This window comes from Stenotrophomonas maltophilia group sp. Smal32, from assembly GCF_030237085.1.
Taxonomy (GTDB): domain Bacteria; phylum Pseudomonadota; class Gammaproteobacteria; order Xanthomonadales; family Xanthomonadaceae; genus Stenotrophomonas; species Stenotrophomonas maltophilia_Q.
Window position 1 is genome coordinate 1 of record NZ_JASJSI010000013.1, and the last position, 57,053, is coordinate 57,053.

49 protein-coding genes and 1 pseudogene (1 of these 50 running past the window's edge) are annotated in these 57,053 nt (G+C 63.7%); 32 read left to right on the forward strand and 18 right to left on the reverse strand.

The genetic code is table 11. The features are described from left to right. The 4 genes from radA to QRO91_RS04995 all read left to right on the forward strand — a co-directional run. On the forward strand, window positions 1-1,197 hold a 1,197-nt coding region (gene radA / locus QRO91_RS04980), incomplete at its 5' end, for a DNA repair protein RadA (RefSeq protein WP_099571634.1). A gap of 202 nt (window positions 1,198-1,399) precedes the next feature. Next, on the forward strand, window positions 1,400-3,256 hold the full coding sequence (locus QRO91_RS04985; protein ID WP_197619861.1) for an ATP-binding protein: 1,857 nt from the start codon (window positions 1,400-1,402) through the stop codon (window positions 3,254-3,256). Window positions 3,257-3,305: 49 nt separating this feature from the next. After that, window positions 3,306-5,612: a tetratricopeptide repeat protein gene (locus QRO91_RS04990; protein WP_049431195.1), complete on the forward strand. Its 2,307-nt coding sequence runs from the start codon at window positions 3,306-3,308 to the stop codon at window positions 5,610-5,612. 94 nt (window positions 5,613-5,706) lie between these two features. Further along, entirely contained in the window at window positions 5,707-6,171 is a 465-nt protein-coding gene (locus QRO91_RS04995) for a DUF3828 domain-containing protein (RefSeq protein WP_049431198.1), read from the forward strand. A 100-nt stretch (window positions 6,172-6,271) separates the two neighbouring features. Here QRO91_RS04995 and QRO91_RS05000 read toward each other — a convergent pair whose 3' ends face one another. After that, a complete protein-coding gene (locus QRO91_RS05000) occupies window positions 6,272-7,066 on the reverse strand; it encodes an inner membrane protein YpjD (RefSeq protein ID WP_049431201.1) in 795 nt (264 codons plus the stop codon). Between the two features lie 122 nt (window positions 7,067-7,188). Here QRO91_RS05000 and ffh point away from each other — a divergent pair, with 122 nt between their 5' ends. The 10 genes and pseudogenes from ffh (at window position 7,189) to QRO91_RS05050 (ending at window position 14,204) form a co-directional block, all read left to right on the forward strand. Beyond that, window positions 7,189-8,565: a signal recognition particle protein gene (ffh, locus tag QRO91_RS05005; protein WP_014036403.1), complete on the forward strand. Its 1,377-nt coding sequence runs from the start codon at window positions 7,189-7,191 to the stop codon at window positions 8,563-8,565. Between the two features lie 91 nt (window positions 8,566-8,656). Continuing rightward, window positions 8,657-9,733: a nitronate monooxygenase family protein gene (locus tag QRO91_RS05010; RefSeq protein ID WP_049431204.1), complete on the forward strand. Its 1,077-nt coding sequence runs from the start codon at window positions 8,657-8,659 to the stop codon at window positions 9,731-9,733. Then, window positions 9,730-10,540 (forward strand): annotated as a pseudogene (locus QRO91_RS05015) (aminotransferase class IV family protein). The gene QRO91_RS05010 and the pseudogene QRO91_RS05015 overlap by 4 nt, the downstream one beginning before the upstream one ends. Window positions 10,541-10,639: 99 nt before the next feature. Next, window positions 10,640-10,900 carry a 30S ribosomal protein S16 gene (gene rpsP, locus QRO91_RS05020; protein ID WP_005408594.1) on the forward strand — a complete coding sequence of 87 codons (261 nt, stop codon included), beginning with the start codon at window positions 10,640-10,642 and terminating at the stop codon, window positions 10,898-10,900. A 44-nt stretch (window positions 10,901-10,944) separates the two neighbouring features. Beyond that, a complete protein-coding gene (gene rimM / locus QRO91_RS05025; RefSeq protein WP_049431209.1) occupies window positions 10,945-11,457 on the forward strand; it encodes a ribosome maturation factor RimM in 513 nt (170 codons plus the stop codon). Window positions 11,458-11,465: 8 nt separating this feature from the next. After that, a complete protein-coding gene (gene trmD / locus QRO91_RS05030) occupies window positions 11,466-12,224 on the forward strand; it encodes a tRNA (guanosine(37)-N1)-methyltransferase TrmD (protein WP_049431211.1) in 759 nt (252 codons plus the stop codon). Window positions 12,225-12,378: 154 nt separating this feature from the next. Beyond that, window positions 12,379-12,780 (forward strand): 50S ribosomal protein L19, encoded by a 402-nt coding sequence (gene rplS, locus QRO91_RS05035; protein WP_005415736.1) that lies wholly within the window; start codon window positions 12,379-12,381, stop codon window positions 12,778-12,780. A gap of 82 nt (window positions 12,781-12,862) precedes the next feature. Next, the gene (locus QRO91_RS05040; protein WP_049431213.1) at window positions 12,863-13,243 is read left to right on the forward strand and encodes a DUF6404 family protein; all 381 of its coding nucleotides are present in this window, start codon (window positions 12,863-12,865) and stop codon (window positions 13,241-13,243) included. An 80-nt stretch (window positions 13,244-13,323) separates the two neighbouring features. Beyond that, window positions 13,324-13,758 carry a DUF1801 domain-containing protein gene (locus tag QRO91_RS05045; RefSeq protein ID WP_049431215.1) on the forward strand — a complete coding sequence of 145 codons (435 nt, stop codon included), beginning with the start codon at window positions 13,324-13,326 and terminating at the stop codon, window positions 13,756-13,758. Between the two features lie 38 nt (window positions 13,759-13,796). Beyond that, window positions 13,797-14,204: a DUF1801 domain-containing protein gene (locus QRO91_RS05050; protein ID WP_197619859.1), complete on the forward strand. Its 408-nt coding sequence runs from the start codon at window positions 13,797-13,799 to the stop codon at window positions 14,202-14,204. A gap of 73 nt (window positions 14,205-14,277) precedes the next feature. On the opposite strand, the gene QRO91_RS05055 is transcribed toward QRO91_RS05050, so the two are convergent. Then, complete coding sequence (locus QRO91_RS05055; protein ID WP_049446980.1) at window positions 14,278-15,750, reverse strand: MATE family efflux transporter; 1,473 nt, start codon at window positions 15,748-15,750, stop codon at window positions 14,278-14,280. A 62-nt stretch (window positions 15,751-15,812) separates the two neighbouring features. Here QRO91_RS05055 and QRO91_RS05060 point away from each other — a divergent pair, with 62 nt between their 5' ends. From QRO91_RS05060 to QRO91_RS05070, 3 genes are all read left to right on the forward strand, one after another. Further along, window positions 15,813-16,052 carry a hypothetical protein gene (locus QRO91_RS05060; RefSeq protein WP_049446978.1) on the forward strand — a complete coding sequence of 80 codons (240 nt, stop codon included), beginning with the start codon at window positions 15,813-15,815 and terminating at the stop codon, window positions 16,050-16,052. 9 nt (window positions 16,053-16,061) lie between these two features. Further along, entirely contained in the window at window positions 16,062-16,469 is a 408-nt protein-coding gene (locus tag QRO91_RS05065; RefSeq protein WP_049446976.1) for an RNA-binding S4 domain-containing protein, read from the forward strand. Between the two features lie 157 nt (window positions 16,470-16,626). After that, a complete protein-coding gene (locus tag QRO91_RS05070) occupies window positions 16,627-17,820 on the forward strand; it encodes a glycoside hydrolase family 5 protein (RefSeq protein ID WP_285310300.1) in 1,194 nt (397 codons plus the stop codon). Window positions 17,821-17,931: 111 nt separating this feature from the next. On the opposite strand, the gene QRO91_RS05075 is transcribed toward QRO91_RS05070, so the two are convergent. The 3 genes from QRO91_RS05075 to mutS all read right to left on the reverse strand — a co-directional run bounded on the left by QRO91_RS05075 (window position 17,932) and on the right by mutS (window position 23,102). Beyond that, a complete protein-coding gene (locus QRO91_RS05075; protein ID WP_049429956.1) occupies window positions 17,932-18,534 on the reverse strand; it encodes a DUF937 domain-containing protein in 603 nt (200 codons plus the stop codon). A 107-nt stretch (window positions 18,535-18,641) separates the two neighbouring features. Beyond that, window positions 18,642-20,153 carry a catalase gene (locus tag QRO91_RS05080; protein ID WP_192840431.1) on the reverse strand — a complete coding sequence of 504 codons (1,512 nt, stop codon included), beginning with the start codon at window positions 20,151-20,153 and terminating at the stop codon, window positions 18,642-18,644. Window positions 20,154-20,480: 327 nt separating this feature from the next. After that, window positions 20,481-23,102 carry a DNA mismatch repair protein MutS gene (gene mutS, locus QRO91_RS05085; RefSeq protein ID WP_404830228.1) on the reverse strand — a complete coding sequence of 874 codons (2,622 nt, stop codon included), beginning with the start codon at window positions 23,100-23,102 and terminating at the stop codon, window positions 20,481-20,483. 136 nt (window positions 23,103-23,238) lie between these two features. Here mutS and QRO91_RS05090 point away from each other — a divergent pair, with 136 nt between their 5' ends. The 3 genes from QRO91_RS05090 to QRO91_RS05100 are packed head-to-tail and all read left to right on the forward strand — an operon-like array spanning window position 23,239 to window position 26,527. Then, window positions 23,239-25,134 (forward strand): integrase, encoded by a 1,896-nt coding sequence (locus QRO91_RS05090; protein ID WP_285310302.1) that lies wholly within the window; start codon window positions 23,239-23,241, stop codon window positions 25,132-25,134. A gap of 11 nt (window positions 25,135-25,145) precedes the next feature. Next, on the forward strand, window positions 25,146-25,919 hold the full coding sequence (locus QRO91_RS05095) for a nucleotide-binding protein (protein WP_197650245.1): 774 nt from the start codon (window positions 25,146-25,148) through the stop codon (window positions 25,917-25,919). Beyond that, window positions 25,916-26,527: a hypothetical protein gene (locus QRO91_RS05100; protein WP_197650244.1), complete on the forward strand. Its 612-nt coding sequence runs from the start codon at window positions 25,916-25,918 to the stop codon at window positions 26,525-26,527. Before QRO91_RS05095 ends, QRO91_RS05100 begins: the two co-directional genes overlap by 4 nt. A gap of 118 nt (window positions 26,528-26,645) precedes the next feature. Here QRO91_RS05100 and drt2 read toward each other — a convergent pair whose 3' ends face one another. Continuing rightward, window positions 26,646-27,911 (reverse strand): antiviral reverse transcriptase Drt2, encoded by a 1,266-nt coding sequence (drt2, locus tag QRO91_RS22575; RefSeq protein ID WP_404830229.1) that lies wholly within the window; start codon window positions 27,909-27,911, stop codon window positions 26,646-26,648. 695 nt (window positions 27,912-28,606) lie between these two features. Here drt2 and QRO91_RS05105 point away from each other — a divergent pair. Next, complete coding sequence (locus QRO91_RS05105; protein WP_197650242.1) at window positions 28,607-29,071, forward strand: ankyrin repeat domain-containing protein; 465 nt, start codon at window positions 28,607-28,609, stop codon at window positions 29,069-29,071. Here QRO91_RS05105 and QRO91_RS05110 read toward each other — a convergent pair. Both QRO91_RS05110 and QRO91_RS05115 read right to left on the reverse strand, forming a co-directional pair. Continuing rightward, window positions 29,068-29,883: a hypothetical protein gene (locus tag QRO91_RS05110; RefSeq protein WP_197650241.1), complete on the reverse strand. Its 816-nt coding sequence runs from the start codon at window positions 29,881-29,883 to the stop codon at window positions 29,068-29,070. The genes QRO91_RS05105 and QRO91_RS05110 overlap by 4 nt on opposite strands. Before the next feature lie 81 nt (window positions 29,884-29,964). Continuing rightward, on the reverse strand, window positions 29,965-30,378 hold the full coding sequence (locus QRO91_RS05115; RefSeq protein ID WP_336621511.1) for a helix-turn-helix transcriptional regulator: 414 nt from the start codon (window positions 30,376-30,378) through the stop codon (window positions 29,965-29,967). 87 nt (window positions 30,379-30,465) lie between these two features. Between QRO91_RS05115 and QRO91_RS05120 the strand changes: the two genes are divergently transcribed. The 3 genes from QRO91_RS05120 to QRO91_RS05130 are packed head-to-tail and all read left to right on the forward strand — an operon-like array spanning window position 30,466 to window position 32,228. After that, a complete protein-coding gene (locus QRO91_RS05120; RefSeq protein WP_197650240.1) occupies window positions 30,466-31,329 on the forward strand; it encodes a hypothetical protein in 864 nt (287 codons plus the stop codon). Next, window positions 31,326-31,688, forward strand: coding sequence for a hypothetical protein (locus QRO91_RS05125; RefSeq protein ID WP_197650239.1), 363 nt, complete (start codon window positions 31,326-31,328; stop codon window positions 31,686-31,688). The genes QRO91_RS05120 and QRO91_RS05125 overlap by 4 nt, the downstream gene beginning before the upstream one ends. A gap of 45 nt (window positions 31,689-31,733) precedes the next feature. Beyond that, a complete protein-coding gene (locus QRO91_RS05130) occupies window positions 31,734-32,228 on the forward strand; it encodes an ABC transporter permease (protein ID WP_285310303.1) in 495 nt (164 codons plus the stop codon). Window positions 32,229-32,709: 481 nt separating this feature from the next. Here QRO91_RS05130 and hxsA read toward each other — a convergent pair whose 3' ends face one another. The 4 genes from hxsA to QRO91_RS05150 are packed head-to-tail and all read right to left on the reverse strand — an operon-like array spanning window position 32,710 to window position 36,328. Further along, window positions 32,710-33,381: a His-Xaa-Ser repeat protein HxsA gene (gene hxsA / locus QRO91_RS05135; RefSeq protein ID WP_285310304.1), complete on the reverse strand. Its 672-nt coding sequence runs from the start codon at window positions 33,379-33,381 to the stop codon at window positions 32,710-32,712. A gap of 2 nt (window positions 33,382-33,383) precedes the next feature. Next, window positions 33,384-34,553, reverse strand: a complete 1,170-nt coding sequence (hxsC, locus tag QRO91_RS05140; RefSeq protein WP_180873840.1) for a His-Xaa-Ser system radical SAM maturase HxsC — start codon at window positions 34,551-34,553, stop codon at window positions 33,384-33,386. Next, window positions 34,540-36,036: a His-Xaa-Ser system radical SAM maturase HxsB gene (gene hxsB / locus QRO91_RS05145; RefSeq protein ID WP_285310305.1), complete on the reverse strand. Its 1,497-nt coding sequence runs from the start codon at window positions 36,034-36,036 to the stop codon at window positions 34,540-34,542. Before hxsB ends, hxsC begins: the two co-directional genes overlap by 14 nt. Then, the gene (locus QRO91_RS05150) at window positions 36,023-36,328 is read right to left on the reverse strand and encodes a hypothetical protein (RefSeq protein ID WP_019338245.1); all 306 of its coding nucleotides are present in this window, start codon (window positions 36,326-36,328) and stop codon (window positions 36,023-36,025) included. The genes hxsB and QRO91_RS05150 overlap by 14 nt, the downstream gene beginning before the upstream one ends. A 734-nt stretch (window positions 36,329-37,062) precedes the next feature. Here QRO91_RS05150 and QRO91_RS05155 point away from each other — a divergent pair. Both QRO91_RS05155 and QRO91_RS05160 read left to right on the forward strand, forming a co-directional pair. Next, a complete protein-coding gene (locus QRO91_RS05155; RefSeq protein ID WP_050815688.1) occupies window positions 37,063-38,163 on the forward strand; it encodes a polysaccharide lyase family 1 protein in 1,101 nt (366 codons plus the stop codon). Between the two features lie 796 nt (window positions 38,164-38,959). Further along, complete coding sequence (locus QRO91_RS05160; protein ID WP_152985203.1) at window positions 38,960-39,646, forward strand: hypothetical protein; 687 nt, start codon at window positions 38,960-38,962, stop codon at window positions 39,644-39,646. 117 nt (window positions 39,647-39,763) lie between these two features. Here the strand turns inward: QRO91_RS05160 and QRO91_RS22580 are convergent, their stop codons facing one another. After that, on the reverse strand, window positions 39,764-40,231 hold the full coding sequence (locus QRO91_RS22580) for an HNH endonuclease (RefSeq protein WP_138984373.1): 468 nt from the start codon (window positions 40,229-40,231) through the stop codon (window positions 39,764-39,766). Window positions 40,232-41,475: 1,244 nt separating this feature from the next. Between QRO91_RS22580 and QRO91_RS05165 the strand changes: the two genes are divergently transcribed. The 6 genes from QRO91_RS05165 (at window position 41,476) to QRO91_RS05190 (ending at window position 48,805) form a co-directional block, all read left to right on the forward strand. Continuing rightward, window positions 41,476-43,605 carry a methyl-accepting chemotaxis protein gene (locus QRO91_RS05165; RefSeq protein WP_100434276.1) on the forward strand — a complete coding sequence of 710 codons (2,130 nt, stop codon included), beginning with the start codon at window positions 41,476-41,478 and terminating at the stop codon, window positions 43,603-43,605. A gap of 52 nt (window positions 43,606-43,657) precedes the next feature. Beyond that, window positions 43,658-45,250 carry an EAL domain-containing protein gene (locus QRO91_RS05170; protein WP_197650931.1) on the forward strand — a complete coding sequence of 531 codons (1,593 nt, stop codon included), beginning with the start codon at window positions 43,658-43,660 and terminating at the stop codon, window positions 45,248-45,250. 61 nt (window positions 45,251-45,311) lie between these two features. Next, complete coding sequence (locus tag QRO91_RS05175) at window positions 45,312-46,076, forward strand: GntR family transcriptional regulator (protein ID WP_019338253.1); 765 nt, start codon at window positions 45,312-45,314, stop codon at window positions 46,074-46,076. Window positions 46,077-46,961: 885 nt separating this feature from the next. Continuing rightward, window positions 46,962-47,720, forward strand: coding sequence for a hypothetical protein (locus tag QRO91_RS05180; protein WP_197650930.1), 759 nt, complete (start codon window positions 46,962-46,964; stop codon window positions 47,718-47,720). Window positions 47,721-47,755: 35 nt separating this feature from the next. Next, window positions 47,756-48,457, forward strand: coding sequence for a DUF4145 domain-containing protein (locus tag QRO91_RS05185; RefSeq protein WP_285310306.1), 702 nt, complete (start codon window positions 47,756-47,758; stop codon window positions 48,455-48,457). Window positions 48,458-48,577: 120 nt separating this feature from the next. Then, entirely contained in the window at window positions 48,578-48,805 is a 228-nt protein-coding gene (locus tag QRO91_RS05190) for a hypothetical protein (RefSeq protein WP_059033649.1), read from the forward strand. A 48-nt stretch (window positions 48,806-48,853) separates the two neighbouring features. On the opposite strand, the gene QRO91_RS05195 is transcribed toward QRO91_RS05190, so the two are convergent. From QRO91_RS05195 to QRO91_RS05215, 5 genes are all read right to left on the reverse strand, one after another. Further along, window positions 48,854-50,773 (reverse strand): triacylglycerol lipase, encoded by a 1,920-nt coding sequence (locus QRO91_RS05195; RefSeq protein WP_197650929.1) that lies wholly within the window; start codon window positions 50,771-50,773, stop codon window positions 48,854-48,856. Then, window positions 50,773-53,835, reverse strand: coding sequence for an efflux RND transporter permease subunit (locus QRO91_RS05200; RefSeq protein ID WP_197650928.1), 3,063 nt, complete (start codon window positions 53,833-53,835; stop codon window positions 50,773-50,775). The genes QRO91_RS05195 and QRO91_RS05200 overlap by 1 nt, the downstream gene beginning before the upstream one ends. Then, window positions 53,832-54,833, reverse strand: coding sequence for an efflux RND transporter periplasmic adaptor subunit (locus QRO91_RS05205; protein WP_157804778.1), 1,002 nt, complete (start codon window positions 54,831-54,833; stop codon window positions 53,832-53,834). The genes QRO91_RS05200 and QRO91_RS05205 overlap by 4 nt, the downstream gene beginning before the upstream one ends. A gap of 113 nt (window positions 54,834-54,946) precedes the next feature. Next, window positions 54,947-55,738 carry a MipA/OmpV family protein gene (locus tag QRO91_RS05210; RefSeq protein ID WP_019338261.1) on the reverse strand — a complete coding sequence of 264 codons (792 nt, stop codon included), beginning with the start codon at window positions 55,736-55,738 and terminating at the stop codon, window positions 54,947-54,949. A 10-nt stretch (window positions 55,739-55,748) separates the two neighbouring features. Then, a protein-coding gene (locus tag QRO91_RS05215; protein WP_197650927.1) for an efflux transporter outer membrane subunit crosses the window boundary here: on the reverse strand, window positions 55,749-57,053 show its 3' portion. 99 nt of this gene lie beyond the right edge of the window; the window shows 1,305 of its 1,404 coding nt (coding positions 100-1,404); its start codon lies off the right edge, out of view — the gene reads right to left on this strand; its stop codon occupies window positions 55,749-55,751.

Below are 57,053 nucleotides of genomic sequence, written 5' to 3' on the forward strand. Positions count from 1 at the left end.
CCGAAGATCACCGCCCTGAAGGACGTGGAGCAGACCGAGCACCGACGGGTCAGTACGGGCATCGGTGAGTTCGACCGCGTGCTGGGCGGCGGCCTGGTCGAGGGCGCGGTGGTGCTGGTCGGCGGCGACCCGGGGATCGGCAAGTCCACCCTGCTGCTGCAGGCAGTGGCGAAGATGGCGGCCGAACTGCCGGTGCTGTACGTCACCGGCGAGGAGTCGCTGGCGCAGGTGGCCGGCCGCGCGCACCGGCTGGAACTGCCACTGGATGGCGTCAACGCGCTGGCCGAGACCGGCGTCGAGTCGATCCTGCAGCATGCCTCCAGGGCCGGCCCGCGGTTGATCGTGGCCGATTCGGTGCAGACCCTGTGGACCGAGAGCCTGACCGCCGCGCCGGGTTCGGTCAGCCAGGTGCGCGAGAGCGCGGCGCGCTTGGTGCGTTTTGCCAAGGAGACCGGCACCGCCGTGTTCCTGGTCGGCCACGTGACCAAGGAGGGCGGCATCGCCGGCCCGCGCGTGCTCGAGCACATGGTCGATGCGGTGCTGTATTTCGAAGGCGAGAGCGGCAGCCGCTTCCGCCTGTTGCGCGCGTTCAAGAACCGCTTCGGCGCGGTGAACGAGCTGGGCGTGTTCGCGATGGGCGACAAGGGCCTGAAGGAAGTCTCCAACCCCTCGGCGATCTTCCTGTCCGGCGGCAGCACCCATCAGCCGGGCAGCTGCGTGATGGTCACCCGCGAGGGCACCCGGCCGCTGCTGGTGGAGGTGCAGGCGCTGGTAGATGCTTCGCCGCTGTCGAACCCGCGCCGTGTCGCGGTCGGCCTGGAGCAGAACCGGCTGGCCATGCTGCTGGCCGTGCTGCACCGTCATGGTGGCGTGCTGGTCGGCGACCAGGACGTGTTCGTCAATGTGGTCGGCGGCATCCGTGTGCAGGAGACCGCCGCCGACCTGCCGGTGCTGCTGGCGGTGCTGTCCTCGCTGCAGGACCGGCCGCTGGCGGAAAAGACGATTGCCTTTGGCGAGGTTGGCCTGTCCGGCGAGATCCGCCCGGTGCCCAATGGCGAGGACCGCCTGCGCGAGGCCGCCACCCATGGTTTCAAGCGTGCCATCGTGCCCAAGGCCAATGCGCCCAAGGGTGGTTCGGTGAAGGGCATGGAAGTGATTGCGGTGGAACGCCTGTCCGAGGCCATCGACGCGGCGTGATGCCCGTCCTGTAGGGCCGAGCCCACGCTCGGCTGCTTCTTGTAGAGTCGAGCCATGCTCGACGGGTGGTCGAACAGCAGCCGAGCATCGGCTCGGCTCTACACGTGTCCAATGCAGTAACGGTCAGCTTCCTTGTGCTAGTTTTTCCCGCTCGACGAAGACGCCCTCTGGCGTCTTTCCGTGCCCAGGAGTAAACGATTACATGCAGGACAACGCGCTCACCGCCCCCAACGCCGAAATCCGTCGTGCCGGGGTCGATCTCAATGGACTGATGACGGTGCTGGGCAAGCACCTGTACTCCACCCCGGTGGTGGCGCTGCGTGAGCTGGTGCAGAACGCGCACGACTCGATCATCCGCCGTCGCATCGAACAGCCGGGCATCGAAGTGCCTTCGCGCATTTCGGTACAGGTCGATGCCGCTGCCGGCGTGCTGCGCATCACCGATACCGGTGCCGGCCTGACCCGCCAGGAAATCCACGACTACCTGGCCACCGTCGGCGTCGGCTACACCCGTGGCCTGCGCCAGGGCGGCGAGGACGACGAAGGCCTGATCGGCATGTTCGGCCTCGGCTTCCTGTCGGCCTTCGTACTGGCGCGCCGGGTCAGCGTGCGTACCACCTCGTACCAGACGCCGGAGCTGGGGCATCTGTACGTGTCCAGCAATGCCGAGCAATACACCGTCAGTGAAGTGCCGGCGCGGTCGGTCGGTACCGAGGTGGAGCTGGAGCTGCATCCGGACTTCCTGCCGCTGGCCAACGAGGCGCGCCTGCATGAGGTGCTGGGCCGCTACTGCGCGTTGCTGTCCGAACCGATCTTCATCGGTGCTGCGGCCGAGGCGCTCAACCCCGAGCCGCCACCGTGGCGCGGCCAGGGCGACGTCGCTGTGCATCCGGTGCAGGCGCGGCGCCAGGCGCTGCAGTTCGCAGCGCGCTTCGAGCACGATTTCGAGCCGATCGTCACCGTGCCGTTGCGCGCGGATGGCAACAGCGATGCCACCGGCCTGCTGTGGGTGCAGGACGGTGCTACCTACGGCACCAGCGACAACCGCAACCTGTCGGTGTTCGTGCGCGGCATGCTGCTGGACGACGACGCCCGCGACCTGCTGCCGCCCTGGGCCGGCTTCATCGGCGGGGTGATCGAATCCTCGCGTCTCACGCCTACCGCCAGCCGCGAAGACCTGCAGCGCGACGACCAGTACCGAGCCGTGCAGCATGCACTGCTGGAAGCGCTGATCGACGGCCTGGCCGACGTTGCGAAGCAGCAGCCGGAAGCCTGGCGACGCGTTCTCACGCGCCATAATGAGGCCTTGCTGGGCGCGGCGCTGTGTGATGACCGCCTGTTCGAACTGCTGATGGAGCATGTGCGGGTACCGACCTCGCAGGGCGACCTGCCGGCCAGTGCGCTGCCGGCGCGCGGTGCCGTGCATGTCATCCTCGACAACGGCGGTGGTTTTGAAGAGATGCTGTTCCGCGCGATGGGCGTACCGGTCGCGCACGGCCATCGCTATGCGGTGGTGCCATTCCTGCGGCGCTGGGCCCAGGCCAAGGGCCTGCGCCTGGTCGAGCTCGGCACCGAGCAGGGCAACCGCGCACTGTTCCGCAGTGATGACAGCCTCGACGAGGCGCAGCTGGCGTGGCTGCGCGAACAACTGGGCGACGGCGAGCAGCTGCTGCCCGCACGTTTCAGCCCGGAGGCGCTGCCGGTGGTGGTGGTGCCCGACCGCGAGGCCGAGCTGAAGCAGCGGCTGGAAGACGACGAGAACGACAAGCGCGTCTCGATGGCCGCGCTGCGCCTGGCCCGGCAGTTCACCGCACGCATCGAATCGCGTGCACCGTCGCGGCTGTACCTCAACCTCGACAACCCGGCGGTGCAGGCACTGCTGCGCGCCCAGCGCGAGGGCCACCCACAGGCCGAGGCCGCAGCCCGCCTGCTGCGCTCGCTGAAAGTCATCGTCGCCGCGCAGGGCCGCCCGCTGGCACGCGCGACTGCTACGCCGGGCCCGGATCTCAATGGTGCCTTCACCGATATCGCCGGTGCCCTGCAGCAGATGCTGCGCTGAGCACCGCACCCTCTCATCCAGCCTTCGCTAGACAGGAGCAATTACCCCCATGGACATCTGGAACTGGGTCGAAAAGCTGCAGGGTGACCTGCGCCAGGCCGGCCAGGCGCAGAACGCGCACCTGCTGAACCGTCTCGCCGACGAGGTCAGTGAACTGCAGATCGACCGCGTCGATGCCCTGCTGCCCGAAGCACGCGCCCTGGGCAAGGCGCTGGACAACCCTTGGGTTGACGTCTATGTCGGCCACTGGGCGCTGCGCAACCGCGTCGGCAACCGCGTGGAAGGCGAGAGCGCACTCGGCGAAGCCGTAGCGCTGTTCGAGCGCGCGCACCGCGAGGACACCCTGGAATGCCCGCAGTCGATCTGCGTGACCCAGGACCTGGCCGCCTGCTACGGCAACATCGACGGCCCGGGCTGGGTGCCCGAGCGCATCGAGGTCTGCGACGAAACCCTTGGCCGCATCGACCCGAGCTGGGCCTGTTTCCAGTGCCTGAGCTGCGAGAAGGCCGATGCGCTGCTCGATGATGGCCGTGGCCAGGAGGCGCTGGATTACCTGCAGGTGCAGGCCGATGCCGTGGAAGCCTGTGGCAAGGAAGTGTTCGACAGCTTCCCCGAGATGCAGATCAAGATCCTGCTCGCTGTCGGCCGTGCCGACGAGGCACTGGCGCTGATCGAGAAGCGCGAGGCCGAAGTGGCAGCCTCCGGGGAGTACGAGCCGGCCAACTGCACGGTGCCGCGCCGCCTGTCCAAGGCCTGGGCGCTGGCCCAGCTGGGCCGCGACGAAGAGGCGCTGCAGCAGCTGGTGCCGTGGAGCGAGCTGACCCCGAACTACTGGCGCCTGTGGGCCAACACCGCCGCCGCGCTCTGTCAGCGGGATCCTGCGCGCAACACCTGGGATCTGGGCACGCGCTTCAACACCATCATCGAGCACTTCGCACGGGTCGGTTCGCACCGCCTGCTGATCGAAGTCGCGGCGCTGAGCCTGGAGCTGGCGCTGCAGCGTGGCGCGCGCTGGGTGGCACTGCGGCAGCTGGAACTTGCCCGCACCCATCTGGCGCAGCTGCGCCAGGATCGGGGTGCTGCGGCGCTGGTGGCAGGCCTGGCCGCGCGCATCGAGGCATTACCGGACGTCGCGCCGCTACCGGTGCCGGCGGGCGAGCTGCTGGCATGGCTGGACGCGCAGGGCGAACAGAACCAGTCGCGCGATCCCGAGCGCGAAGCGCAGTGGTTGCTGCAGGCGCATGCCGAGCTGCCCGATGACGAGGCGCTGGCTGACATGGCCGCCTCGGCACTGAATGCCTGCGGCGCGCAGGCCGAGGCGCGGTCGCTGCTGTGGCGGTTCGTACGCGGCCATACCCAGCACGATGGCCCCGCGGCCTACACGCTGATGCGCTGGCTGGCCGAACAGGGCGATGACGACGGACTGCGCCAGCTGGCCGATCTCTATCGCGGCAGCGTGCCGGTGTTCGCGCACTGGTGCGAGGTGCAGCGTGCACGCCGTGTGTCCGACTGGCCGGCGCTGGAGCAGGCGGCCCGATCGCTTCTGGAGCTGTCTCCGGGCTCGCACGGCGCGCGTGGCACGCTGGCGCGGATGTACATGGAAACCGGCCGCTTCAGCGAAGCACAGGCCTGCTATGCGCAGCTGGTTGAATTGCTGGAAGAGCCGAATGCCGCGCATTGGGACCACATGAGTGCCGCCAGCGCGGCGCGCGACTGGGACGCCGTGCGTCGCTCGGCGACGGCGATAGGCATGGAATTGTCCAGCCAGGACGGCGTGGTCGAGGAGCCGTGGGGATGGGTGATCATCCGCAGCGAAGAGAACGGCGAACCGATGGAGTACTACGCCCGTCGCAGCGGTCCGGTGACCGCGCGCATCGTCGAGAACGCGCCGTCCAACCGCGCCCAGCAGGTGGGTGACTGGGTGGTGTTCGATGCAGCGCTGGTGCATCCGGCCCCGGAGGAAGAAGAAGCGCGCGAGCATTTCATCCCGACCTATGCGCAGGTGCATGTGCTGGAGCGCGGCGGCTTCGCCCGCAGCTGGATGATCGATGGCGCGCACCCGGGCGAAGAGGCCTGGAATGCCTTCGTCGAGGCGGCCGAAGCACAGGGCTGGAAGGTGTGGTCACACAGCCGGCCGGACTACACCGTCACCGACCCCGATGTGGAAGACGGCACGGTGCCCGGCCTGCTGTTCACCGTGGCACAGCCGCAGGACCATGCACCGCTGGCACTGCATCGCTTCCTGCAGCGGGAAACCGCGACGTGGCCGCATCCGCATTGCTGGCTGCGTCTGGCCGAGGCCTGCGACCAGGATCGCCAGCCGCACCTGGACGTGATCGAGCGCTACGGGCTGTAAGTAGAGCCGAGCCTGCGCTCGGCTTATGCTGGGACGCAGCCGAGCATGGGCTCGGCTCTACAAAAGATCGCCATCACGACCAGAGGGATTGGACATGCGAAAGACAGGGATGCTCGTGATCGCCGGCCTGCTGCTGGCGCCCGCCGCACAGGCCGCGCCCACCTGCCAGGAGCCTGCCGCTGTGGCCCGCGCCTTCTACGAGGCAACGACGGGTGATGGCGACCTGCTGGAGCCGCCACCGGCGCTGGTCAGTCCCGCCTTCGGCAAGGCACTGCGCGGCGAGCGTGCCTGCCAGGAACGCGAACAGGGCATCTGCACGATCGATTCCGATCCGTGGCTGGATGCGCAGGACGGCGACATCGAAACCCCGGTGCGCTACAGCTGGAAAGCGGCCTCGGCGAATTCCGGCCAGGTCGAGATGCGCTATTCGGTTTGGGAGAAGGCCTACGTGACCCGCCTGCCGATGGTGCGCCAAGCGCAGGGCTGCTGGCAGGTCGATGACATCCTCACCAACAGTGGCCGTTCGGTGCGGAAGATCCTGGCCCAGCCGCTGCCTTGATCGTCTGCGGCATCCACGCAGGGCGTGGTTCAGTTGCCGGCCAGCGGCCGGCACTACCAGGTGATGTTGGGGTGGGTGCCGACCGTTGGTCGGCACGCCTCTACCGCGTATGCCCAAACACCAGTTCGATCACGAACTGGCTGCCGAAGAACGCCAGCAGCAGCAACAGCATCGCCGCCAGCGTCCAATGCACCGCCTTCATGCCGCGCCAGCCGTAGCGACGGCGGCCGATCAGCAACACGCCGAATACGATCCATGACAACACGCTCAGCACGGTCTTGTGCACCAGCTTCTGCGCCAGCAGGTCATCGACGAACAGCACGCCGGTGACCAGGGTCAGGGTGAGCAGCGCGAAGCCGACGGTGATTACCCGGAACAGCAGGGATTCGAGGTCGGCCAGCGGCGGCAGTGCGCGCAGCCACGGGCGGAACTCACGACGGCGCAATGCACGCTCCTGCAGCCACAGCATGATCGCCAGCAGCGCGGCGATGCTCAGCGTCGCGTAGGCCAGCAGTGCCAGCCAGGCATGACTGGCCAGGCGCCAGCCCAGCACCTTGCTCGGTTCGTGGCCGTAGCCGTGGTAGGCCAGCAGCAGCACCCCGGCCAGCGGGAACACGACCACGCCCAGCGCCGACATCCGCCCGCGCGCGCCGACCAGCGAGGTCAGCCAGGCCATGCCCAGGCCGACCAGCGACAGCGCGGCGAAGAAGTGCATGTCCGGGCCGCCGTTGGTGCGCATTGCGACCAACACGTGGTAGCTGCCATGCAGCAGCATCGCCGGCAGGGCCGGCCACAGCCAGGTGGGCGCGCCAGGGGTTCCATCGCGGCCGAGCGCGCGCACCAGCAGGGCACTGGCAGCCAGGTACAGCAGGACGGCGATGAGAACGATTGTCATCGTTGCAGTTTCGCATACCCCCGCGGTGGTGGCGACGGCCGCAGCGTCGCAGCCCGGGGGCAGGGGCGGACCCGTTATACTGTCTGCCTTATTGTCCCCCGCTTTCAGACAGGTTGCGCCGCATGTTCGAGTCCCTGACCCAGCGCCTTTCCGGCACCATCGAGCGCCTGCGTGGCCGTGGCCGCCTGACCGAGGAGAACATCCGCGAGGCGACCCGCGAGGTCCGCATCGCGCTGCTTGAAGCCGACGTCGCACTGCCGGTGGTGCAGGCCCTGATCGAGCGCATCAAGGTGCGCGCGGTCGGCCAGGAAGTGCTGAAGTCGCTGACCCCGGGCCAAGCCCTGATCAAGGTCGTGCGCGACGAGCTGACCGCGGTGATGGGTGCTGAAGCCAGCGACCTGAACCTGAATGTTCCGGCCCCGGCCATCATCCTGATGGCGGGCCTGCAGGGCGCCGGCAAGACCACCACCGTGGGCAAGCTGGCCAAGCACCTGAAGGAAAAGCGCAAGAAGAAGGTGATGGTGGTCTCGGCCGACGTGTACCGTCCGGCCGCGATCGAGCAGCTGAAGACCCTGGCCGAGCAGGTGGGCGTGCTGTTCTTCCCGTCCAGCGCCGACCAGAAGCCGGAAGCCATCGTCCGCGCCGCCATCGACGATGCGCGCAAGTCGTTCGTGGATGTACTGCTGGTCGATACCGCCGGCCGCCTGGCCATCGACGAAGCGATGATGGCCGAGATCAAGGCCCTGCACGCGGCGGTGAACCCGGCCGAAACCCTGTTCGTGGTCGACGCCATGACCGGCCAGGACGCGGCCAACACCGCCAAGGCCTTCGGCGACGCGCTGCCGCTGACCGGCGTGGTGCTGACCAAGACCGACGGTGACGCCCGTGGCGGTGCCGCGCTGAGCGTGCGCTACATCACCGGCAAGCCGATCAAGTTCGTCGGTGTCAGCGAAAAGCCGGAAGGCCTGGATGTGTTCCATCCGGACCGTATCGCCAGCCGCATCCTGGACATGGGCGACGTGCTGTCGCTGGTCGAGCAGGTCGAGCAGCAGGTCGACAAGGACAAGGCCGCCAAGCTGGCCGAGAAGGTCGCCAAGGGCAAGAAGTTCGACCTGAACGACATGCGTGACCAGCTGGAGCAGATGCAGAACATGGGCGGCATTGGCGGCCTGATGGACAAGCTGCCGGGCCTGGGCAACATCCCCGACCATCTGAAGCAGCAGGTCAGCCAGGGCAAGGAAGTGCCGCGCATGATCGCCATCATCGGCTCGATGACCAAGAAGGAACGGCGCAACCCGAACCTGCTCAATGGCTCGCGCCGCGCGCGCATCGCCAAGGGCTCGGGCGTGACCCCGGCCGACGTCAACAAGCTGATGAAGCAGTACATGCAGATGGAAAAGATGATGAGCAAGATGGCCGGCGGCGGCATGAAGGGCATGCTGCGGAGCATGAAGGGCATGATGGGTGCCATGGGCGGCCGTGGCATGCCGTTCCGTTGATGCAGCGACGGGGCCGGCGCGCATTGCGATCCGGCCCCGGTCACAATGACTGGCGTATGCTGGGCGGCGACTTCTCCAACGGGTATGTCGCGTGAACGCATCGCCGATTCTTGAACGCGCCGACACCTTCTGTCGGCGTTTTTCATTGCAGCTTCCGATCCTGCTGGCACCTATGGCCGGCGCCTGCCCGGTACCGTTGTCGGCCGCGCTGGCCAATGCCGGCAGCATGGGGGCAATGGGCGCGGTGCTGTCGTCATCGGCCGATATCGGTCGTTGGATGGAGGACTTCCGCGCGACCTCCACCGGCCCGGCGCAGGTGAACCTGTGGGTGCCGGACCCCGTACCTACCCGTGACGTTGCCGCCGAGGCCGCCAGCCGCGCTTTCCTGGCGCAGTGGGGCCCGGACGTGCCGGCCAGCGCCGCCGATGCCACGCCCGCCGACTTCGAAGAACAGTTCGCCGCACTGCTGGCCGCGCGCCCGGCGGTGGCCTCGACCATCATGGGCGTGTTGCTGCCGCGCCACGTGCAGCAGCTGAAGGACGCCGGCATTGCCTGGATCGCCTGTGCGACTACGCTGTCCGAAGCGCGTGCCGCACAGGACGCCGGTGCGGACGCGGTGGTGGCGCAGGGCATGGAGGCCGGTGGCCATCGCGGTGCGTTCGATCCGGCAATGGCCGAGCGCCAGCTGGTCGGCCTGTTCGCGTTGCTGCCGCGCCTGGCCGATCACCTGCAGATTCCAGTGATTGCCGCTGGCGGTATCGCCGATGGCCGTGGCATCGCGGCCGCACTCACCCTGGGGGCCAGCGCCGTGCAGATCGGCACCGCCTTCCTGCGCACGCCCGAAGCGGCGATCGCCTCGGCGTGGGCCGATGGGCTGGCCGCCAGCGAACCGGAAGATACCTGGCCGACCCGCGCCTTCAGTGGCCGCCTGGGCCGCGGCCTGGCGACACCCTATGTACGCGCGGCCGCTGCGGAAGGCGCCCCGGCGCCGCGTCCGTATCCGGTGCAGCGCGGCCTGACCGCGCCGATGCGCAAGCAGGCTGCGCAGGAAAACCGCCTGGCGGCGATGCAGGCCTGGGCCGGGCAGTCGGCGTGGATGGCGCCGGCACAGCCGGCCGCCGACGTGCTGCGCGGCATGTGGGAACAGGCGCAGGCACTGCTGCGATGACGCTGACCTGTAACGGCCTGCCGGCACAGGTCGAGGATCTGCTGCCGGCGCTGGTGAACTACGGCCACTTCACTTCGCTGCAGGTGCGCGACCACGCCGTGCAGGGACTGGACCTGCATCTGGCGCGGCTGTCGCAGGCCACGCGCGAACTGTTCGGCAGCGAGCTGGATACGGCGCAGGTGCGGGGTTGGATGGCGCAGGCGCTGCGGCAGGCCGGCCTGGGCGATGCCTCGCTGCGGGTGACGGTGTACTCGCGTCGCTTCGATTTCCGAAACCCGCTCGCGGCGGTGCAGGTGGACGTGCTGGTGGCGGTGTCCGCGCCGGTGACGCTGACCGCCTCAAAGCGCGTGCGAAGCGTGGCCTGGCAGCGTGAACTGCCGCAGCTCAAGCATGTGGGCACCTTTGGCCTGTTCGCCGAGCGTCGCGCGGCGATGGCGGAAGGATTCGACGATGTGCTGTTCGTGACCGCCGAGGGCGACGTGAGTGAAGGCAGCACCTGGAACCTGGCTGTGCACGATGGTGAACGGTTGCTCTGGCCGCAGGCGCCGGCCCTGCGCGGTACGGCCGAGGCGCTGCTGAAGCGGCACTGGCCGGGCCCGCAGGCCACGCAGCCTCTGCAGCTGGCGGATCTGGCCGGTGTGAAGGCCGCCTTCGCCTGCAACGCCAGCGGCCTGTGGGCGCTGGAGGCCATCGACGGGCATGTCCTGCCCGGCTCGCAGGCCTTGGCTGAACAGGGAAGGGCGGTGCTGGCGGCGGTGCCTTGGGACAGATTGGGGTGATCCCTTTTGCGGCGCAAAAGGGATCTGACCCCGGGAGTTCACCCCTGGGGTTGGCTCGGCCGGGCTCTGCCGCTATAATCGCCCGCTTACCTCGCCATCCTGGCGACTGGGCAATAGGAAAAACACCATGGTCAAGATTCGACTGACCCGCGGCGGCGCCAAGAAGCGTCCGTTCTACCACATCATCGTCACCGACGTGCGCAGCGCGCGCGACGGCCGCAACATCGAGCGCGTTGGTTTCTACAACCCGGTCGCCCAGGGCGGCGAGAAGCGCATCGAGCTGGACCTGGCCCGCGTTGACCATTGGGTCAAGAACGGCGCCCAGCCGACCGACAAGGTCCGCAACCTGATCAAGGAAGCGACCAAGTCCCAGGCCGCTGCGGCCTGATCCTGACGGGCCACGCTTCGGCGTGGCCCTCTTGGTTGAAGCAGATGAAAGATATCGAGCGCCGCATCCTGCTGGGCAGGGTTGTCGGCGCTTTTGGTGTGCGCGGCGAGATCAAGCTCGAGTCCTGGACCGAGCCACGTTCCGCCATTTTCCGTTACCAGCCGTGGATCGTGCGCAGCCCGTCCGGCGTGGAAACCACGATTGAAGGTGTGCGTGGCCGCGACAGCGGCAAGCACCTGGTCGCCCGTTTCCCCGGTGTCGAGGACCGTGATGCGGTCGAAGCGATGCGCGGCACCGAGATCTACGTGGCCCGCAGTGCCCTGCCGCCGCCGAAGCCCGATGAGTATTACTGGGTGGACCTGGAAGGCCTGGATGTGAAGACCACCGAGGGCGTTGCCCTGGGCCAGGTCTCGCACCTGTTCAGCACCGGCGCCAATGACGTGGTGGTGGTCCGGGGTGACCGCGAGCGGATGATTCCGTTCGTGCAGCCGGACTTCGTCAAATCGGTCGACTTCGAGGCCAACCTGGTCGTGGTCGACTGGGATCCCGAGTTCTGAGTGTGAGCATGCGTTTCGACGTCATCACCCTGTTCCCCGAGTTCCTCGCCCAGTCCGCCGGACTGGGCGTGGTCGGGCGCGCGCAGGAGAAGGGGTTGTTCAGCCTGCATGGCTGGAATCCCCGTGATTACGCCGAAGGCAACTACCGCCGGGTGGACGACCGTCCGTTCGGCGGTGGCCCGGGCATGGTGATGCTGATCGAGCCGCTGCAGGCCTGCCTGCAGGCGATCCGCGACGCTGATCCGACCCCGGCGCGGGTGATTTACCTCAGCCCGCAGGGGGCGCCGTTGACCCAGGCCAAGGTGCGGGAACTGGCGGCATTGCCGCGCATGGTCCTGCTCTGCGGCCGTTATGAAGGCATCGACGAGCGTTTCCTGGAGGCCAATGTCGACGAGGAGATTTCCCTCGGCGACTACGTGCTGTCTGGCGGCGAACTGGGTGCGGCAGTGATCATCGACGCCGTGGCCCGCCTGCAGGACGGGGCGCTGAACGACGCTGAATCGGCCGCCCAGGACAGCTTCGAAGGTGACCTGGGCCTGCTCGACTGCCCGCACTACAGCCAGCCGGCCCAGCACCCGCTGGGTGACGTGCCGGACGTGCTGCGCTCGGGCAACCATGCGGCCATCGCCGCCTGGCGCCGCCAGCAGTCGCTGGTCCGTACCGCCCAGCGGCGCCCGGACCTGCTGGATGAACAGGCGCTGGGCAAGGCTGACCGCAAGCTGCTGGAACAGGCCCGCCAAGCCCAGAGACAGAAGGCCGACCCCTAGCGCAGGGCCGGCTTTATCGGCTATCATGGCTAATTACCGCCAGCCCCGGCCGGCGCGCGCAGTACCCACAACAAACGTGCAGCACAGTCCGGTGACTGCATGAGCCTACGTTGTCGACACGACACGCCCACCCGAACAAGAATCGGTGTAACCCATGAGCAAGCTGAACAAGTCCATCGTCGCGGAATTCGAATCCGCCCAGATCACCCGTGAACTGCCGAAGTTCAGCCAGGGCGACACCGTTGTCGTCAACGTGAAGGTGAAGGAAGGCAGCCGCGAGCGCGTGCAGGCCTACGAAGGCGTCGTCATCGCCACCAAGAACGCCGGCCTGAACTCCTCGTTCACCGTCCGCAAGATCTCGCACGGCTACGGCGTCGAGCGCGTTTTCCAGACCCACAGCGCCATCATCGACTCGGTCGAAGTGAAGCGTCGTGGTAAGGTCCGCGCCGGCAAGCTGTACTACCTGCGTGGCCTGGAAGGCAAGGCTGCCCGCATCAAGGAAGACCTGGCTGCCGCTGCTGCCGCCAAGGCTGCCCGTCTGGCCGATAAGGCCTGATAAACAACTTCGGTTGTTGCCGCGACGGCCACCTTCGGGTGGCCGTTTGCGTTTCCGGCATCGCATCGGCCACGATCAGGTGATGAACGACATCAATCCGCGCTATCCCGCCGTGATCCAGTCGGCGTTGCGCTTCCTCGACGGCAAGGGGCTGGCGCGCGTGCAGTCGGCGCCGCTGCTGTACCGCCTGCTATGGCGCCTGGGCATTGCGCTGCCGCCACCGATCCTGGCCGGCTTCGGCATCAATGCGCTGGTGCAGGGCCTGCTGTTCGGGTTGTTCTGGACCGCGCTGATATGGCTGATGCTGTGGCAGGGCAGCGAGCGCCCGCTGGCGCTGCTGCTGGTGGCCGGTCTGTTGGCCGGCGCGCTGTTCGGCGTGGTGATGGCGGCCCTGATGCGCTCGCTGCGCCGCCACCGCAAGCTGCCGGACTGGCGGCAGTTCCGCGCGCGGCAGGCGGACTGAGCTGATGGCGCACCGCGCCGTGACCAGCAGGCGCGCGTCGCGCTAGGCTGCCGGCATCATCCCGATGGACGTGCCGTGCGATGCCCGCCAAGCGAACCGCACCCTCCGCCGCCCCAACACTGCTGTCCGGCGGCAACCCGCAGATCGCCAAGGGCGAGGGCAATGCTCCGGTGCAGGCCTACATTGCCGCCATGCCGGACTGGAAACGTCCGATCGGCGAACAGCTGGATGCGCTGATCGAACAGGCCGTACCCGGCGTGCACAAGGCGGTGAAGTGGAACTCGCCGATGTACTCGGTGGCCAGGGGCGAAGGCTGGTTCCTCAGCTTCCATTGCTTCACCCGCTACATAAAGGTCGCGTTCTTCCGCGGCGCCGCGCTGAGGCCGGTGCCGCCGGAGCCGTCCAAAAGTGCCGATACGCGTTACCTGCACATTGAGCAGGATGGCGTGCGGGATGAGGCACAGTTCCTCGACTGGGTGCGCCAGGCGGCCGCATTGCCTGGAGAACGCATGTAATTCCACCGTTACGATCTCCTTGCCGACGAGAACCGCTGATGACCACGCACGCGCCGAACCCTGACGACGCCGGAACCACGGCGGCTGAACTGATCGATGCGCGCATCGCCGAGCTGGGCGACTGGCGCGGCGAAACGCTGGCCCGCGTGCGTGCATTGATCCATGAGGCGTTGCCTGACGTGCAGGAAACCTGGAGGTGGCGTGGCACGCCGGTGTGGGAGCACAATGGCATCCTGTGCACCGGCGAGACCTACAAGCAGGCGGTGAAGCTCACCTTCGCCAACGGTGCGGCGCTGGCCGATCCGAAGGGCCTGTTCAACGCCAGCCTGGATGGCAACACGCGGCGTGCGATCGACATCCATGAAGGTGCGATGCCCAATGCCGCGGCGTTGAAGGCGTTGTTGCGGGAAGCCGCGAAATTCAACGCCGCAAAGAAGAAACGCTGACCGCTTCCTGTAGAGCCGAGCCCACGCTTGGCTGGGGGGCCATGCCTGTGCGGGCCAACGGTTCGCACCCACCTCACCGCGGCGGAGTGGCATCCAGCGCGGCGTCCGGATCGGCCACCGGCGACGGCGGACAAGCCGGAATCTCCGACGGCGTGGCCAGTTCCTCGGCGTGGGAGGGCTTGCCGATCATCTTCGCCTTGCGCCAGCCACCCCAGCGGTAATACGCCAGCGACAGCAGCATCGACACGAACGAGCTGACCGGGAAACTCCACCAGATCGCGTCGGCGCCCCAGTACGGCTGCAGCAGTTCGGCGAACGGCACACGCACGCCCCACAGCGAACCGGCCAGGATCAGCAGCGGCGGAATCACCGCGCCAGTGGAGCGCACCACGCCGGAGATGACGAAGCTGACACCGAAGAACAGGAACGAGCCGATCACCACGTGATTGAGGTGGCGGGCGATGTCCAGCGCCTGGCTGGCCGGAGGCAGGAACAGCGCCAGCAGCTGCCGGTCGAACACCACCAGTGGCAGGATCAGTGCGCCGGTCAGCAGGAAGTTGAACAGCACGCCCTGGCGCGCAGTGCCGCGTACACGGTCCCAGCGCTGCGCACCGACGTTCTGTGCGGCCATCGACGAGCACGCTGCACCGATCGCCATCGCCGGCATCTGCAGGTAGTTCCACAGCTGCAGCGCGGCGCCATAACCGGCGCCGGTATCGGTGCCGTATTGATTGACCATGGTCATCAGCAGGATCACCGACAGCGAGATCAACACCATCTGCAGGCCCATCGGCACGCCCTTGAGCACCAGTGCCTTGAGGATGGTCAGGTCGAGCTTGAACAGGCGCATGTCGGCGCGGCCCAGCCACAGCGTGTGGCGCTTGTGCCGCATGTACAGCAGCAGGCCGGCCAGCGAGAGCGTCTGCGCGACCAGGGTGGCCCAGGCCGAACCGGCAATGCCGAGCGCGGGGAACGGCCCCATGCCGAAGATCAGCACCGGGTTCAGCACGATGTCCAGCGCCACCGAGACCATCAGGAAGCGGAACGGCGTGCGCGAATCGCCGGCACCACGCAGCGCGGCGGTGAGGAAGGCGAACGCATACAGCGTTGGCATCGCCAGGAAGATGATCCGCAGGTAGGCCTCGGCCAGCGGCAGCGAGGCGGCTGGCGTACCCATTGCCGCCAGCAAGGGGTGCGCCATGAACCAACCGGCAATGGCGATGATCACCGACAGGCCGATGAAGAAGGTGGCGCTGGTGCCGACTACGCGCCGCGCCTGCGCGATGTCGCGCGCGCCGATCGCCTGGCCGATCAGGATGGTCGAGGCCATGCCGAAGCCGAACACCGAGCCGATCAGGAAGAACATGATGTTGTTGGCGTTCGCGGTGGCGGTCAGCGCCGCCTCGCCGAGGAAGCGCCCGACCCAGACCGCATTCACCGATCCGTTCAGCGACTGCGCGATGTTGCCCGCCAGGATCGGCAGGGAAAACAACAGGAGATTGCGGCCGATCGGGCCGGAGGTCAGGTCAAGCGGCGCTTTGGCCATGGAGTGGTGATCGAATCCCGGGAGGCGCACACTAGCACCAAGCCGGTTTGCGGGATGTGGCAATGCATCAACGACTGCAGGTGACGCGGGCTCTGGCGCTGGCCTTGATCGGCGCCGCACTGGCCGCATGTTCGACAGGTGACCGGCTGGGCGATACCCAGGTGCGGCCGACCGACCGCCCCGAGTGCTTGGTCGGCAGCCAGCGCCAGGATCTGTCCGCGGGTGTGCCGACGCTGATCGGCGGCACCGGTTGCCGGACCGACCCCGACCATCCGCGCCCTCTGAACAAGCCACCGGAGTAGTCCAGATCGATGCATGAACTTTCCCCGCTGTCGCCCAGTGTCCGCCTGGACATCTGGCTGTGGGCGGCCCGTTTCTTCAAGACCCGCAGCCTGGCCAAGCAGGCCATCGAAACCGGCAAGGTCAGCGTCGCCGGCCAGCGTCCGAAATCCTCGCGCGCGGTGCGCGTGGGCGAGCAGCTGCAGGTGGATCGTGGCGAGGAGCATTTCGAGATCCAGGTGCTGGGCCTGAGCGATCAGCGCGGGCCGGCCCCGGCGGCGCAGCAGCTGTATGCCGAGAGCGAGGCCTCGAAGGCGCGTCGTGCCGAGCAGCGTGCGCTGCGCATCGCCGCACGCGACGGGTTCCAGCCGCCGGAGCACAAGCCTGACAAGCGCGCACGTCGGTTGATCCGCGCGCTGGGTGACCTGGACGCGCTTTGACGGTAGTTGCCCACCTTGGTGGGCGTTGTGCCTGGCTGCCAACCAAAGTTGGTATCTACCGGTTCATGGCCGCGCGGCGTGCGCTGTGCCGCGCGCGCTCAGCTACCGTTCGGCTTGCGCCCCGCAGGTTGGATCTTCCTTCTCATGGAAGATCGCAATGCGCCTGCGCCGCAGCCTGCTGTGCCTGACCCTCGCCACTGCCGTCCCGGCGTCCGCCGCCGACATCACCTTCTGGGATATGCCGCAGCGCGGTGGCAACAGCTTCAACGAAGCACCACCTGACCGTGCCTATTTCCAGGCGTTGCGTGACACCGGCGCGACCTGGGTACGGCTGAGCCCGGACAAGTGGAAAAGTGCCGGCGGCCGCGATTTCCTGATGGGCGACGCCGACGATTACCAAGGGCTGGTGCAGGCGGATGTGGCGACCCTGCGCCGCGCGCTGGATGACGCCAATGCCGCGGGCCTGAAGGTGGTGCTGGTGCCGCTGTCGCTGCCCCTGCTGCGCTGGAAGCAGAAGAATGATGGCAGGGTCGACCCGCGCCTGTGGCAATCCTTCGACAACCACGTTCCCGCGCGGCGCTTCTGGAACGACCTCGCCAAGGCATTGAAGGGCCATCCCGCGCTGGCCGCCTACAACCTGATCAACGAACCGGTTCCCGAATACGGTGCTGGCCTGGCCGAGCATGCTTCAGCAGAGGCCATGCGCCAGTGGTACACCGGTGTGCAGGACGGACCGCGCGATCTGCGTCGTTTCTATTCGGAACTGATCGCCAGCATCCGCGCGGTCGATGCGGACATGCCGTTGATGCTGGATGCCGGCTGGTACGCCGCTGCCGACGGTTTCAACTACTGGCCGGCGCCGCTGGCAGACGCGAAACTCCTGTACAGCGTGCACATGTATGAGCCGTATGCCGCCACCAGCGCGCCAAACCAGAAGCGCACCACGCCGTATCGCTACCCGGGCGTGGTGCCGTTTGGCGAGCACAGCGAACGCTGGGATGCCACGCGTGTGCGCAGTTACCTGCAGCAGCCGATGGACTGGGCGAAGACGCATGGCGTGGGGGCCAACCGCATTGTGGTGGGCGAGTTCGGTTGCATGCGGCGCTGGCCCGACTGCCAGCGCTACCTGCAGGATGTGCTGCAGGTGCTGGAGCAGGAAAAGGTGCATTGGGCGTTCTACGCCTTCCGCGAGGATGCCTGGGATGGCATGGACTACGAGCTGGGCGACGGGCCGCTGCCGTGGTCGTACTGGCAGGCGCAGGAGAAGGGGAAGACCGTGGCACCGCCGCGTTCGATGCAGGCGCCGTTGCTCGCACCGATCCTGGAGCGGCTGAAGGCAGGCAACCGGTAAGACGCCGGGCATGGCCCGGCGCTACCCATTGAAATTCCGATCATGCGCTCGGCGGATACCAATCAACGCGACGCCCCGATAGCGCCGAGCCATACCCGGCGACATCTTCGGTCAGCGCTTGCCACCGAGCAGGTTGCCGCCCAGCTTCAGCAGGTCGCCCACACCCAGCTGGCCATCGCCGTCCTGGTCCAGCAGGCTGCCAAGCAGACCACCGGCGAGACCGCCCTGCTGCTGCACCTGCTGCTTCTCCTGGCCCAGCGCCTGGCTGAGCGAGCCGGCATCGGCCTGGCCACCGCCGAGGCGCTGGGCGAGGAAGGCCATCACGATCGGGGCGAGGATCTGCAGCAGCTGGCTGGTGCGGCCGCTGTCGAGCTGGGTGGCCTGGGCCAGGCCGGTTTCCACCTTCTGCTGGCTGCCGCCGAAGATGTGGCCGAGGATGCCTGCACCGTCACTGGCGGCACCACCGCCACCGCCGCCCAGCACCGAACCGAGCACGCTGCCCAGGTCCAGCCCACTGTGGTTGTTCTGCAGTGCGCCGAGCAGCGCCTGGGCGCCCTGTGGCTGCGAGGCGTTGTTGCCCAGCGCGCCCATCAGCACCGGCAGTGCGGCACTGATCGCACCGGAGGCCTGGGTGTCGCTGATGCCGAGCTGCTGCGACACCTGCTGCAGCGGGGCGCCCTGCAGTTTGGAGAGAAGTTCATCGGTCAGGCTCATCAGGGGGCTCCTTGATTGGGTTTGGGCGTGCAGACGATACGACGCGGGCCGTTAAAACGGCGACGCCGCCCCACAGGGGGGCGGCGTGCGTACGGGCGGAGGGACGGTCAGAGCTCGATGTCTTCCGCGCCCGGGGTGGCGGCCGGGAAGTCGGTTTCCGGCTGCGCCGGCTTGAACGGATCCGACGGCTGGCTGGCCAGCGCCTTCAGGGCCGCGGCCACACCGGCGCCGTAGGCCGGGTCGGCCTTGCTGCAGTTGTCGATATGGCGCTGCTTGATGAAGTCCGGCGCATCGCCCAGGGCGCGGGCGGTGTTGGCGAACAGGCGGTCCTTCTGGGCCTGGTTGTAGCTGCGGAACAGGGCACCGGGCTGGCTGAAGTAGTCGGCGTCGTCTTCACGGAAATTCCAGAAGTCGGCGTCGCCGCGGATCTTCATCGGCGGCTCGCGGTACTGCGGCTGTTCCTGCCACTGGCCGTAGCTGTTCGGCTCGTAGTGCGGCAGGCCACCATAGTTGCCGTCCACGCGCATCGCACCGTCACGGTGGTTGCTGTGCACCGGGCAGCGTGCGGCGTTCACCGGAATCTGGTGGTGGTTCACACCCAGGCGGTAGCGCTGCGCATCGGAATAGGCGAACAGGCGCGCCTGCAGCATCTTGTCCGGCGACGGGCCGATGCCCGGCACCAGGTTGCTCGGTGCGAATGCCGACTGCTCCACGTCCTGATACCAGTTGACCGGGTTGCGGTTCAGTTCGAACTGGCCCACTTCGATCAGCGGGTAGTCGCTCTTCGGCCACACCTTGGTCAGGTCGAAGGGATGCACGCGATAGGTTTCCGCCTCCAGCTCCGGCATGACCTGGATGAACAGCTTCCACTTCGGGAAATCGCCCTTCTCGATCGCGGCGAACAGGTCGCGGCCGTGGCTTTCGCGGTCATGGCCGACCAGGATCTGCGCCTGCGCGTCGGTCAGCGATTCGATGCCCTGCTGGCTGACGAAGTGGAACTTCACCCAGAAGCGTTCGCTGTCAGCATTGGTGAAGCTGTAGGTGTGAGAGCCGAAACCGTGCATGTGGCGGAAGCTGCGCGGGATGCCGCGGTCGCTCATCACCACGGTCACCTGCAGCAGGGCTTCGGGCAGCAGCGTCCAGAAATCCCAGTTGTTTCGCGCGCTGCGCAGGTTGGTGTGCGGGTCGCGCTTGACCGCCTTGTTGAGGTCGGCGAACTTGCGCGGGTCGCGCAGGAAGAACACAGGGGTGTTGTTGCCGACCAGGTCCCAGTTGCCTTCTTCGGTGTAGAACTTCAGTGCGAAGCCGCGGATGTCGCGCTCGGCGTCGGCGGCGCCACGCTCACCGGCCACGGTGGTGAAGCGGGCGAACATCTCGGTCTGCTTGCCGACCTTCTCGAACAGCTTGGCGCGGGTGTACTTGCTGATGTCGTGGGTGACGGTGAAGGTACCGAACGCGCCTGAGCCCTTGGCGTGCATGCGGCGCTCGGGAATGATCTCGCGGTTGAGGTTGGCCAGCTTCTCCAGCAGCCACACGTCTTCCATCAGCAGCGGGCCGCGCGGGCCGGCGGTCTTGCTGTTCTGGTTGTCCACCACCGGTGCGCCGAAGGCCGTGGTCATCGGCGTGACCGGGTCATCGCCATGCTTTTGCCTGGGCGTGGTGCTCAGCTCGCGCTGCTGCTCGGCGCCCTGCTCCGGCGACGGGGCGGTGTGATACGGGCACTTGGCGTTGTTGTTGTCGGACTGGCTCATCGGCTGGCTCCTGGTGGCGGTGAAGACGTGGGAAAACATCTTCACTCGACTGTAGCTAGGGCCAGATGAAATGAATAATCGATTGATCCGTTCAGATTGATAGATTCTGTCAATTGAAGTTCAGAATCGGATTCGCAGGGTCTTTCGATAGCCCGGGGTAACTCCCCGGGCCCAAGGCCTCCCGCGGCGCTGTGGTTACAGCAGCGCCTTCAGCCGATACAGGGCTTCCAGCGCCTGCTTCGGGGTCAGCTCGTCCGGATCGATCGCGGCCAGCGCTTCCTGTGCCTTGCTGGTCGGGGCGGCGAACAGGCCGAACTGCTGCGGTGCATCCAGTGCGTGCGGTGCCAATTCGGCGGCATGGCTTTCACCGCCACGCTGCTCCAGCTCGGCCAGGCGACGGCGAGCCTGCGCCACGGTCGCACGAGGCAGGCCGGCCAGCGCGGCCACCTGCAGGCCGAAGCTGCGGTTGGCCGGGCCATCCTTCACCGCGTGCATGAACACCAGTGCCTCGCCATGCTCGACCGCGTCCAGGTGCACGTTGGCGATGCCGCTGCGGCCGCCCTCGTGCTGTTCGTCGGCCAGCGCGGTCAGCTCGAAGTAGTGGGTGGCGAACAGCGTGTAGCAGCGGTTCTGGTAGGCGAGGTGGCGGGCGACCGCGTCGGCCAGTGCCAGGCCGTCGTAGGTGGAGGTGCCACGGCCGATCTCGTCCATCAGCACCAGCGAATGCGCGGTGGCGTGGTGCAGGATGTAGCTGGTCTCGGCCATCTCGACCATGAAGGTCGACTGCCCGCGCGCGAGGTCGTCGCCGGCACCGATGCGGGTCAGGATGCGGTCGATCGGCCCGATCAGCGCACGGCTGGCCGGCACGAAGCTGCCGATGTGGGCCAGCAGCACGATCAGCGCGTTCTGCCGCATGTAGGTCGATTTACCGCCCATGTTCGGGCCGGTGATCACCAGCATGCGACGGTCCGGATGCAGGTCCAGGTCGTTCGGTTCGAAGGGCTGCTCGCGCACCGCCTCGACCACCGGATGGCGGCCACGTTCGATCTTCAGGCAGGGCTCGGCCTGCAGCTCCGGGCGCGACCAGTCCAGCGCCTGCGCACGCTCTGCGAATGCGGACAGCACGTCCAGTTCGCTCAGCGCGGCGGCGCACTGCTTCAACGGCTCCAGCTGCCCGCCGAGCGTATCCAGCAGCTGCTCGTACAGGTACTTCTCGCGCGACAGTGAACGGTCGCGCGCGGACAGCACCTTGTCTTCGAACGCCTTCAGTTCTTCGGTGATGTAGCGCTCGGCATTGGTCAGCGTCTGGCGGCGGGTGTAGTGCACCGGCGCGCGGTCGGACTGGCCCTTGCTGATCTCGATGTAGTAACCGTGCACGCGGTTGTAGCCCACCTTCAGGGTGGCGATGCCGCTGCTCTCGCGCTCGCGCTGTTCCAGGTCGACCAGGAACTGGTCGGCATGGGTGGACAGGCGGCGCAGCTCGTCGAGCTCTTCATCGAAGCCATCGGCCAGCACGCCGCCATCGCTGAGCTTCAGCGGTGGCATGTCGGCGATGGCACTGGCCAGCAGGTGCGCACACTCGTCGTGTTCGCCCAATGCAGCGTGCAGGGCCTGCAGGCGCGGCGAGTCCAGCGGCGCCAGCACCTCGCGCACCGCTGGCAGCAGGCCCAGGCCGTCGCGCAGGGTGGAGAAATCGCGCGGGCGCGCCGAGCGCAGCGCCACGCGGGTGAGGATGCGTTCCAGGTCGCCCAGGCGGCGGAACTGCTCGCGGATGTCGGCGTCGCTGCCGCGATCGATCAGGGTTTCCACCGCATGGTGGCGCTGCACCAGCACCTCGCGCAGGCGCAGCGGACGATGCAGCCAGCGCCGCAGCAGGCGGCCGCCCATCGGCGTCACCGTGCTGTCGAGCACGCCCAGCAGGGTGTTGCGGGTATCACCGTCGACGCGCGTATCCAGTTCCAGGTGGCGACGGGTGGCGGCGTTCATCGCGATCGCCTCGCCGGCGGTTTCCATCGCGATCGAGGTCAGGTGCGGCAGGCGCTGCTTCTGGGTTTCCTCGACATAGCCGAGCAGGGCGCCGGCTGCCGCCGTGGCGCGCGGCTTGTCGTCGATGCCGAAGCCGCTCAGGTCATGCAGCTTGAAGAAGTTCAGCAGCTGGCGGCGGCCGCTGTCGGCATCGAACAGCCACGGTGCACGGCGACGTACACCGGTGCGCTGGCGCAGGAACTCCGGCCAGTTCTCCTCGTCGGGCACCAGCAGCTCGGCTGGTTCCAGGCGCGCCAGTTCGGCTTCCAGGGCGTCGTCGGTTTCCACTTCATTGACCAGGAAGCGGCCACCGGCCAGGTCGGCCCAGGCCAGGCCGTAGCCCTGCTTGCTGCGCGACAACGCCATCAGCAGGGTGTCGCGGCGCTCGTCCAGCAATGCCTCGTCGGTGACGGTGCCGGGGGTGACGATGCGCACCACCTTGCGTTCGACCAGGCCCTTGGCCAGCGCCGGGTCGCCGATCTGTTCGCAGATCGCCACCGATTCGCCCAGCGCCACCAGCCGGGCCAGGTAGCCCTCGTAGGCATGCACCGGCACGCCGGCCATCGGGATCGGCGCGCCGCCGGAGCTGCCGCGCTGGGTCAGGGTGATGTCGAGCAGGCGTGCGGCCTTGCGGGCGTCGTCGTAGAACAGCTCGTAGAAGTCGCCCATGCGGAAGAACAGCAGCAGGTCCGGATAGTCGGACTTGGCTGCGAAGAACTGCTTCATGAGGGGCGTGTGCTCTGCGCTGGACTTCGACGCAGACGGTTTCGCTTTTGAATCAGTGGTTTGCAAGAGAACTTCCTACGGTTTGTAGCGGTCGATCCCGGCGGCTGACGGCGAGTAACGGGGTTCTTAGTTGCGCCGCGGTTGCGCTGATCAATCAAAGAGGATCAAATCGATGTTGCGACGGACAGACGGCGGATCGACCATGGATACGGTTGTTGCGGCGCAGGCAGAAGCCCCGCGCCGCCGAGGCACCAAGTTTAAGCTGACCTACCGCCAAATCTGCGAACTGAGCGTGGCCAAGGGCCCGGTCGAAGGCAAGCAGGGCAGGGTGGTCATCGCCCCTCGACTGCCCGAAGACGCCGGGAAGCCCTACCGCGTCCTGGACGGCAATCAGGGGGCACCGACGGGCTTTGGCTTCTATGTAGGCACCACCCGCACCACCTACGAAGTCGTGGTCCGTGGCCCAGCCGGGGTTCGTCGATTCTCCCTGGGCAGCGTCACCGACATCGGGCCGGAGCAAGCCTACGAACTGGCCCGGCGGAAGTTGGCCGTGGTTCGAGAAACGGGCGAGCATCCTTCGAAGGAAGAGGCCCGAGCCGAGCAGCTGGTGGAGCTGAAGGGGCTCACGCTGGCGGACTGCTTCACGGCTTACGTTGAAGACCTGCAGAAGCGCGTGCGCAACAACAAGGCCAAGCCCGCCAGCATCCGGGCCATCCAAGACAGCTTGGCGCGGTTTGCTCGCCCGGAAGTCGGGCTGGCGGACAAGCCGATCCTTCAGCTGTTGGACAAGGACATCCACCGTGCGTTCGACAGCTTGCGGCGATCGTCCATGGTGCGCTCCAACCGGATCCCCACCCCGATGCGCCAAGCGCTGGCTGATCAGCCGGATTGGGCCGCACTTTCCACGCAACAGCTCGAAGCGTTGGGTGTGACCGGGAAGTACATCCAGCGAGTCAAAGCGGCGGGTCTAGCATCGACAGAGCACGCGTTCACAGACGCGAAGAGGGCGGTCGACCTGGTGCTGAAGCGGGAACGCAAAGCGGCGGCTCAGCAGCAGCGGGAACCGGTGCTGCGCTACAACCCGTTCCAGGTCATCCACGACGACGACATGCTTCGGGACTCACAAGCACTGCGCCGCCACTACGAGCGTGCCGAGGTGCGCAACCCGTTGGGGGACGAGACGCTGCCCACGGTCCTAAAGGTGATCTTGGCCAGGCGGGACGAGCAGGGCGGCTTGAACGCCACCGGCGCCGACTACTTGCTGCTGACCTTGCTCTGGGGCACCCGCCGCGGCGAGGCCGCTCCCCTGCGCTGGTTTGACCGGTGCTCCCCGGGCGAGCTGCGCCAGTCGGAAGTGTCCTGGGTCTGGTTGGCAGCACCGGATGAGGTCAACCCTTACACTAGGCGGGCAGGGTCCCAGGTCTACCTGTTTGACACCAAGAATGGCGAGGAGCGCTACCTGCCGGTGGCCTACTTTGCTGAAAAGATTTTGCAGCGGCGGTTCGACGAGCGCGCGGACGAAACCAAGCTCAAGCAAGACTTGGCGGACGCGGAAGAAGTGTTGGGCGCCGCTCGAGCCAGGCGTGCACGCAGGGATCTGCTGGACCGGCTGGAAAAAGAGGTGGAGAGGGCACGCCGCGCGCTGGCCAAAACCATGTTTGTATTCCCGGCCCGATCGGACCGAAGCACGACGGGGCACTACTCGGACAGCAAGAGCATCGTGGCAAACGTGCGCCGGGACGCGGGGTTGCTCGATCTGCGGGCAGAGGTGGACATTGGTCTGACCCTCCACGATCTGCGCCGGACGCTCGGCCGTTACGCCGCCCTCCTGTTCGGCGAAAGCCGAATCGTGTCCCAACTGCTCCACCACAGAACGTTGGGGCGAGGCGAGGATCGAATGGCCGCTGTATCGGAACGCTACACCGAGCAGGAGTGGTCCAAGCTCCGCGAGGCCATGGGCCGGGTTGAAGAGCACATGGTGGCCACGAGTCCCCGTGTATGGAACCGCTTGAAGGGCACGGACAAGCCCCGCCTGGACGAGTCCGGCGATGCCCCAGTCTCGATTTTCTCAGCAAGAAACCGGCGCGACGCCCAGTAAGGAGCGACTCAATGGAATGCCAGCGTAAAGAAGAGGACTACCTGGAGCTGCGCTCTGCGGCACTGGATGCTGAGCTGAACAAAGCTGCCGCAGGCTTGCCGCCTCCTACGATCAGCACCAAGGCAGCGGCGCGTTACCTCGGAGTCCACTTCGACACGCTTGGGGATTGGCGCCGTCGAACGCCTCCTGCAGGGCCGCCCTTTGTGAAAGGCGCCGGCCGCGCTGGAGGAGGGGCGAACGAGCATGTTCGTTACCCTTACACGGAACTTGTCGCTTGGCAGGCCTCACGCGTGGGGCGCAGTGTCAAAGAGCGCCGCCTGATCGATGAACTGGACGCAGCCCAGCAACGGGTCCGCGAGCTCGAAATCGAGTTGGCGCTGCGGCAGGCCCGGGACGATGCAAGCAGGCTGCAGAAGAAGTTGGGCCGCATTGCCACGCTGGCAACGCTCGATGACATTGCCGTGGTTCCCCATGAGTGGGCACTGGTGGATGGCCGGGTGGCCGGCCATGTCTTGGTGGTGAGCGACGATGTGCTGAGCGGCGCACTTGAACGGGGCGATGTATGGGATGCCACGATCGAGGTGGCCCTGCAGGCGCCCTGGGTCGACGGGGAGACGCGTGAGCCCTACCACGCCGCCTACGCCAACGTGCTTCAGATAGTTATGCAAGAACTCCGCGAAGCCAAGGCTGCCCAGCAGGCAAGCGATTTGGAGGCGCGTTGGGCGCCGGGGGCGGTGTCTGGCAATTCGGCTAGGCCTTTCGCCCGGCACACGGAGGCGTCATGACCGCTGGAACTGAACTGGAAAGGGAGGTGATGGGCCTGCGCCCAGGACGGCGTCCAGCCCAGCCCAAGCCAATCGAACTGACCCATGCAGAAGAGCTGGAGTTGGCGAAAGCGAAGGCCGGGCGGGTTGAATGGGTCGGCCCGGGGGTTGCCGCGTACATCCTTGGGATTTCAAAGGAAGCTCTCAAGAAGCGTCGACTCCGTGGCGAGGGCGTTGTGCCCGAGCACCGGGCGGCTAGGAGCAACAAGCACGGGGTGCGTTACAGGTGGTCGTCGGTCATACGCTGCGGTGGGGCGGAGCGCTTCCAAAGCGAAGTCCTTGCCGAGCGTTTGGAGGATGTCGTGAACGTCTTGAAAAAGCTTGGCCTTGCCGGGTTGGAGCGGGAACTGCCTTGGGCATTCACGGAGGACGGATGCATCAGAGGATTAGCGGGCTTCCACACCGATCTTCTGGCGATGCCTCTTTCCACTAAAGAAGCGCTACGGCGACCTTGGCTCAGCGTGGAAGATCGCACTCCATTCCATGAACTGGCTGTCCAGTCATTGTCCAATGGCCTGGCAGCGGTTCAGATGTCCGCAGAACGGCAGAATGTAAAGGCGGGCCCGTAAGTATAGCGAGGTGAGCAGGAGCGAATTCCCGGCTAATGTCTATCGAGGCAGCTTTTCGGTTTACGGGCCTCACTTAGGCCGCCGTCGTAAGGTAACACGCCATACAGAGACGGCTGCTCTAGCTTTTGAGAAGCTTCCTGAAACGTCGGCGATGCCCCTTGAGTTGGCGTAGCACGACCGCCGAGCCTGACTTCTTGGAGGCACTTCGAACATAGCTCATGAATGATCGCACTGTTGCAGGTGCGTGCTCCGTGTAAGCACGTAGCAGCCGCCTCCTCCTGACCTGGAGCAAGGAGCGTCCCTTGATTAGGCGAGGTGAAAGCTTGTGGGACAAGATGCCACGGCGCATTTTTGAGTAGTGCCGCGCAATTCCCGAAGGGCGCAGTAGGATGCGATCACCATCATAAGTGAGACCTAGGTACTGAAGGGGCTTATCAGCCGCCGGCGAAAACTCTCGCATCTGGGTCTTACTAATCTGCATCACAAGTCCGATGCGTTGAAGCTCTGCCGCAACCAACGCCTCAAGGTCCGTCGACCATTTGGCATCTGCGACTATTAGGATGTCGTCACAGTACCGCCGATAGTAGCCCCCCCTATTCTCGACTTCAGTTGCGATCCGAACGTCAAATTCAAACATATACAGGTTTGATAGAAGTGCACTGATCGGCGAACCTTGCGGAATTCCTCTTCCGACGCCATTGACATCAATCAGTCCTCCACCTCGGACAATCTTGCGGAAATCTGACGGGGAGCACATTCGGTCCCTCTTTTTTAGCGCGGACCTAGTAATGTGGAGTGCTCGACGAGCGGCGATCAACTCCACAGAAGAATGTCGTGTGATAGACCTGTAGACTGAGAAGTGATCCGCAGGAAGCGTTTCTGTGTCGAGTAGTGACGCCCAAGCACGCTTGAGTTCAGCATGGTCGATGCTTCCGAAGAAGTCTTTGACGTCAAAGCCCATCGCCACGCACGGGGAATTGGATGCGATCCAAGTGAATGCTTCTGTTGCAAAATCCGTGTTCGACTTCGACAACGAGCGGAACGCGATGACCGATGCGCCTAGGCCTGCCATGGCCAACCGAGTTTCGTACCTTTGCGAGAGTAGATGGCTGTAGTAGGCGTATATCGCAGCATCAGCGTGCGCTGCGTATCGGATTTCACGAGTCTTGAGCCGCCTCAAAAATTGGCCTTTGCCGGTACGTTTAATCTTCGGACGGACAATGTCGTGCCGAATGAACGGATAGAACGGATGTGCTGCCACGCGAGCCGCATCGAGCACGAGTGCCCTGACCGCTGATCTCGACAGCGGGAGATCAAAATGTACATACCTGCGCTGACGCTGTGCGGCCTGCAAAGCGGTCTTTGGTATCTTCATGGTCCCCATTAAATCTCAGCGTCTACAGGGCGGGGCTGGCCGCGGCAACCATTGCCCCCCCTGCCACTACTACACAGACCTCTTAGAAGAGGCCCAAGCCGCCAAGTAAACAATCTGACGGTGCCGCTTACATCTAAGCTTGATGTATCGCCTTGCTACGGAGGAACTTCTGATGACAATCGCTGCACAACTGACAACGGCCGTCTTGGTCGCCCTGATCCGATGGATTGCTGACGCGTGTTGCGCCGGCTCTCCAGGCGTGATAAGTACTGCCCCCGTCAGCGAAATATGACGGGCACCACATTTTTAGCACAAAGGGTTTCGCTGGGGAAGCCTTGAGGTGGGCGGCTTTTACAAAGTCGCAATGTCCGCCCGGCCCACGGATAAGAACGAAGGTGCTCCCCACAAGATATTTTTGGCTCCAGTCCAACGGTGGAAGGGATAAGTGGCTCAGGGCTCGACCGAGGGGCATCAGTTGAGCGGCTAGTGGTCGTGAAGCAAATTTTCAAGCCGCAACGCCAAAGAGACTTTTCCCAGCATGAGTCGCGCTCAAGTATTGGGAATTCCGTTTGCTTTGTCCTAGCCTTGCTTGGCCGTTGTCGGGACCACTGTCCCGATAACTCCCGCAAGCCGCAAGGGATCCTTCAGAGCCGTTTCGCCACCATGGCGGCGTTCCAACCGGGAACGTCTTTGGTTGAGCGTCGATGAGCAAAGAGACGGACAATGATGTGAGCGCTGAAGGCCATCGTAGCGCCAGGGATCCGCGTTGGAGTCTGCCAATTCAGTGTGAAGAGGAAACCCGGGCTGTCATGGAGGAGATGGACAATCTCATCAGCAGGCTGCCCTTGGGAATCCAAGTGCGCGCTCGAGCCTTGCCGTTTCCGCAGTTCCACCACGCGTGCTCCCATGGCGATATCGAGATGGTTGCAGCGATGCTGGAAGTCGGGGCAGAGCCGGACGGCTACCCCTACACGTACGACGAGATGGACCAGCCTCCTCTGGTGTGGCTTGCATGGGCAAGCGATCTAAATAGCAAAACTAAGCAGGAAGTGGCCCTGATGCTTCTCAAGGCCGGTGCGTGCATTGAGGAGGGCGAGCCTCGGTTCGAAGCACTGGCCTGTCAAGACGAGGAATTCGCCGATTTTCTGGAATCGTATTCCTCTGTCTAGGGGCTGGGGTGAGGGCCAAGGAGAGGTAGCTCAGGCGCCTCCGCTTCGGCCTGCAAGGGGCAACTGCGGCGAACATAGCGCGGACCGTCGGGCGTGATCCTCCCCAAGATCACGATGTCATCGTTGATGCGGTGAAACCGATCACTCGGATGTACGGCGCACGAAGCATCGCTATAAAGGTCGAGCGCAAATGCGGTGTGGCGAGCTACGGATCTCATCCAGGACGGCGCTACTGGTGAGTCTCCTATCGCGAACGCAGCTACGATGGACACCACTGCTGCGGCAAAAATGCGTGAGCAGAGCATCAAGTAGTCAAAGTCGCTCCTCTTCGTTTTCCCCCAAGGAGACGTTCCTGCAGCCCAAATGATAATGCCTATGGCTGAAAGACCGCTTGAAACCGTAATTGCGAAGGCGTTGATCGGCACGAAGGCGAAAGGCACAAGCAGCGCTACTGCGGTTGGAAAATGAGAGGGATCCTGTCCGGTGCCATCGTTGACTGCCAGGCGGCTGATCCCTGTTGCGGCAGCAAGCGCCATAACGCTCATCGCTGTGACAGCCAACTTGACCAGTGGCAGCTGGAGCTTCGGATAGAGCCAGAGAAATGCTTCGCGTAGGAACCCAACTGCAAAGAAGAAGCTGGCTGCGTAAGTGATGACGTCGGTGGCCAAAGCCTTCGGAGCAAAGCGGAACAGAAGAAGGGCGATGCCCATGAGGGCCGCCCCACTGAAGTAAGCCCTAACGGTCAGCGGTTGGATGAGCCACCACTGTTTGAACCGTTGAAAGCGATCGCTGATCGCCGCTGAAAACAACATCCCGTATTCCCCCGTGTCCATACCGGGCGGATTATCACCTGTTGTCGTCGCAATCGCTGAGACCGGCTCGCTGAAAGGAGCCTATGGAGGTTCGAAGTCCGCCAAGAGTCGGTCAATGGCTTGCTTCCGCTTACCCGGTGGGAGCGCGGCGAGCCCTTCCAGGGCTTGAGAAAGCTTGGCCTGTTGAGCCTCGCTTTGAACACCCAGCGCCAAGATGACGTCTGCCATCGCCGGCGTCGTCGCCAGCAAGTAAGCCGGCGGCACGTCCAGTGCCTGCGCGAGCTCAAACAGTGCTTCGAGGCTGATAGACATCGCCCCCGACTCGTAGCGGGAGATTCGTGCCGACGCCGTGTCTTTGTCCAGCCCCATTCGCATCCCCACTTCCCGTTGGCTCAGGCCCCGCCATTCGCGGGCTTGACGCAAGCGCGCGGCCACGATCGCTCGCGGAGTTGTCGGCGTAGTCACAGGCTGAACGGATGCAGTGCAGGCATGCACCGATGATGACCCAAGCCCTACGTCAGGGGTAGACTCTACGTGTCACGTAAGTTCGTGGCAAGTCCATCCAAAGGAACGAGGGGCTGTATGAAGAACGGGGCAGTTCTCGCCGGCGCGCTCGCGCTGGCCGTATCGACGGGTGCCAGCGCCCAATCCAAGACCGCTTCAGGCCTGCTTCGGCAGATCGGTGGGGCCATTTCTGGGAAGTCCGGCTCGCAGGCCAAGGTGTCCCACCCCCTATACGCCGAACCTGCAGGGATGTACTGGGACCTGGACGAGGACATCCTTGAGGGTGCTCAGCACCTGCGCGAAGGGCTGTCCTCCACGGGAGTACAAGGGACCGACATGTGCGACATGGGCCTGCTGGCGATGGCCCATTCCGCCTACCAATTGAGGCCTGACAAACGGCAGTGGTGCTTGCGGCAGGCTTGGGTGGCCGCAAAGAGGACGACGGGTAGCAAAGAGGCGGAGCCCTCTGCGGCGGTGATCGAGCAGCGCTTCGGGCCGGCCTTCGACGCAAGGCTCGAGCGGTTCAAAGGGATTCGGCGGTATGCCGTTCGCCCGAACTTCAAAGCGCTGGGCGGAGTTAGCTACAACGCGGATCGTGGCGTCATGGAAGTGTTCGTGCCCATGCCGCAAATCTCGCTTGCTGGCTTGAGTGTCACGGGGAAGAGCTTTGTCCCCTGGATCCGCAAGACGCCCACTGGCGTGTCCAGCCCTCCGAACGCGGGGCGCTACCGGTTGCTGATCCGGATGGACCCCGCTGCAGCGGCCAACCTCGCGCGGCAAGGCCGCTCGTTTCAAGACGACCGCGTGGTCTTCTCGGTCAATCGGGTTTGGATCGACGGCACGGAGCCCAAGATGGACGTGACCGTCGAGAAGGTGAGCCTGGGCTATCGGAACGAAACGGTCGAAGTGGACGTCACCAAGAACCAAGGAGAAGGTGCATGACGCGTGGAACGGTGGTCGCCGCGGTAGCAGCCGTTGCCTTGATCGCTTGCGGTAAGGCGGAACAGGGACCGTCGGTGGAGCAGGTTGCAAAGGGGTACGAGCAGTATTTGAACGCGAACCTGGTGGCCGAGCTGGGGCAGCGGGTGGAAGTGCGTGGCTGGGATGACCTGAACGTCGATTGCAATCAGAGCGGGCCCGAGCGAACGACGTGCGTCACGGGCGGCACCCTCGATGTGATTGGTTTCCAGGGTGGGCGTCAGCTGAAAGAGGCTCCTGCGCCCGTGCCGGCCCGTGCAGATCTGGTGTTCGAAAAGCGGGCAGGGCAGTGGGTGCTCATCGACGCACAGAAGAAGCCCTGATCGGTCCTTGTAAGCCGCCCTCGTTTTCGCTCATTTGGAGGTTCCATGAATGCCCATGTCCGCTCTCGCTCGACGGCGTCCCATATGCAGTGGGGCATGCTTGCACCCGCTACCATCCTCCTAGGCGGTGCGGGCCTGCTCGCCTTCGCAGGCGGTGCAGAAATTTCTGGAGAGCTGGGGCTTGCCTGGCAGGCTGTGGCGGCGTTCTCGGCTGGCGTTGGCGTGCTGGCGCTCCTCCTGCTGCTTTACGTGCTGAACTGGCGAGCGGCGCGCGTTCGGGCAGCCAAGGCGGCCAATCCCTTTCTGGAACCGAGGCGCGGGGGCTTTTGGAAGGGAGCATTGATGGGCACGCTGGTCGTGGTGGCCGTGCAGATCGGAAGCATCGGGGTGGGAATCTTCTGCCCCGGTCTGATTGAATCGGAGCGCAATTTCTTTGTTTCCGTCCCGCCGCTGGCGTTGGCCGCCCTCTACACCGTCTTCCCGATTGCGCCACTGGTGGGTGGGTTGATCGGGCGCGTGTGGCGCGCCACCAGCCTGTAGGGCGGGCCGGGGGCTTCTGACAGACATCAAAGGGGGCAAATGCCCCCTTTCAGCGGTTCGCGAAAGACGCCGGCGACAATGGCCGCCTACGTCCCTCGATCCTCGATCAAAGCCGTCCGATAGTTCTCGCAGGCGTCCCTCAAGCCTGATTGGGCCGCTGCGATCAACGCATCGGTGCTCATGACGGAAGCTTCGTTCCGTTCGACGATCAAAATCGGAAGGGCATCGATGGCCTGTTGCCAGTCGTGCTCCGAGCCTCTGTGCTGCTTGTTGTTGCAATTGTGGTCCATCGTCGCTGCTCCCCTTAAAGATGGAAGCATCTAACCATGTGCGCAAAGCTGCGCAAGGTCTACATAGGAGCGGATCTGCAGATGTGTCGAGCCGTTTGCGATTCGGTCCTTAAATGCCACGGGTGTCTCACTCTTCTGGAGGCCGGTCGCTTTTTGGCCTCCCGGAGCCGCGGGATCGAGGGTGTTGAGGGCTAGATCCGCACGCCAAGCGCGTCCAGGGTGGGAGTCGTCATCGTTCCGGTGGCCCGGATGCCGTGGGCCAATTGGAACATCCGCAGCGCCGATTGGGTCTCAGGAGTGAGGACCCCGTCGATGGCCCCTGGATCGTAGCCCTTGGAATAGAGCGCTGCCTGGACGCGCATGATGAGTAGCTTCAGCGCATCGGCGTCCCGTCCCTCCGTGACCGGCTTGTCGTAGGTGCCGGGCTCCAAGGTCAAGTTGTTCGTGGATCTTGAGTTTGCTCGGGTGGCTGGATCCAGATTCTGGGTTGGGTAGCTATTCAAATGGCTGCCGACACTGCCGCCTGTGCCTGTGGTTCGTGGAGCTGCTGGGGCCACCGGTGCCGCTGGCGTGGTGTAGCGGGTGGGCGGTGGGGTATAGGTCGCCGGTGGCGGGGTGTAGGAGCGATACGAGCTTCCCGACCCGGACGAATGGGATCGATGGGAACTGTGTGATCGATGGGAGCTGTGGCTGCGGTGCCCTGCATACAGGTTGTGCCGGCCTGCATTCAACGAGGTGCTCAGGACGGTCGCGTATTTCCCGTCCAACTCGGAGAGTCTGGAAAGGTCGGACTGGCCCTTGGGCGGCTCCGTGCCCAAGGTGCCCAAGGTGGCGGCGCCGACGATCATCAGTGCGTTGGACATGATCAGGTTTCCAGGACAGGAGAGATGGACCGGCTGGTCCAAGCCGGTGTGACCCACGAGAAGAAGCCGCCGCACCGCTGTCGAACCGAGCAGGTTTCGCAGGCGGGTAGGTAATCGTTCTTCCAAGGCGAAATGCTCTGCACGGCGTAGGGCCAAAGCGATCGGTCCAACGCGCACAAGGGCAGGTTGTAGAGCGAGACCGGGATTCCGCCCTCGGCCAGCAGCCCCACCGCTTCGGACAGGACGTCACCGTAGTCCGCTGGATCGGCCCAAAGCTCACGCTGATGCGCTTTGGCAAAGCCAATGGGCTCGATGCCCATCAGTGCGACGTGTTCGACGAAGGGCAGGTTGCGCCAGATGTAGCGCGCCAGCTGGATCAGCCGCTCCACCGTGGGTTTGACCAACACGACTCGGATCTCCACCCGCTGCTGGGCGGCTTCCAATGCGTAAAGCCCACGAAGGGTCTGAGCGAACGCCCCCTCGCTTTGCACCACGTAGTCGTGCAGAGCATAGCGGTCCCCGTAGAGCGGAATGCCCCAGCTCAGGTTGGGATGGAGGCCCGCAAATTTCGCGTGCAGGCTGGGCTCACGCAGTCGGCCGTTGGACAGGATGTGCAGCTGGGTGTTGGGCAGCACGTGCGCGCATTTGGCTACCACGTCGACCAACCCGTCACCCAGCAAGGTCGGTTCCCCGCCGCTGATCGCCAGCGAAGGTTCCTCTGGATCGATGAGGTCGATCAGGTCCAGGAGGTGCCTCACCCGCCAATCGTCTTGAACGTCTCGCGGCGGCTGAGAGCACATCAGGCAGTAACTGTTGCAGCGCTCGGTGGCGAACAACACATTGCCGGTGTCGCCGCGCCGATATCGGATCGCCACTTTCTTCTGCAGGGGATTGAGCTCCACCACGTCCCCTGGTTTGCAAACACCTGGCGGACCTTCCAGGCGAACGAGGGGAGTCTCACCGGCAGAGCGCAACCCGCCTGAAGGCAAGACTGCACCCCACGGCAGGCTTAGCAGGTCATTGCTGAAGTGGTCCTCCGGGACGTCCCGCAGGTCCAGGGCCAAGCGCTCCAAAGGTAGTGCTGATTGGGCAAACTCTGCCAGCGACACGACCTTGAGCAGGCTGGCCTTCGCCGACGGTGCCAGCTCGGCTCTGGTTTCAAGCGGCAGCATGGACGGCGTCCTCCACCGACGGCTTCGGATTGCCCCAGGAGCGCATCAACCCTTGGATGCTCCGGTCAGCCTTCTCGTATCGTTCCAGAAGAAAATCGAAGAGCCCCATGTTCCGCCGGCAGAAGTCGCTGCTAGGCCGATGGCCGATAGGATCTCCTTGGCGGGCGTAGTGCTCAATCGGATCGGCGCCGCACATCGGCACAAACGCGCAGTCGGAGCACGTGGGTAGGGCCTCGGCGATCCCGGCGTCCAGCAAGCGGGCCATGGGGGGCGAGGACAGCCATTGGCTGACCGGTTGGGCCACGTGGCCCAAGGCAAAGGCATCGTCCCCCATGGCGGCCAGCATGCGTGCCTCGTCCGACGGATAGACCCGCCCATCATGGTCATAAATGACGGCGCCCAACCCGGCTCCAGAAGGCGATCGGAGATCGACGTAGCCGTGCCCGAAGGACGTGAAGAGCTGGGAGAGGAGGAGAGACGCGTAGGACTCTTCCATGGCGTAACCGGCCAGGTTCACCGACAGCAAGTGATCGAAGGCGCGCCGGTAGAAGGCAAGGAAGTCTTCCGTGGGGTAGCCGGTGCGCCGGGCCGTCTTGTTGGCGAACCCATAGGGGCTCAAAGGACGCAAGGAGATGCTGTGGAAACCCAGCTTCCGGTATTCGTCGATGATGGCCTCAGGAACCTCGAGGCTCTGGCGGGTCAGCGTCGTCAGCGCCGAGACGCCATCGTCTCCGAGCCAACGGCGCCCGCGTTCAATCCCCTCCACAGTCCGCCGGTAGCTGTCGCGACCGGGTCTGGGGCGATTGGCGTTGTGAAGCCATTCGGGACCGTCCAGTGACGTGGACAACTTGAAGCGATGTTCGGTCAGAAACGCCAGTTGGTCGTCGGTGAGGTCATGCAGGGTGGATGCCAGCACGAATCGCAGGGTGCGTCGGGCGCTCCGATTGCGCTCGACGATCCGCCGGGTGATGGCCTTCACTTGCTCAAAATTGAGCAGGGGTTCACCCCCTTGGAATTCGATCGTCAGTTCTTGGCTCGGCCATTCGAACAGCCGTTCCACCGCCTGTTCGGCGTGCGCGCTTTCCATGTCGAACGCCGTGGCGCTCGTTTCCTGCCGTGACACTTGGCAATAGTTGCAGGTGTGGTGGCAACGCAGCGACACCACGAAGATGTGGAGAGCAGGTCCTCCCATCAGGTAGGACTTTCGGCTGCGGATTTGACTAAGCAGGGGCGCCAAGCTGCTTCGGTCGGCCCCGGCAAGGGCCAGGTGCCGGGCTTCCAAATCCTCAAACAGGGCGGAGTCGGTAGGCAACCGGTGGGTCACCAGGCGCTGAACGTCCTCCATCTTCATCATGAGCCAGTCGCCGGCCATCGACGAGACGAAAGCCCGATCGTGATCCCACGGCAAGCGCCGGAACCGCAGAGGCAACAGTTGGTAGTCCGGTGGAGCGGCGAAAGCCTCAGCGGGCCTAAACCTCGACATGGGGCATCACCGGCTGTGCCTGGTTCAGCGCTGCGCGAAGCAGCTCCTGCTGCAGCCCGCTCGTCTCTGCTCGGACAGCCGCCCGCAGGCGTTCGTCCAGCAAGTCTCGGGAAAACCGGGTCCAGAGGTTCTCTGGCAGGTCGGAGCCGTCCAGAGACCAAAAGCCAACGGTGAGGCTGGCGCCTTGGCTGCGCACCTCCACACCAAGCTCGCCGGTATGGCGATGCACGGCCCGAGCCACGACGTCGTCTGAATACAGTGCGCGATCGATAATGAATTGCGAGCGTTCCATTGCTCATCCCCCCTTGGATGGGGAAACTTTGCTCCTGAAGGGCGGCTCTTGCAAGTTTCCCCACTTGCACATGCGCCTACCAGAATCCAGGTCTTCCGGCCCCTTCGAGTCCCAGCTGGCTAAGTGGGAGACGTTCCGCCCGCAATCCCGCAGGACTTTCCAGGTGAACGAGAGGAGCGTCACTAAGTGAGCGCAATCGGCGGTCCGGAACTGCGGGTCTGGCACTGGAGAGATGCACCTTGCCAGCCACGGGCAGTGATCCACCGATGAGACATAAGAACATGTATTTGCCGTTTGTTTATGCTCTGCCGACGCCGACTGCGCAGCGAAGGCAACATGTGCGATTGACCTTTGAGCTGCCACCGTTGAAGCATCCGCAGCTCCGTAAGATCGGACCCGGGCGTAGCAATGAGAGCTTCTGCTGCGACCAATGGGGCCGACTCGTCTCAGCCGCATATCGAACGCCGTGCGATCTTGCAGTTGTCCTAAGTTGACTGGAGGGACAGCGGGGCTCGATTGCGTTCCCGCCCCGCACCTGTGCAACGGCATGTGTAGAGGACCAATGCGCTGCGTTCGATTGCTAAGTCGTTTAGATCTGCCGTGGGGTCGTGGCGGCCCGTGAAAGCTGAACTGCCTCACCTATGAGGCTGGGCAGTTTCCGTGAACACAAAGGAACAAAGGACTGATCTATGGAAAACGCACATCGTTTGGCAAAGATTGCACTCGTTCTGACCATGTCGGCCATTGGGGCCACCGCAACTCAAGCGTACGCTCAGGCTGACCGCAGCAGGGAAATCGCAACGACCGGCTGGGCAACCCAAAACGGCGGAACGCGCGGTGGCTCGAATGCTGCCGCTACCGCTGTTTTCAACGTCAACTCTGCTGCCACCCTCAAGAACGCGTTGAAGGCTTCGGTCGGCAACGGTGGTCGCATCATCCGGGTGACCGGCGTGATCGATATGAGTGAGGGCAAAGCCTACACCACGACAGCTGACATGAAGGTCCGGGGCAGGGTTGAGATTCCGGAAAAAACCACGCTAATCGGCGTGGGGAGCACAGCGCAGATCCGAGAGGGATACCTGGTTGTGAAGCAGAATGATGTGATCATTCGCAACGTCACGATCGAGAATCCATGGGACCCACAGCCAATCTGGGACCGCAACGATGGCAAAGATGGCAACTGGAATTCGGAGCTGGACGGACTGACCGTTGATGGCGCCAGCAATGTGTGGATCGATCATGTGACTTTCACTGACGGTCGCCGCACGGATGATCAGAACGGCTCTGCCAACGGTAGGCCAAAGCAACACCATGACGGCGCCATGGATGTTAAGAACGGTGCCAACTTTGTCACTGTTTCTTACTCCGTATTCCGCTCACATGAGAAGAACAATCTCATTGGCTCCAGCGACGGTGCTGGTAGCAAAGACAGCGGCAAGTTGAAAGTTACCATCCACAACACGCTCTTTGAGAACATCAGCGCCAGAGCCCCACGCGTGCGTTTCGGCCAAGTCCATCTTTACAACAACTACCACACCGGGAGCACCACTCACCCGGTGTATCCATTCTCCCACGCACACGGGGTTGGCAAAGACTCAAAGATCTTCTCAGAGGCAAATGTCTTCCAGATCAGCGGCGTTAGCAGCTGCGATAAGATCGCCGCAGATTACGGCGGCAGCGTTTACCGAGATGACGGTTCAGTGCTGAACGGTGCCTCTCTGGTCTGCAGCTGGAATCGCAACATCGGCTGGAAGCCGCCGTATTCCTACATCCCGCTCAATGCGAGTCAAGTCCAGGCTGATGTTCTTGCTAAGGCGGGAGCCGGAAAACTCTGACAACGCTCGTGGATCCGGGGCCGCTTGATGCGGCCTCGTGTCCTTTCCTAGTGCAGGACGCAGAAAAACGGACTGAAACCGGGTGCGAATTCAGCCTTCGGCGCAATCTCACTGTCGGCCCGGTCATGTGGGTGTATGGGCGTCAATCCCCCATCCCTCGATCAGCTCCGCCTTGAGTCCGACGCCCTTAAACTCATCCCAGGACATGGGGCTTGGAACGCTAACGCGATAGGTCACGATCCGGGTGGATGGATTGGATCGCTGATCGTTTGCACGGAGATCAATGAGCATGTGGGAGTGGCGTCAGCGAGGCGTGTGGGGCACCGAGAGAATGAGGACGGAGCTGCGAACGCGGTTCTTGCGCTACGCACGAACCTACAGGAGCCAGAGTGGTCTCATGCACTTTGAAAGCGCCAATGAGGCGTCCCCTAACCTCTACGTATACTTCGCGGGGCGGCACGCCGGCTACGTCCACGAATGGCAGCAGAGAGGTAGCACCGTCATGGTCGGGCACTTTGCTGTGGCGAAGGATCTGGAGGGGAAGGGATTTGGCGAGCCGCTGCTAAGGGGCTTCGCTGAGTCAGTTCAGCGCGAACTCGGGGTTACCCGGATCGTTTTTCGTGTTCGCAAGTTCTCGTCAGCATATGGACAGCTGTTCCTACGGGTGGGGGCAGCTGCTACCGGACGCACGGTCGATGGCATCCCGGAGTGGGAATGGTGCTTGCCTACGCACTAGGTGTCGCAGCTGTTGAGACATGGCTGGGGCATCGTAGCCGCCCCGTTCGGAAGTGACGTCATGGCCTTCAGTGCTGAAAACTTGAATCTGCTGGAAAAGGTTCGCGATTTTCGCGTATGCCTTGCGTTGTTGGCGTTTGCGGCGCTCTTGGACGTGTTCTTGGTGGCGGTCTCGGGATCCAACCTGTGGACCTTTAAATGGAACGATGTCACCTCGCGCCCGGGTGTGTGGCTGCTGTTGGTGCTTGCTTACAGCGTGATCATGACCCTGGGTGCCGCCGCTATCGCAACGTTGGTAATGGTCGTGCTGGGACCGATTGTGCGCAAGATTCAGAGCTGGCTTGACGTCTCAGTTGTGCAGGAGAACCCCGACCCCCAGCGCTATGTCCATCAATGGGAAGCCGAGAAGGCCTTGGCTCATATGGACGAGTCGGTTCGCCCAAAGACAGTGGAGAAGCAGCTCGCGGAGCGCGCGGCTGAGGTAGGGCGCTGGCACGCCTTGGTGGGAGCGAGTTGGGTTGGCGTGGCATTGGTGGCGCTGGACTGGAACATCGCCGGCTCGGGCATCGCAGCCCTTGCCCAATGGCATCCATGGGCGCCTTGGCTTGTATTGGCGGTCCCCGCATGGGCGTGCGCTTACCACATGTGCGTTGGTGTCCCGGGCCACGACTTCATCGATTGGCCTGAGCATGCGAAAGGCCTAGCTCGCAACCAGTCCGGTGCTTTCGTTCCTATGCCGTCCGCGTGAGTCGCGATCTGGGTCCGTTCCCTCGTGACCGGAGAGGGATCCTTTTCTCCTGCCCTTGGATAAACGACACAAACCAGGTTGAGCCTGAAGTCGTTGGTGGTCTGTGTGCGTTGCCATTCATTGAAGGCAGCACCCGGCCAGTCGTGGATGGGTTGGCTGATCTGGTCGTGAGGTGCCAAATGAACCTTGGCCTTGGACGTGTCGAGCGAAGGCCCGTGTGGCCTGATGGGGGCTTACAGAAGCGCGCGCAATCCCTGGCGGCAGTCTGGACCACCACCTTCCCACCCCCAGCCGCTTCTGAACCAAGGCCCGGAACGCTTCGGGAGAGGGGGCTTGCCCCTGGCGCTTGTGGCGACCTTGGTTGCACCTGGCATGTGCGGCCACCACGTTCCCGATTACATCCCGGCCCCCATCTTGCCGAGCCACGAGGTGCTCAGCGGTACACTGAAATGCCCGGGACCTGCTGGGCTTTATGCCGAGCTCTGAAGGAGACGCGAGCCACATCGGCAGGCCGCAGTAATAGCAGTGGCCGGACTGGGCATGGAAGGCAGACGTGCGAAGGGATTTGAGGCGCTTGGTCGTCATGGATGGCTCCGGAATCGAAAGGATTCCCGCGCCCCCATTGGGTGGACCTCGGGCACCCGGAGCCTACTGGCATGCGGGCACAACACCGACGCTTCTGCGACCGGCGTCTATTTTATAGCCGAGGGTGATCGCCGAAACAACTACTAGCTGAGCATCTCGGCATTTGAAGGCTGTGCTGCTGATGCGCCCGAGTCTAAGAACAGTGCCAGGCATGAGCGATTTGGGCGGAAGCAAACGATGCGCGGTTCCTTGCCGCTGCTTGCTGCCTTTGAAATCAACCTTGCTGCCCTGTTGGGCAATGCAGTGGTTGCTGACCGATCCGGCCCAACTGCGGAGGGCTGCGCGAGCGGACTGGACAGGGTTAATTTCGTGTCCGGGCCCAGTGCCCGCTCCAGCCATGGACCACCTTCAGCTCTTTTGGGGATCATTTTTGTCCCGTTGGCCCAGATAACCTTCTTGGTCCGTGCTTTCGCCACCGTTCAAGTCTAGGGCGGATGATCGAGCTAATGCACTGACTTGGTCACTCAGCACACTGAGGGCCGCTGTTGGTGCTGGGAGGGTGGTCGTGCCAAAACGGTTGCATGGTGGCAACCGCCTATGCCAAACACCGACGTGGCCGTGCCTGCGGTGGTCCAGCCGATCACGGGGCAGCTCTCGTCGCCCGGTGAGCCCTTCTAGGCCTGGCCGCCCTCGATGGCCACCCCGGCCCTGTTTGAGGCGGGCCGGCTGCAGGCCAATCGGCTCAACGAGCGCATCGGGCGAAAGGTGGCATGGGGAAGGTTGCTGCTGGGTTCCTTCAGCGAGGTCAGTCGGTGATCAAAGACCTCGGAGCGCTCTAGGAAGCGGAAGCGCCTTAAGGCTGGCCAGGGCGTACCGTTCAACTGTCATCGCCGACTTTAATGGTGCGCCCACACGTATGACCTACCGGGGCGTCGCCCAGCACCAGTGCATGTTCCAAGTCAGTGCCATGCTCACCTCAACCGATGGTGGACAAACGAAAGATACATGTGCTCTCCAATTTCGATAGTTGGTCGCTCTCGGGCGACAAATCCTGTCTCCTAGATGGATGTCTGTTGTCTGAAATGGTGCTATTTGTGGTCAAAAGCGGACATTTGCCCGCTAAGTGAGCCAATTTCTGCGAATTAGCTGCATAAATGGGGCGCATTAAGGTTGTTCTTCGTGGGGCCGATCACTCGCTCGCCGACGCTGTCGGCCAGGAGCGTGCTCCTCCCCCCATGAGAGGTATGAATGTGAAGAATTTCTTGATGCGGTACAGGGTCGGCACCCGATTGGGTGCGGCCTTCGTGGTGTTGATCGCGGTGGCGATGTCGATCGTGGCATCTGGCCTTTGGGCGCTGTCTCGCGCCGAGACCAGCATGGACACCATCGTGAAAGAGAGCATGGAGCGCATCCGTCTTTCCAAGACGATGGCTAGTGCAAACATGCAGATCAGCATTTCATTGCGCGAGCTGATCATGCTGCAGGACAAGAAGATCCAAGCATCCCTGCTGAAAGAGATCGGTGAGCAAAGGGCCATTTATGACAAGGCCCGCGACGCTCTGTATGCAACGCCTGCCGATGAAGAAGGAAAAAAGATTCGTGCAGTGATCACCGAGAAGCGGCTTGCGGCTCGCCGGGTCAACGATGCGGTCGTCGAAGCTGCGACGCACGGCGACGTGGCGACGGCAACGAAGCTGCTTAGTGAAGGAGACGCCCTGCTCGACGAATGGCAGGCGGCCATCTTCGCCAACGCAGAGCTTCAGGAGCGCTTGGCTGACGCGAGCTACCAAGACGCTCAGGCCGTTGCAGCAAGCGCCCGGAAGATGTTGGTCGCCGCTGGGGTCTTGGCGGTCCTGCTCAGCATCGCATTGGCAATCACCATCACGAGAAGCCTGACCATACCACTGGGCGAGGCGACTAAGACCGCAACCGCCATTGCGTCGGGCAACGTTGAAAACGTTATCAAGGTGGAAGGCCGAGACGAGACTTCTGCCTTGCTTGAAAGCATGCGATCGATGCAGGAGCGCATCAAGGGCCTGATTGCGGATCAAAAGGCAATGGCGTCGGCCCAGGCCGAAGGGCGGACGTCGCACCGCATCGATGAGTCCCGCCATCCAGGTGCCTTTGGTGAACTGGTCGGCGACACGAACGGCATGGTGGAGCGCTCCAACGCAGTAACCTCGCAGATCGTAGGCATTGCCCAGCACTATGCCGTCGGGGACATGAGCGCTCGCATGCCGCTGCTCCCAGGCGATCAGGCCGCCATTACCGAGGCCATGGAGACTACGCGGACGAACATGCTGGCCATCAACGAGGAGATTCGTCGGCTGGTCCAAGCCGCTGCGGCGGGAGACTTCTCTCAGCGCGGCGCCGCAGATGGCTTCAGTCACAGCTTCCGCGAGATGATCGACAACCTCAACCAGATGTTCGATGTCAGTGATAAGAGCCTGTCGGACATCGCACGACTGTTGGAGGCCGTTGCTCAAGGCGATCTGACTTTCCGCGTTTCTGGCGAGTTTGGCGGCGTGTTCGCGACGATGCGCGATGCGGCGAACTCCTCCTCTGAGCAGCTAGGCCGGATCGTTCGGGGCATCCAAGACGGTGCTGGCGTCATCCGCGTGTCCGCCTCAGAAGTGAGCAAGGGTAGTGCGGACCTCTCCCGTCGCACCGAGCAGCAGGCCGCCAATCTGGAAGAGACGGCCGCATCGATGGAAGAGCTGACGTCGACCGTGCGCCAGAATGCCGATCATGCCATTCAAGCCTCGAGGCTTGCGTCTGACGCCGGCGACTTGGCCCTTCAGGGCGGGCGAGCCGTTGATCGCGTGATGGAGAAGATGGTGAAGGTTGAGGCCTCGTCCCAGCGCATCGCCGATATCACCACCGTCATCGATGGCATCGCTTTCCAGACAAACATTTTGGCACTCAATGCCGCAGTGGAGGCGGCCAGGGCCGGCGACCAAGGCCGAGGCTTTGCGGTGGTAGCAAGCGAAGTGCGAACGCTGGCACAGCGCAGCGCAGAGGCAGCCAAGGAAATCAAGCAGTTGATTGATCGTTCGGTTCAGGACGTGGTGGACAGCTCCAATGAAGTCCGTGAGACGGGGTCGACGATCCACCAGGTGGTGGGGAGCGTCCAGCGTGTCCGCGACATGATCACGGAGATATCGGCGGCCTCTCAAGAGCAAACCGCGGGCATCGAACAGGTCAATCAGGCCGTGATGCAGATGGATGAGGTGACGCAGCAGAACGCTGCTCTGGTTGAAGAGGCTTCCGCCGCGGCTGGAGCGGTAGAAGAGCAGGCCGTTGGGCTGGCCCAAGCCGTTGCCTTCTTTAAGGTCAACGCAGAATTCCGCCCCCGCTTGGTTCACGCCAGCTGAGCTCATCCCGCTGGGCACCGGGTGGCCGGCGGGTCCTATCCATGAGGAACCAATGCGCAAGCCTTCCGCCAGGTGGCGATCTTCACGTCGGGCTCTTCACCTATCAGCCCCATACCTTCTGGGCACTGCGGTCGTCCTCGTTACCCTTGGGGCGGCTCAGCTGGCAGTAACCCAACGGGCCAAAGTTGACCTGGCGGACTACACGGCCGGGCTGCTGGTGCATGCGGAGGATGTGGCACGTGCAAGCGTCGATGGTCTCAACAGGGTGCTGCGAATCAGCGAAGAGCCCTGTGGCCCCAGAGACCTGGCCGAGTTGCGGCTGATCGCTTTTCACTCCCGTTACATAAAAGACGTTGGGCGGGTTATCAGCGGCCGGCTGCTTTGCACCGCAATGTGGGGCCGCCTGCCGACGCCCGTTGAGCTCGCTCCACCTCACCGCGTCGTGCGTGGCTATTCGCTCTGGCGGAGCGTGCCCGCTCCCGGGGACGACCGAATCAAGGTCGACCTGGCGTCTTACGGTAACGCCATCGTCACGACGGCGCCCACCGCGTTTGACCGGGTGTCCATGCCTGTTGGCAGCATCGGCGCGCTGGTGATCAGCCGTGACGGGAAGCACCACTTCCAAAGCTTTGGAGATGCGTTTGACCTGACGTTGAGCAAGGACGGCTTGGCCGCGCCCTTGGCCGGTCACATATCCACACGGGCGTGTAGCAACGAGTTTGATATCTGCGTTGTGTCTCAGGCACAGGCTGGCAGCCTTTTGGGTCAGCCTTCATGGATCGTCGCTTCCATACTCGCCCTCGCTTTGGTGGGGGGAGGGGGCTTGGGCGCGTTGCTAAAGGTCTCTCAGGGACGGAGACGAGCGCTTCACCGCATGCTTGCAAGGGCGATCAGGCATGGCGATATCGATTTGGTCTATCAGCCACTGCGGCGCTTGTCAGATAGGCGAATGGTGGGCGTGGAGGCTTTGGCGCGATGGCGTACCTTGGCCGGCGTTGACGTGCCGCCGGATACCTTCGTTCCCATGGCGGAGGAACAGGGGCTCGGAACGGCGCTGGCGAAGCTGGTGATCGTCAAGAGCCTGGAAGAGATGGGGCCTCGTCTACGACGCGGGGACGGCTTCTACGCCAGCATCAATCTGTCCGCTCAGGACATTTTGGACAGCGAGCTGAGACATTTCCTGAGCGAGCAAACCGAAGCTTTCGGTGTTTCGCCAGCCGACGTAGTGTTGGAGTTTACGGAGCGGTCAACGGCATCACAGCAGGATCTTGCCGATGCGCTGGGGCAACTGGACCAAGCAGGTTTTCGCGTGTATCTGGATGACTTTGGGACGGGGTATTCCAACTTTGCCTACCTGGCAGACTTGCCCTTGGCAGGACTAAAGATGGACCGTCGTTTTACCAGGGCTATGGGCACCCTTTCACCGGCCAGCTACGCCGTCGAAGCCATTTGTGCGATGGCCAAGGCGTTGAGGCTGCCTCTTGTTGCCGAAGGGGTTGAGACCGAGCTGCAGGCCTTGGCGATGCACCGGCTCGTTCCCGAGGCGGTTGGCCAAGGCTGGTTGCTAGGAAAGCCATGCAAGGCCGACTCGCTACCCGACGACATGCTTGGGCTTACCAGCAATGGCAGTCCAGCGCCCGCCTGATGAAATCAGAGGCGCGCTGGTCTCAGAGGCTTGCGCGCAAAGGAACGGAAAGAGATACGAAGTGACCATCCCTGATAAAGCATTGTCCTCTAATGGCCATTCCAAGCCGCTCTACCACCTGCTTGCACAGTCGCTCGCAAGTGACATTGAGAGCGGGGCCTTCGCCGTCGGCAGCACGCTGCCGTCAGAAAAGAGCCTCACCTCAATCCATGGAGTCAGTCGTCAGACCGTCCGCCAGGCCCTTGCACTGCTGAGATCGCAGGGGCTGATCGCGTCCAGGCCTGGCGTGGGGTCCATCGTGCTGCCCGCACCCCAGGGAGCGGAGGCCTTCGCTCCGATCACGTCCGCGGAAGACCTTCGCGACTTTCTTGGAAAGACCGAACTGCACCAGGTCTCCCTGGGCCCTATCACCGTCAACGAGCGCCTTTCCGAGGTTCTGGAATGCCGAAGGGGCATCCAGCTCTCGGAGGCATGCTTCTTGCGGCGGCGCCCTCAGGCCCCTTTGCCAATGAGCGTCTTGCGGATCTATCTGCCGCCCCAGTATGCGGCAGCCCAGATCACGCCCGACGTCGCTCGTGGGCCGATCTATCAGAACCTGGAGCGTATGTTCGGGATTGCTGTGACAGAGGTCCGCCAAGATGTGACGGCGACGGTCCTCGACCAGGACACCGCGCGGCTGCTGCAGGCAGCGCCAGGCGATCCGGCGCTCCAAGTGGTTCGCTTCTACTACTCGGCGACGGGCAAGCCGGTGGAGGTCACCGTTGGTCATTACCCCAGTTCCCGTTATCGGCAAAGCGTGCGCTATGCGCTCCCACCCTCGGGGTGATCACCGCCGCAGCCCTGGGGGAAAAGCCGTGGTCCTCAAGGCCATCTTGATATGAGCGCGGTGCCTGTCTTGTCGGGTGCAACGGGCAGCGGCAATACATGTCTGGGGAATCCCACGGGCTTGGTCTGATTCTCCAACCTGCAGCGATCAAGTTCGTGGTGGGCAATCTATACTAGGCTCGTGGGATCACTGATCCCCCCTTCTTGGTGCCAACATCGGCGCACAGGGAGGCGCAGTTCGAGTCCTGGTTTGGGTTGCAGGCTTCCCTGGTGGTCGATGCGTATGTCATCACTAAGGAGCTGAATATGACTTCAAACACACACATTGATTACGTTGTTCCACACGCAGAAGACGAAGGGCGCACGGATGCTTGCAGGGGTCCGGATGCAGTGTTCGACGGTCAGCAAGCTAAGGAAAGGAGCGAGGCGCACGGATGGCGCTTCGGTTTGTCCGTCCGTGGGTGGTTCAGAAGTGTCCTGTGGTCTGGTTGGTTGTTGGCGTGCCTCTCGCGGAGCCCAGTTGGGGAAGAGCTGCAACCCAAGTTGAAGGACGAATGCGCTTCACTGTGATGTCGTATCCAAGGGGAGGCTGGAAGGTTAGATTCCTTCCCTCCGCGCCAATTCACGAGGATGTCCGTTTTGGGTAGCCTCCGGCCATCGTGTCGCTTCTGAGCGCCGGGGCCAAAAACAAGTGCTCAGCCTGCCCAGTCAGGCTGTGGAGAGGCCCGGTAGCGTGTCGCGCTTGGCCTCGCCCAGGCAACCGCGACACGTCTCCCCAAGGCTGGTCGCTCATGCTCAAAGATTCCAACCCCCTCAGAACTCAGACCCCGCACGACGACTACCTCCTGCTGCGGGACTTCCTGGCCGACGGGGATCCATTGACCGCGTGTTGTCGGCGGCTTGGGCGGTCGAGCGGGAACTGAAGGAGGCGCCCGAATCCGACGAGGTACGCAGGGCACAGGATCTGGCCGCCATGCTCGGCTATGGGCTGTCCTCCATTGATTACGTCGAGCTCGACAAGAAGCTTGAAGCGCTGAGGCGGGATTTCGATGACAAGGCAGCCGAGGGCATGCCCTTGTGTGATCGCGTTGATCGCTGGGCGACCATCGTCCTTTCCGCCGTCTCGACGTTGGAGAGCTGCTGCGAGTATGACCCGGGCCCGATTCCTAATCAGACGGGCATTCAGCGGTTCAAGTTCCTACTGGCCTTCCCATGGCTGTCCGAGCTCCAGAGGCTGAGCGACGCTCGCCAGGATCGCGAGGCATACGACGTCCGATCAAAACGCTGCGAAGCAATCGCGAGGATTCTTCGGGACAACCTCGCCGAGGGAAGAGCTCGAGCGCACTCGATGGTGCTACGCCGGTTCCGGAACGATGTGGTCGTTGATAGGCAGCTGAACAACTATCAGATTGTCGAGGGGAAAACGGGGGCATACGTGGAAGCTCTCGGGGAACTAGACGCGATCAGCGCCGACGAAGTCGATCATGCGATCGATCGCCTTTCTATGTGGAGTTCTTACACCGCAGGGTGGTGGAACCGATTCAATCAGACCCTCGACCACGCCTACGCAACCCATGCGAGGTGCTTGGTCGCCGACCCCCAGTTTTGGCGTGAGCAGATGCAGCCGTTGCTCGAGACCGAGTAAGGCAGACCCTCGTCCAGCACAATTTATTTCTCGAAATGACCCTAAAAGAAGCCACCAAGCTGGAAAGCTGCCCCTGCCGACGTTGCAGGCATATCACCAATCATGAGGTGATCCATGAACACACCGAGCAGGGCGAAGTCCCCGACGACATTGCACTGAACTGGACGCACGAGTACCAGACGGTACGTTGCCTTGGCTGCGGCACTGTTGCCTTCCGCATGGCCACTGGCACGAATGAAAACGTAGCGGAGGTGCGCCAAGGTGAGTGGGAATACGTGCCAGACGTTGAGATCTTTCCCACTCCCAACTTGGGCAGGGCAGCGCTGGAGTCCTCCCATCTGTTGCCAACCAAGGTCGAGCGCATCTACTCGGAGACTCTGGCCTGTCTCAATGCGTCCAACCCGGTGCTCAGCGGCATTGGTATCCGCGCAATCGTGGAGACGGTCTGCAAAGACCAAGGTGCGGTTGGCAGAGAGCTCTATCACAAGATCAACGATCTCAAGGAACGTCGGGGATTGACCGATGCGGGCGCTACCATCCTTCACAACCTGCGCGTCCTGGGCAACAACGCTGCACATGAAGTCGCACCGCACAGCGTTGAGGAGTTGACATTGGCCTTTGAGGTCATCGATCACTTGCTGCTCGGCGTCTATGTCCTGCCCAAGCTGGCCAAGCGGACCTACGGCAGCGAAGAGGACGACGACGAGTCCGAGCCTCAGCCACCAGAGCCTGTGTAGCGGCGTGTGTTGGGCTGGCCGAGGTGCCGGTCACTTAGGTTCGTTGAGGAGCCGCGCGGGGAGGGCGCCTTGGCTCCCTCTGCGGTTTGTCACCCTCTTGAGCCGTCATACGAGGTAGTTGTGCAGCAGTTCGGCGTATTCAAAGTTCAGAACTTGGCCATCTGTGACCATCCGGATGCGGCCACGCCTCCCATCCAGGCCGAGAAGATGCAGTGCTTGAAATGCTTCAGTTTCTTGGATGCCACCAAGAGTGCAAAGCTCGTCATCTGTGGAGCGCTGGAACTGAAATGCTCGGCATGCGGCGTGCGTCAAATCGTCAGCAGAGCAGCGTTCTCCAAGACGAACTGAGACAAGTGGCCCCAACATGGGGCCACTTTGCCAACAGCGCTAGCTTTCTTACTCTGAGCGAGCTGACTCGGGTTGTGGCGCTTCCAACCCCGCGTCCATGCGCAGGATACGTCGCAGTTCCAGAACGGCCTCTGGCGTCTGCTGCACGCTGTGGCCACTTACGATGACCTTTTCCGAAGCTGCGCCGGCCAGGTGTGCGCTTCGGTAGGGAACGAAGCCATCCGTTGCGGAGGCCAAGTTCGTTGGGTTCTTCACGGCAATGATGGAGTGGTAGACCACGTCCGGGGAGATGGGAAGCTCGGCGATGTCTTTTACAAAGGGGTCGCTTTCTTTGAGGTTGTCGATGCTCAGTGGGAGGCGACCCGATACGGCCGCCATGACAGCCGCGCTAGCACTGTAACGCGTGGAGAGCCCTTGAGGGATCGAGGACAGCCGGGAGACAATCGCTGCAAGCACGCCTTCCGCAGATGGCGTTCCCATGTGCGGGGTGGCGATGAAGACTGCCCGTCGCACTTCAGGCATGGGATCGAACTCCAGGAGTGGGGCCAGCTCCTCGCGCACCTTATTGGTGTCGTCACCCTTGCCCCTGAGTTCCTGCAGGGTCTGGTCGAGCAGATGACTGCCATTGCTCGAAGAAACCATTAGCCGTGTCAACAGCCCGCCCATGCTGTGCCCAACCACGACCATTCCATGAGAGGCCTTTGCGGCACCGGAAGGATCCATGTCCTTCAGCGTTCTCAGGACGGTCTGCCGGATCGCCTGATGGTTGTGCGGAAGGGGCAGGTTGGTTGGGTAATACATCAGCCAGACTTGGTAGCGTGCCCTGAGTTCGTCGTCCCCAAGCACATCATTGGCGGTGTTGACCCACGCCTCAGGGCTGCTGGCCAAGCCATGCAACATCAGAACCACTCGCCGGTTTGGGTCGAACGGTTGCAGCATGTAGAGGTGCGGCTTGTCCAAGCTCTTGTCCATGTCCAAGAGCGTGCGGATGGCCTCGGTGGCGAAATTGGAGCGTGCCAACCATACGCCGTAGCCGGCAGTGAAGTTGGCGGCCAGGGGCACGTTCTCTCCCTTGATGGCGGCCGCGCTCTCCAACAGTGGGTCGAACGCCCTAAGGGTCGCCGAACGTGACGCAAGCACCTGCTGCAAGTCATCGCCGTGGAAGTCCAACAAGCACGTAACGTTTGGAGCCGGCATCGCGCTGTAGCCCCCCGCCAGCGGAAGGTCGGACGGGGGCGAAGTTTGGGAGCCGAAGGTCCCCGCGGGGAGGACGGCCACCATTTCTGCCCCAAAGCCATCGCGACGGAAGGCATTGCGGATCCCACCAAACCCAATGCTGGAGGCGGCCAGGAGTTCTTTGGGGAAGCTGACGTATCCGTTCTCTCGAAGGCCCGACATGTCCAGCCTCAAATTCCATCCGGCCGGAGTTGGCAGGCTCCCACTCGTAATCGGGTTGGCGCTGTCTCCCTGCCGATAGCGTCGGAACAGGCTTGCAGTGACGTTCTCCACTGAATAGTTGTAGTAATCCCGGATCTGAGTATCCCGTTCGCGGGGTGCCAAACTTGAAGCGCTTTGCTGGAACACCAGAAAGTAAGCATAGGAATAGCGGGCGGCCTTCAGCCAAGCGTCCATCGTCCGATCACTGTCGGGCGATGTCCGAGAAACCTCTGCAGCATAGGCAACCCACAGCTCCGCCGAGGCAGCCAGGGAGTCTTCGGTCTTGATTTCGTCCGACTCGATGAGAGTTCCAGAGCAGGACTCGGGCGCCGACAAGCAGGCTTTCGTGTCTAAAGACAGCAGGCCCATCTCCTGTCGGGTGGCTGGGCTCAGTTCGCCGGTGCTAAGGATGTCGCCACGGCGCTGCTCAAAGTAGCGCTCTGGGGACACGTTCTTGATTTTGACCATGGCGCAACCGCTCAAAAGTGCGGCGCACAGCACAGCGGCGACGCGATTGATGTTCTGCGCCATCAGCGCGCATCCTCCGGTCGAATACGAAGGCTGAACAGCCAGTCGTATAGGGCTGGAATGAGGCCCAACGTCACGAGGGTTCCCAGCGCCAAACCACCGATCATCGTGATCGCCATGCCAGTCCAAAGCGGGCCGGCGAACAGCATCAAGGGCACCAGGCCGACGATGCAGGTGAGCTTGGTCATGAGGATCGGACGGAGCCGCTTCACTGCCGCCGATACGACTGCCTCGCGCCGCGGCAGCCCCTCTTCAAGCTCAGCCTCAATGCGCTCCAGCAGCAGGACTGCGTTGTTGACGATGATGCCGGCCAACGCAAGCAACCCAAACGTGGCCATGAAGCCGAACGGGTAGCCGGTGACCAACAGTGCCAGCGAGGCGCCGATGAGGACAAATGGAATGCTGGCGACGACGATGAAGGCCTTTCGGAACGAGTTGAACTGCCAAACGAACAAGAGAAGGATGGCGCCGAGCGCGTGGGGCATGAAGCCCAGCAAGGCGTCGTTGGCCTCCGCCGCATCCTCCATCTCGCCTCCCAGCTCAATGCGGTAGCCAGGCGGTAGCTTGATGGCCGCGATCTCGGACTTGAGGGCGGCGACAATTTCGCTGGTGGTCATCCCGGGGTTCTTGCCCGTGACTGTCAGCGACCGCATCAAGTTGCGGCGCACGATCGTGGACGGCTCACTGGACGCTTCGACCGTGGCAATCGCGCCCAACGGCACTGCCTTTCCGGATGCGCTGGAATAGACCAAAGTGTCCTCGGGACGAGCGGTCGGTGATCGCTCGCTGGCAGTGGAGCGCAGGATTACGGGCGTGGCCGTGCCATCGCTGTGCAGGCGGGTGGCCTCGGCGCCGCTGTAGCGATAGCGTAGCGACTCAGCGATATCGTTGTTGCTCACGCCCGCCGCTTTCGAATTGGCCGCGTCTACCTTGATGGTGTAGCTAGGAGTGCGCTTTCCCCAATCGTCGTAGACATCCTGCGTGCCGCCGAGCGTCGCGAGTTTTGCGCTCACTTCCTCACCGATGCGGCGCAGTTCATCCTCGTCTGGCCCATAGATCCGATAGACGGCCACGCCGGCTTCCGTTGTGCCGAGGGAAAACCGTTTGGGATCGGCACGCACCGTTGGATAGGCAGCCAGAACGTGCTCCCGGGCACGGCGGATCACAGCATCGATATCCGTCCCCTGGGCAACGCTCACGGTGAAGTAGCCCACGTTGGACGCAGGAAGCGGCGGTGTCAGGCCCAGCACGATCCGCGGTCCGCCGTCGGCGACGTAGCCGATGCTCTCAGTGACTTCCGGGTTCTGCTTTCTGTCAGCAAACCAAGCGCTGAGTTCTGTAACCACTTTTCTGGTTTCAGTCGATGCCGCGCCTGGCTCCAGCGTGACTGGCATCTGGAACTGTAGGCGATCCGACTTCGGCAGGAAGTCGTAGGGCAGCGACGTCAGGATGACCAGTGCACCGGTCAGCAGCGCTGCCATCGTCCCCATGAAGACCACTTTGTGGTCCAACACCTTGGCGATGATGCGACTGTAGCCTTTGTAAAGCCGGCTCTGATACTGACCGTCATCCTCAGCGTGGACGTGGACCTTGGCGAATCGGATGCACAGCAGGGGCGTCACGGTGATGCTCAAGATCCAGGAGCCCAGCAGCGTGACGGCCAAGACGATCGCCAAGGATCGCAGGTATTCGTTTGTGGAGGTCTGACCAAAGAAGAACGGGGAGAACGCCAGGATGATCACCAGCGAGGACGTGAGAAGCGGAATGGCCAGCGTCCTTCCAGCGTCCACGCAGGCGCTTATCCGCTCCTGGCCATGTGCAAGGCGGCGCTCAATGTCCTCGGCAATGACAATGCCGTTGTCGACCAGAAGTCCCAGTGCAAGGATGATGGCGGCGATCGACACCGTTTGGAGTTCCACGCCGAGTGCGCGCATCGCCACCAACGAGCCAAGGATGGTCAGCGGGACAATAGCTCCAACGATGAGCCCGGTCCTCCAGCCTAGGAAGAGCATGACGACCGCCATGACGATGACCACGGTCTCCCCCATGACGTGGTGCATCTTGCCCATTTCGCGTTCCACCACGTCCGGCTGGAACGTCACCACGTGCTGCTCGAAGCCGACCGGCAGGGCCGACTGGGTGCGATCCAACGCTGCACGCAAGCCTTTGCCAAAGGTCTCGATGCTGTAGCCCTTGGCCATAGAGACGGCCACGACGATGGCTGGCTTCCCTTTGTAGAGCGCGCCTCCCTCCGGCGGGTCCGGTGGCAGAATCCGAACGGCGGCCAGATCCCCTAGCCGGATGACTTGGCTCTCCTTGGCATTGGGCACGCTGACCAGCACGTCGGCCAAATCGTGGGCGCTGCGGACCTGGCTGTCGGCAGAAAGGGTCAGCGAGAGACCGGCGGCAATGGCTTCCCCGCCCGGCGAAAGAACATTCTTGTCCCTGAGTTGATCGATGATCCCGTTGGGGGTGGCGCCGGTCGAGGCCAGCTTGGACCTGTCGAAGTCCACGTAAACCCGGTCTTCCTGCAGTCCATACATGGTCACCCGCTCGACGCCCGGCAGACGATAGAGTTCTTCCCGCATGGCGCGCAGCGGTCCCATCATTTCGCTTGTGCTGAATCCGGGGGCGGTCACCGCAATGGAGGCCACGGCGACGCGTCCGAAGTCGTCGTCCACCAGCGGGCCTTGAGTGCCCGGCGGCAGTTCGGCGCTGGCCTCACCTGCCTTGGCGCGCACACGCTGCCAAAGGGTGGGCAAATCATCGACGCTGTCCTGCGCCGTCAATTGGATCAGGGCACTGCCAGGACGGATGGTCGATACGACTCGCTTGATGCCAGCCACCTCTCGCAACCGCTCCTCCAGCGGCTTGGCAATGCGCTCTTCCACTTCCTCGCTGGGCAGGCCCGGCAGGGCAGCGGACACGAGCGCTTCACGGATGGTGACGGACGGTTCTTCTTGAGAAGGAAAGCCAAAGAAGGTGAAGATGCCGCCGAACAGAAGCAGCAGGCAGGCGAACACCGTCAGACGGCTGGATTTTATCGCCGACTGGGTAAGGTTCATCGGGTTTCCCCTTGTCCGAGCTGGGACTGGCTTTTGTAAGGCCGAACCTTCTGACCATCCGTGAGGTAGCTGGCCCCCGCCGTGACGATCACAGCGTCTTCGGCCAACCCTCCGAGGATTTCGACTTGGCTTCCCTGGTAGCTGCCGACGCGAACGCGAACTTTCTTCACGGTCTGATGAGCCGCGGAGAAAACAAAGACATCCGCCGCGCCGGCGGTGCTGCTGGGGACAAGGCTTGAGAGCGGCACCGTCAGGGTCTTGTTCGCGTTGTCGACCTGAACCAATACGTGAATCAGTGAGCCGGGAAGCAGGGGCGCGCCACCGTCCGCAGCTTCCAGGAGAACCGGCACAGTTCCTGCGGTCGATTCGTGCTGTGCAACCGAGCGCAGAGTCAGTGGGACCAACACGTTGCCGTCCTGCCGTGCAGATGCTGTGGCCCCCGCCTGGAGGGCCTTGGCGAGGTGGGCCGGTACGTCGGCTGCAACTTCCGTCTGCCCGCTCCCCTGCACGTCCAGAATCGCTTGGCCTGCGGTGACGTCAACGGTCGGTTCGCTGTGGCGAGCGATGACTTGCCCGTCAAATGGCGCTCGGATGACGCTGTGATCGATCGCGCGCTGAGCCAGGGTCACATCGGCCTGAGCACTATTGAGTTCCGCCTTGGACGCTTCCAGGGCGGCGCGAGCCTGAGTCAAGCTGACCTGCGCCACTGCACCGTCCTTGAACATCGCTTCTTGTTGGTTGAACTGAAGCTGGCGTTCGGCCAGCGCTGCGCGGGCCGCGTTCAGCTGCGCGCTGGCTCGGGCGAACTGTTGCTGGACGGGAAGGGGGTCCAAGACTGCGAGAACTTGGCCTTTGGCAATCGCGTCGCCGATATCCACATGGATTGCTTTGATCCGTCCCGCCTGCTCAAAACTGAGCTGCGCTCTGGAAGACCGGCGAACCGTGCCGATGAACTCAGCCGAGGTGCGTGACCCTCGTTCTGCCGTTTCAACCTTCACGCTTCGGACCGGCGCGGGCGGCGTGGGCTCTTGGCTGCAGGCGGACAGCCCGGCGAGGGAGAGGGCGAGAAGGGCGCGCATCGATAGCGGTGGGAGGAAGGCCATTTTCCGTCTCAGTAGGTGTAGGTGAGGGCCACGTTCCCGAAGACGCTGTTGCGCCGCTCAATGATGGAGCTGCCGCTCACGTCGTGCGCGTAGCGCATCGCATTGATCTGCGCGATGCCCATCCAACGATCGCCGAACTTGTGCTCCCAGCGAACGCCGGCGGCGTAGGCATTGATGCCCGAGTCGGCAGAGAACGCCCGGCGTCCGGTAGCGTCCGCCTGAGCGATGCTGACCCCGTAGTAGGCTTGGTTGAAATCCCGATCGCCGCCGTGCACATCTGCTGTGAGAAACACGTCGTTGGCATCGCCGTTGAAGAGCTTTGCTTCCGCCCCCAAGCGGTAGCGAAGACGGTGCGCCGAAGACCGCAGGGCGTATTCCGCTTCCGCTGAGACATTGAAGCGATCGCCCAAGGGTTGAACCAGCATGGTCTTCGTGGTGACCGAGCCTGGAACGCGGCCCATGCCCTTCAAGGAATCTGAGCCAGGGCGCCATGAGCTGTCCCTCTCCAAGCGGCCCAAGTCGTAGTAGATCGACTGGGAGAGATAGAGGCCATTGCCAAACTGATACTGCAGGCCCGCCCCGCGGGTGGAGTCGGCGAAGAGGATGCCCCGCTGAACGGACAGCACGGGGACAAGGATCGCTTGGCTCTCATCCGAGCCCGCGTAGAGCGGGCCGTAGAGCACGCCGGCCCCAAAAGTGGCCTCCATCTTGTCGCCCCACAGGCCGCCGGCGTGAGCGGCCGGTGCCGCCAGAAGCACGGCCAATCCAAGCAGGACGGTTGATTTGGTCTTGGTGATCATTTTGGAAATCTCAGTGGGAGTCGGAAGGGGAAGGGCGGGCAGGAGCCGTGGCATAGAACGCGTGCGACAGAGCGATCCGGGAAAGGGCAAAGTCCTGCTGAGCAGCGACGCGGTCGGCCGTGGCATTGGCCGCGTCAATCTCGGCGTGCGGTCGGTCCATGGCGTCTTGTAGGCCTGCATCAATTCGCTGGATCAGTCGGCCCGTCTTTCCGACGGCAGCGAGCTCCTTCCTGCGAACAGCGGTGTAGGCCTGCTCGGCCTGGCTTCGGCTGCCAAGGGCATCGGCGACATCGACAAACGCGCGTTGGACGGCCTTCTCGTATTGCACGACCCCTTGCTGTTGACGGATCCATGCGAGATTCAGCGCCTGCTTGTTCCGACCGAAGTCAAAAATGGGAAGCCGCAGGCTGGGGGTGAACGTCCAAGCTTTCGAGGCAGAGAAGAGGCCACCTAAACTCTCGCTGGCCGAGCCAAGGGAGGTGGTGAGTTGGATGGACGGGAAGAAGGCCGCGCGTGCGGCGCCGATGTCAGCGTGAGCCGCTTGCAACTGGGCTTCTGCCTCAAGCACCTCGGGGCGCTGGTAGAGCACGGAAGAATCCAAACCACCGTAGCGGGCCGCGTCGCCCGAGCCGTCGACGAAAAGCGACAGGTTTGGGCTTGGCAGCGCTGAGTCAAACCCAACCAGAAATCGCAGGGCCCGCTCTTGGGCCTTTGATGCCTCGGCAGCCTTGGCCGCGTTTGCATCCGCTTGTGCAGCCAAGCTCTCCGCGTCGCGAAGATCGTCGGAGGCGATCATGCCAAGCGCTTGCCGGCGCTCAGCGAGGCGGAGCTGTTCCCGAGTGCTGCTGGCCACTACCCCGGCCTGGGCTTCCGCTTCTTTGGCCGCAGAGTAGAGGACGTAGGCGCGGAGCGTTTCGCCAATGAGCGCTCCCCGGGCCGCGTCGCGGCCGTGTTGAGATGCTTCCCACCGGAGCCCTTCGGCAGCGGCGAGCGACCTGAGGCGCCCGAAGAAGTCGGGATCGAACTCTGACAGTCCGACGGTCGCCATGGACAGATCCTGCTGGTAGCGCTCGTCCAGCGCGGAATCGCCGAATCGCTGTTTGCTCTTGACGATTTGCCCATCCAGCCGTGGCAATCGTGCACTGTTGCTCTGACCGGCCTGCGCTCGCGCGAGTCGCACGTTGAGCTCCGCAAGCCGGTAGTCGGGGCTGCGACACAGCGCCGCTTTGATCATGGCGTCCAGCTGGCCGCCCTTGACTGTCGCCCGGACAAAACCAATGTCTTCCCCGCGCATCAGCTCCGAGCAACGCGCTCC

Coding starts and splice junctions, on each gene's coding strand:
- QRO91_RS05165 (WP_100434276.1), top strand. CDS start 41,476: ATGAATGTGAAGAATTTCTTGATGCGGTACAGGGTCGGCACCCGATTG.
- ffh (WP_014036403.1), top strand. CDS start 7,189: ATGTTCGAGTCCCTGACCCAGCGCCTTTCCGGCACCATCGAGCGCCTG.
- QRO91_RS05055 (WP_049446980.1), bottom strand. CDS start 15,750: ATGGCCAAAGCGCCGCTTGACCTGACCTCCGGCCCGATCGGCCGCAAT.
- QRO91_RS05125 (WP_197650239.1), top strand. CDS start 31,326: ATGACGCGTGGAACGGTGGTCGCCGCGGTAGCAGCCGTTGCCTTGATC.
- QRO91_RS05040 (WP_049431213.1), top strand. CDS start 12,863: ATGAACGACATCAATCCGCGCTATCCCGCCGTGATCCAGTCGGCGTTG.
- QRO91_RS05110 (WP_197650241.1), bottom strand. CDS start 29,883: ATGTTGTTTTCAGCGGCGATCAGCGATCGCTTTCAACGGTTCAAACAG.
- hxsC (WP_180873840.1), bottom strand. CDS start 34,553: ATGCTGCCGCTTGAAACCAGAGCCGAGCTGGCACCGTCGGCGAAGGCC.
- QRO91_RS05185 (WP_285310306.1), top strand. CDS start 47,756: ATGACCCTAAAAGAAGCCACCAAGCTGGAAAGCTGCCCCTGCCGACGT.
- QRO91_RS05095 (WP_197650245.1), top strand. CDS start 25,146: ATGGAATGCCAGCGTAAAGAAGAGGACTACCTGGAGCTGCGCTCTGCG.
- QRO91_RS04990 (WP_049431195.1), top strand. CDS start 3,306: ATGGACATCTGGAACTGGGTCGAAAAGCTGCAGGGTGACCTGCGCCAG.
- QRO91_RS05070 (WP_285310300.1), top strand. CDS start 16,627: ATGCGCCTGCGCCGCAGCCTGCTGTGCCTGACCCTCGCCACTGCCGTC.
- QRO91_RS05195 (WP_197650929.1), bottom strand. CDS start 50,773: ATGGCGCAGAACATCAATCGCGTCGCCGCTGTGCTGTGCGCCGCACTT.
- trmD (WP_049431211.1), top strand. CDS start 11,466: ATGCGTTTCGACGTCATCACCCTGTTCCCCGAGTTCCTCGCCCAGTCC.
- QRO91_RS04985 (WP_197619861.1), top strand. CDS start 1,400: ATGCAGGACAACGCGCTCACCGCCCCCAACGCCGAAATCCGTCGTGCC.
- QRO91_RS05100 (WP_197650244.1), top strand. CDS start 25,916: ATGACCGCTGGAACTGAACTGGAAAGGGAGGTGATGGGCCTGCGCCCA.
- QRO91_RS05000 (WP_049431201.1), bottom strand. CDS start 7,066: ATGACAATCGTTCTCATCGCCGTCCTGCTGTACCTGGCTGCCAGTGCC.
- QRO91_RS05150 (WP_019338245.1), bottom strand. CDS start 36,328: ATGGAACGCTCGCAATTCATTATCGATCGCGCACTGTATTCAGACGAC.
- QRO91_RS05155 (WP_050815688.1), top strand. CDS start 37,063: ATGTCGGCCATTGGGGCCACCGCAACTCAAGCGTACGCTCAGGCTGAC.
- QRO91_RS05090 (WP_285310302.1), top strand. CDS start 23,239: ATGGATACGGTTGTTGCGGCGCAGGCAGAAGCCCCGCGCCGCCGAGGC.
- QRO91_RS05160 (WP_152985203.1), top strand. CDS start 38,960: ATGGCCTTCAGTGCTGAAAACTTGAATCTGCTGGAAAAGGTTCGCGAT.
- QRO91_RS05080 (WP_192840431.1), bottom strand. CDS start 20,153: ATGACCACGGCCTTCGGCGCACCGGTGGTGGACAACCAGAACAGCAAG.
- hxsB (WP_285310305.1), bottom strand. CDS start 36,036: ATGTCGAGGTTTAGGCCCGCTGAGGCTTTCGCCGCTCCACCGGACTAC.
- QRO91_RS05045 (WP_049431215.1), top strand. CDS start 13,324: ATGCCCGCCAAGCGAACCGCACCCTCCGCCGCCCCAACACTGCTGTCC.
- QRO91_RS05130 (WP_285310303.1), top strand. CDS start 31,734: ATGAATGCCCATGTCCGCTCTCGCTCGACGGCGTCCCATATGCAGTGG.
- rpsP (WP_005408594.1), top strand. CDS start 10,640: ATGGTCAAGATTCGACTGACCCGCGGCGGCGCCAAGAAGCGTCCGTTC.
- QRO91_RS05065 (WP_049446976.1), top strand. CDS start 16,062: ATGCATGAACTTTCCCCGCTGTCGCCCAGTGTCCGCCTGGACATCTGG.
- drt2 (WP_404830229.1), bottom strand. CDS start 27,911: ATGGGGACCATGAAGATACCAAAGACCGCTTTGCAGGCCGCACAGCGT.
- QRO91_RS05050 (WP_197619859.1), top strand. CDS start 13,797: ATGACCACGCACGCGCCGAACCCTGACGACGCCGGAACCACGGCGGCT.
- QRO91_RS05075 (WP_049429956.1), bottom strand. CDS start 18,534: ATGAGCCTGACCGATGAACTTCTCTCCAAACTGCAGGGCGCCCCGCTG.
- QRO91_RS05210 (WP_019338261.1), bottom strand. CDS start 55,738: ATGATCACCAAGACCAAATCAACCGTCCTGCTTGGATTGGCCGTGCTT.
- hxsA (WP_285310304.1), bottom strand. CDS start 33,381: ATGTCCAACGCACTGATGATCGTCGGCGCCGCCACCTTGGGCACCTTG.
- rimM (WP_049431209.1), top strand. CDS start 10,945: ATGAAAGATATCGAGCGCCGCATCCTGCTGGGCAGGGTTGTCGGCGCT.
- QRO91_RS04995 (WP_049431198.1), top strand. CDS start 5,707: ATGCGAAAGACAGGGATGCTCGTGATCGCCGGCCTGCTGCTGGCGCCC.
- QRO91_RS05200 (WP_197650928.1), bottom strand. CDS start 53,835: ATGAACCTTACCCAGTCGGCGATAAAATCCAGCCGTCTGACGGTGTTC.
- QRO91_RS05060 (WP_049446978.1), top strand. CDS start 15,813: ATGCATCAACGACTGCAGGTGACGCGGGCTCTGGCGCTGGCCTTGATC.
- QRO91_RS05120 (WP_197650240.1), top strand. CDS start 30,466: ATGAAGAACGGGGCAGTTCTCGCCGGCGCGCTCGCGCTGGCCGTATCG.
- QRO91_RS22580 (WP_138984373.1), bottom strand. CDS start 40,231: ATGACGACCAAGCGCCTCAAATCCCTTCGCACGTCTGCCTTCCATGCC.
- rplS (WP_005415736.1), top strand. CDS start 12,379: ATGAGCAAGCTGAACAAGTCCATCGTCGCGGAATTCGAATCCGCCCAG.
- QRO91_RS05105 (WP_197650242.1), top strand. CDS start 28,607: ATGAGCAAAGAGACGGACAATGATGTGAGCGCTGAAGGCCATCGTAGC.
- QRO91_RS05170 (WP_197650931.1), top strand. CDS start 43,658: ATGCGCAAGCCTTCCGCCAGGTGGCGATCTTCACGTCGGGCTCTTCAC.